Below are 57671 nucleotides of genomic sequence, written 5' to 3'. Positions count from 1 at the left end.
TAGAACTGCATGAATCTACGGCAACTGTGACCTATGCGGCGGAAGAAGACAAATATAAGTCTGCTTTTGAAGCTTTACAACAAAGTACAGATGACACACTCGTTCCATTGTGGTCCAAGGAGATCGAGTTGAAGTCTGTTCAATTCAAGGATGGTGCTCTTACACTGGATATCCACATGCCGGATACGGCTAGACTTGGTGCTGGTGGAGAAGTGTTCGCCATCGATGCATTGAAAAAAACATTCTTCCAGTTTGATGAAGTGAAAACACTTGATCTATTGGTGGACGGACAACAGTCCGAGAGTTTGATGGGCCATGTGGATTTGGAACATCCAATGACGAGATCTTAATAGAGATCTTCAAATGTTGTTTTACCGTGTACTCTGCGGAATTTCAGCCGCTTTACATGAGAGAGGGGAATCATAGGTGACTTTTAAATATAATAATCCATCACACTCTAAAAAAGTAGTTTCAGCCGTGCTTGCAGGCATGATGGCTCTTAGTACTGGCGGAGCTGCCTTGGCAGCTGAAGCAACAGATGCTGGGCAGAGCCAGACAACTGCAGTAAGTAATACGGCTGCACCAACCGGTTTGTTCAGTGATATCAAAGCAGGATATTGGGCTGAGAAACATGTATACAAACTGGCGTACCAAGGAATTCTCCTCGGTGAAAAAGGCTTATTTCGTCCAGGAGACGCGGTAACACAACAGGAAGCGGTAACCATGGCCATTCGGTTTATGAATAAAGAAAACCAGTTGAATGACAGCTCGGCTTCGGCATTACCGACAACTATGGAAGTAGGCAACTACTTTAAGCCTTACGTCGCATTGGCGTTGGAACTGGGATTGATTGATAAATCGGAAGAAGAAGCGGTCGATGTGTCCAAAACATCTTGGGGACAGAAGCCTGCTACTCGTGAGTGGATTACGAAGTTACTTATTCGTTCGTTGAACAAGGATGCAGAAGCAAAAGCTCAAAATAATCAATCGACAAGCTTTGCCGATAATGCAAGCATCTCTGATGGTAGCAAAGGTTATGTAAACCTAGCAGTTAGTCTAGATCTTGCTAAAGGTGTAGATGGAAACAAGTTTAACCCAACAGGCTCTGTTACACGTGCACAACTTGCTACGTTCTTTAGTAGAGGTGAATCGTTGACAGATACAGCTTATCCTAACACATACACAGGATATGTTACTGGACTTGAAGAAGGACGAATTACGATGGTCGTTGATGGTAAGCTGACGACTTTTGCCGTGAACAGCAATACGCCTTATTTCACAAAGGACAGTGAAACTCGTTCACCACAAGCGAATGTTCAATTGTATACCAAAGTGCTGGTGGTTGGTTCAGCAGGCAATGCTTCCTATGTGGAAGTAATTGATGCAACACCTCAGGTAGAGACAGTAGAAGGAACATTTGCACGTTCGTTGTCAGGTAATAAAATTGGTGTTTTCGTTGGTGAAAACTACGAGACGTTTGGATACGATGAATCAACGGCATTCATTGATCAGAACGGAACAGCAATTAAATTATCGGATATTACAGCGGATAGTACCATTGAAGTGCAACGTGAGACTTTCTCCGCCGACAAGAAGACAGTGGTTATCCGTGTCAAATCAGGCATTATCAACAAAAGTGATACTGGAGTGATCGCTGAAGTCGTGACATCTGGTAAAACGATTAAGCTGGTTACTACTGCAGGAACAACAGAGCAGTATACGTATAGTGACAGTCTTATGATTCGTTATCAGGATCGGATTCTGACGCTAGCTGAGCTTAAGCCGGGAAGTGCTGTGAAATATACGGTGAGAGATAGCGTTATACAAACGATTGAATTGTCACAGGGTGTGGAGCAGTCAGTCCGAGGTACGCTGGTGGAAATTGGTGGTAATCAATCTACATTGACATTCAAGCGTGAAGGTGGCTCCCTTGAAGCTAAGCTGCTGGTCGAGAAACCGGAAGTTATCATTAACGGAATACAGGATGCTTCATTAAATGATCTGATCACAGATGCAACAAATGGAGATCAAGTAGAGTTAACATTGAACGCTGAAGATCGTGTGACACGTATCCAGGTCATTGGCCGCCAAATGGAACCGATGAATGGTGCATCTGTAGTATCTTATAACGCAAAAACCAAAGTACTTACTGTGCTGGATAGCAACAAGAAACCGTTCGTATTTACATTGGATGAAAAAACAAAGTTGGATTATAATTCGACAAAACCAACCATGGCAGGTCTAGAGTCTTTACTAAGCGAAGGACGCAAGCTGGATCTTACGTATGTGGGTACTCGTGCGCTTTCCGTTAAGGTTGTTTACAAGTATGAGGGTACCATTAGCAATATTGATACTTCCAACCGAAAAATTAGCTTGTTGTCTGGTAATCAGACAGTCACCGTTCCTTATACAATCGCTCCTACAGTGGAAATGTATAATAAGTCTGGTGCAAGTCTCGCAGATTTGAAAATTGGCGACAACGTTACAATCACGTTGGGCGCGAACCAGGATTATATCCAAAAGGTAGCGTTGAAATCCGTTGCTCAATTCGAAATTACGGGTATTGAAACGAATGGTCGTATTCGTGTGAAATCAGATTTGCTGACAAGTCAATTTTACTTTGATCAAGCGACGCTGACAGGAGAAAGCGGTCAGACGTTAACTGCTTCACAATTGACAGTAGGAAACTTGATCAACGTCACGTTCGAAGGAATTACTCCGAAAGCTGTTCAGGTTGTGAAACGTACACTCGCTGAGGTCACTTCAGTTGATGCAACTTCAGTTACATTGAAACTATTCAACGGTCAGTCCGAGACAGTTCCGGTTAGTGGTCCCGTCAAAGTGATTAAATCCGGTTCTACTTTAACGACACTGGGAAGTCTTACTGTGGGTGATCGAGTCGAAATGACGAAGGATACGGATAACTCCACTCGTTTCAGAGTGATGACAATCCTGAGCAAACAATTCTGGTCTTACGATGGCGTAGGGAACCAAATTCTGGTGAAGCGTGAGACAACTACGGATACAAACTATCGTTTTGCACTGGGTACAGGAGTATATGTTCACCAGGGCGACAACACTTTAAGCGTGCAATCTCTCAGAGATAATGATAATATTGTATTGTATCTCCTGAACAACATCGTGATGGAGATCCAAAAACAGTAATCGTTTCTTTTCGAGGATCAAAGAATGACCGTCTTGATGCGGGATCTTTCCCGCATCAGGACGTTTTTTTTGCAAGCTTTTGTGTCCTCGTAAAGTACTCGAAATAAGTTTGGAAGTAAGGCTCCACCATGTGTGGTGATTCTGTGGGAGGAAGCTCTTCATGAATGCAGCGACAGTTAGGCACATACTCGATACGATGGAATCGATGTTTCCTGATGCACATTGCGAATTAAATCACAGCAATGCGTTTGAATTGACGGTAGCTGTCCTATTGTCGGCCCAATGCACCGACGAAACAGTAAACAAGGTAACCGCAGACTTGTTTCAAAAGTATACGAGCCCTGCTGATTATCTGGCGGTTCCTTTAGAGGAATTGGAACAGGATATTCGGCGAATCGGCCTGTATCGGAACAAGGCCAAGCATATTCAGAACATGTGCCGTATTTTAATAGAGCAGTATGGCGGTGATGTACCGCAGGAACATGATCAGCTTGTGACGCTACCAGGGGTCGGACGGAAAACCGCGAACGTTGTTGTTTCTAATGCGTTTGGCGTTCCTGCCATTGCGGTGGATACGCATGTAGAACGTGTGTCCAAACGGCTAGGACTGGCTGGATGGGATGACTCTGTTCTTGAAGTCGAGAAAAAATTGATGAAGCGCGTACCCCGAGATGAGTGGACGTTGACCCATCACCGGATCATCTTTTTTGGACGCTACCATTGTAAGGCCCAGAACCCAGCGTGCCATATCTGCCCTCTGCTGGATATATGCAGGGAAGGGAAAAAGCGTATGAAAACGTCCCAAATCAGGAAAGATAAGGAACGTAGTAGTACTCCTAAACGAAAAATAAATTAATGATTAGAAGAGGATGAGTAACGATGAAATGCATTTCCGTTTACACTGACAATTTTGAAGCCTTCTCCGATATTTTTGAACAAGTTGTGGAGCAGGAAATGGCTGAAAATGAAGAAAAAGAAGTAGAAGGTATCACTGTAAGTCATTCTGGCGACGTGCCTGAGCATTATTTGGAGCGCATGTCCACAAAACCAGAAGTTGTAGTTATGAGAGACAAAGGAAGAAATATTACAATTCTTCAGCATGGACAAGTATTTGAAATTTTGTTGCCTACAATGGAGAACGCGGTTTCTTAATTTACACCTATACCCATGGATATGTTGCATCTATGTTGGCATGCTCATTATGAAGCAATACCGCATACTAAAGGTGCAGCATGTTCGTGAAGTACCATCGATAAAACCGATATATTCGGTTTTATTTTTTTATATATATGGAATTCATTATAGGTTGAGCCGGCAGGATCTGTAGAGCATGGTAGATGCTTTGTCTGTGCGTTAATACATAGAAATCGTTCAAATTCGCACGAGGTAATGTTAAAATGGGACTATTATAAATGCGAGTTCAAAAAGAATCCAACTTTAATGCTGAAAACGCTGAGTAAGTATGTGATTTTTTGTTTTATAATCCAATGGGACTTTTTGAACAACTTCTATAAGAGAAAGGCATTATCACGAAGGATGCCAAATTGAGGAGCCAGGGGGAAAGGCCAGTCATGACGAAAACAGATTATCCAGTAGAGATGGCTAAACCTCTGCTTCCACTGCGAGAGGCAATGGAGCAGACGAGAGACCATACGGCAGTACAGGCTATAACAGATCTGATCCGCAAGGCGGAAATGAAGCAATTGACAATCGCATTCTGCGGGCACTTCTCAGCCGGTAAGTCTAGTCTGATTAATAGTTTGTGTGGTAAACGGGTACTGCCTTCAAGTCCTGTGCCTACAAGTGCTAACGTCGTATCAATCCGTAATGGTGCACCGCGAGCGATTATTCATACGACGGATCACGAAAGCGCTGACAATGCATCAGGCGTGGGCAGTACGCTGGAGGTTTCCCCTGAGCAGTTAGAAGCGTATTGCAAAAATGGTGGCGCATATCGTTCGATTGAAGTGTGGGATGACATTCCCTTGCTAAAAAATGATGCAGTACTGTTAGATACACCTGGTGTGGATTCAACAGATCGAGGTCATGGATTGGCGACACATTCAGCACTTCATTTAGCTGACGTGGTGTTCTATGTGATGGATTATAATCATGTGCAATCAGAGAGCAACTTGTCATTTGCTAAAAGCTTGTCGGATTGGGGCAAACCGCTGTTCTTGATCGTGAATCAGATTGATAAGCATCGAGAAAAAGAGCTTTCGTTTGATACGTATATCGAGGGTGTTGAAACGATCTTTAATGCTTGGGAAGTTCGATATGATGGGCTATTGTTCACATCACTTCGAGACAAGGATCACCGCTACAACCAGTGGAAGCAGATTCCTGAGCTTATTGAACATATGTTGGAACATAAAGAGGGGCTGATCCAGCATAGTTTGGTGAGTTCCGCTAGTCATGTGACAGCACAGCATTTAGAGCGGCGAGCGGAAGAACGAGAAGAGGAAGAAGCGAGTCTGCTTGAGGAAATCGGTGGGCCGGAAGGCTTGGAAAGATTGGAGCATGAGCTAGCGACAATTCAGCAACAAGAAGCTGAGCTTCGTTCCAAGCCGTCACGGGAACGAGAGAAGTTTCGGGCAGAACTTGAACCTCTTCTGGCTAATGCCAATCTCACACCAGCAGATATCCGTACGTCGGCAGGTGCATTTCTGGAAAGTCGCAAACCTGGATTCCGGGTGGGACTCCTATTTTCAGGTGGTAAAACGGAGCAGGAGAAACAACGCCGAGCGACAGAGCTTGCTGGATTGCTGCAAGACCAAGTTCAGGGACAAGTGGAAGTTCATATCCGCACGATGCTTAGACAGCTAGGTGAATCTCATCAGATCTGGGGAGTTGAGTGGGAACAGGCGCTGAATGCAGAGCTTCCTGTCGTGGATGAGGCTTTGCTTGAGATGAAACGAAGTGCAAGTGCAGAGTTGTCTCCTGAGTATATACTTCAATATAGCAAAGAGTTGCGAGGCGAGATTGAGGCTCGCTACCGCAAGTCGGCCATGATGCTGGTCGACCGCATGCTTGAAGCGCTGAGCGCGCAAGGCGAAGCCGCGCTTCAAGCGCTGGACGCCAGCCGCACAGCGTTGCTGGCGCAATCCGCTGCGGCGAAGCGCTACACTGCGCTTCAGCGCGCCGCCGCAGCGGAGGCAGCAGGGCTGCGCAGCCTGCTGCCTCCTGCGGGCTCCCTCCCCTCCGGGCTATTGCCGGAGGTGCGGAGCCCGCAAGTGCCCGTGCATGAGCCGAGCGAAGCTCCCGGCTCGCACACGGGCACCACGCCTGTGGCTGCGCAGCCACAGGCAACGCCGCAGCGCACAGCAGCAGCGGCGCAAGGGCACCCGGCGGCTGGCGCTGAGCGTCGCCGGCGCCTGGACGCAGCGGCGGCACGGCTGGAAGCCGCCGCTGCGGTGGTGGAGCCGTACCCCGCCATGGGGTCGGCGGTACGGGATCTACGTGCACGCGCGGCTTCGCTTGCCGGCGGCACGTTTACACTCGCGCTGTTCGGTGCGTTCAGCGCGGGTAAGTCCTCCTTCGCCAACGCTTTGCTCGGCGAAGCTATCTTACCGGTCTCGCCGCACCCAACAACAGCGGCGATTAACCGCATTATGGCTCCGTCCGGTGGAGCGGAGCATGGCACTGCCCGAGTCCGGATGAAGACTCGGAATGCTTTCCAAGAGGATCTTGCATATTCCTTCCGTTTGCTTGGCTTGGGTGAACCTGAAGCCGATTGGCAGAAACGCGTCAAATCTCTATCGCCTCAAGATATACATCCAGCAGGAAGACCGCATTATAGCTTTTTGCAGGCGGCTGCGGCTGGTTGGGAGGATACTGCGGATCAATTGGGTCAAGATGTGTTAGTTGATCTGGCCGGTTATCGTAACTTTGTGGCAAATGAACGGAAGTCCTGCTTTGTTGATAGCATAGACCTCTACTATAGTTGTGCAGTTACGGAGCAAGGCATTGTCCTGGTGGATACGCCAGGAGCTGACTCGGTGAATGCCCGACATACCGGAGTAACGTTTAATTATATGAAGAATGCGGATGCGCTTATATTTGTAACGTATTATAACCATGCCTTTTCACAAGGAGATCGACAATTCCTGACTCAATTAGGCCGGGTGAAGGACAGCTCAGCAATGGATCAGATGTTCTTTGTTGTGAATGCAAGTGATCTTTCTTCGTCACAAGAGGAATTGGAACAAGTTCTGGATCATGTGAGCACCCAGCTTCGTACCAATGGAATTCGTTCACCTCGATTATTCCCAGTGTCTAGCTTGCTTGCGATGGATGGCAAGAGCACCGGTAATGCTGAGTTGCTTCAGCAATCGGGCTTTACGCGGTTTGAAGAAGAATTCAATCGCTTCGCTGGTAGAGAGCTTGCCGATCTCGCCGTTCACGGAGCAGCGGAAGAATTGACCCGTGTGGTGCAGCGATTGAAGCAGAGAGCAGAGGATGCGGTGCAAGGTGAAGAGGTGTTAGAGCGTCGTCGTCTAGAGCTGAATTCGATCATGGATCAATCCGTAGGCCGTATTCGTACCCTCTCTGAACGATCCATGAAGGAGGAGCTGACACAAGAAACAGGGGAGTTGCTCTTTCATGTGAGACAGCGACTCGCATATCGACTCGGTACGTTTATGGCTGAGGCATTCCATCCGTCAGTACTACGAGAAGATCGCGGTCAATTGAAAAGCGCCTTTGCTGCATGTGGACGTGAACTGTTGCGTATGATTGCGGTTGAGCTTGAACAGGAGCTGCTGGCAACCACACTACGATTAGAACAGACGGGTCAGACATGGCTGCAGAAGCAGATCACGGATTGTATCGAGGAATTGAAGCGTTTATCTGGGGGAATGGAACTATCCTTATCCTTTAATGAGGAATGGACAACACCCGTTCTTGAGGAGATTCGATTAGAGGAGCCATCCGGCTGGAAAACCTATCAAAGTTATTTACGCAATCCCAAGCAGTTCTTCGAAGGAGGTGGGCGTCAGCGACTGCAAGAAGTGCTGGAGCCTGTCATTAAACAAATGGTTGCTGATGTGTTACCTCCTGCCCAGCATAAGCTTATTGAATTCTATGATGTGCAGCTTCGGCAGTCATTACAATATCAAGCCAGACAGTTAGAGGAGAGACTTCAAGAAGCGGTAAACGCGTTGAACGAAACGTTGACAAGTGGCATACTCGCGGACGAATGGAATGCTCTTTCCCTGCAAGTACAGCAATTCGTACACGAATAAATCTACACGAAGTGTGTACCTATGAATTCATGTTCAAAAAGGCTCCCGACTAAGAGGTCAACAAGGGAGCCTTTTTTTTGTACGAACAACCTGAAATGAAGAGAATATTCAAACATTTGATTGATAGGTGGTTGTTTACCCCTGTTAATGCCGCATTAAGGAGAAAGTAGCCTGAATATGGTCTGTTATTCGCTTTGCCGCGAAGGGGGGACGGTGATAAACTTCATAAATGTTCATACTATTTTGAACTAGACAAGAGGAGGAGAAACATGGATGTTCTCAGGCAACTGCAAACCTTTTTTTGGGAAAAGCGATCGTATTTATTTGTATCAATCTTGTTCCTCGCCTTAGCGACTGCACTCGGGCTTGTGTATCCGAACCTGCTTAGGATTTTGATTGATGACGTAATTATACCGCGAAGTTTTGAAGACGTTCCCATACTTGCTTTAACTGTGTTAGGTGTTGTTATTTTGAAGGCGGGTATGCAATTTTTACACGGTTTCTTTGGAGGCCGACTGGGTAACTTTTTGGCATACCGGCTACGTAATGCTTGTTATGAAAAGCTTCAATTTTTATCCTTCCGTTATTATGACACGGCCAAAACGGGAGATCTGATGTCCCGCCTCACGGGAGATTTGGAAGCGATCCGGAACTTTATCGGATTTGGCTTCGCCCAGATTCTCAACATGGTATTGATGGTCGTATTCGGCGCAATTATGATGATGACGATGAGTTGGCAGCTTACCCTGTATACACTTATTTGTATTCCTCTACTTGCCTTCGTTGCGCTAAGATTCGAATCCCGAATTCACCCTGCGTTCCAAGAAATGCGACTCGCGCTGAGTTCACTCACGACAGCCGTACAGGAGAATATTACAGGAGTGCGTACGGTTAAGTCTTTTGCTCGTGAACCATATGAAGTGGAGAAGTTCTCTACACGTAATGAACGTTACAAAACGAATCAGATTCATGCGGCAACTTTATGGAGTCATTATTTTCCGATCATGGAGATCCTCGCTTCTGTAAGTGTGGTCTTACTCTTGGTCATCGGTGGCAGAATGGTAATTCAGCAAACGCTAACACTTGGTGAACTCGTTGCCTTTTTCAGTTTGATCTGGTACATAATTGGACCAATGTGGAACCTTGGTTTCCATATCAACAACTATACTCAATCAAAAGCTTCGGGTGAACGCGTACTAGAACTGTTGAATACGCCAGTAGATGTACAAGAAACAGAAGATCCACTTATTATGGAGGCTGATCATGTTAATGGACATGTAACCTTCGAATCCGTAACTTTTGCGTATGGCAACAAAATGCCAGCCGTGACAGATATCAATTTTGATGCACCTCCTGGAACGGTTATCGGTTTCCTCGGCGGAACAGGGTCAGGAAAATCGACGATTATTCAGCTCCTGATGAGGGCGTATAACGTTAACTCGGGAACGATTAAGCTAGATGGAAAAAATATTAAAGACATCGGTATTCGTAGTTTACGTAGTCAGATTGCTTCAGTGTTCCAGGAGACGTTCCTGTTCTCCTCAAGTATTCGCAACAATATTTCCTACGGTTTGAAAAATGTCACAATGGATGAAATCATCCGGGCAGCGAAGCTGGCCAAAGCACATGATTTCATTATGGAATTCCCTGGTGGGTATGACACGGTTGTCGGAGAGCGTGGAATGGGTCTTTCAGGTGGTCAGAAACAGCGGATCGCCATCGCAAGAGCTTTGTTGAAAAACCCGAAAATTCTAGTGCTTGATGATGCAACCAGTGCGGTAGATATGGAAACCGAGCATGAGATTCAATCCGGCTTCCAAGAGGTTATGCGTGGCAGAACGACATTTATTATTGCCCACCGGATATCTTCACTCCGACATGCGGATGAGATTCTGGTGCTCGATGAAGGACGTGTCGTGCAGCGCGGTAAACACCAAGACCTTATTGAAGTACCTGGACCATATCAGGATGTTTATAAGATTCAATATGCAGATTACATTGCCCGCGGTAAGCGGGAGGCTGGGGAGCAGGTGAATTCATGAGTGCTGATACAGTAGCAGATAGGCGCGAGGTCAAGGGAACCTCGAATCAGAAATTAAATGAACGATTCGTATATCAAGATGACGAAATTATAGAAAAACCGTTTAACTGGAAAGAGTTTGGTCGATTGTTTGCATATATGAAGCCTTATGCAAGACAGCTCTTGCCACTTGTCATCTTAATGATGATATTGGGAACGATCACCAAATTGTCTGTACCGTTCTTAATCAGTTTGGCGATTGACCGTGCGATAGCACCTCAGACGGGATTGCCTAGTATGACATTACTTTATTTGATCGCTGGTTCGGTACTTGTACTGTATTTAATTCAGTGGGCTGCCAATACGTATCGGATCAAATTGACCAATATTATTGGACAGCGAGTAATTTACGATCTTCGATCAGACCTATTCAAGCATATTCAGAAATTGTCCTTTAACTTTTTTGACAAAAGACCAGCAGGCTCAGTGCTTGTACGTGTCACGAATGACATTAACTCCTTGCAGGACTTGTTCACAAATGGTGCAGTTAACGTCATGATTGACTGTGTGCAGTTGCTTGGTATCATCGTAATTTTGTTGCTAATCAACTGGAAGCTGGGGCTTGCTGTCATTATCACGGTTCCAATCATGTTTATTATCTCGACCAAACTGCGCGTATTGATTCGCCGTGCTTGGCAGGACGTGCGTATGAAGAACTCCCGTATTAACTCCCACTTGAATGAATCCATTCAAGGGATTCGAGTGACTCAAGCGTATACGCAGGAAAAAGAGAACATGAAATACTTTGACAACATGAACCTGTCCAGCAAGAAGTCTTGGGATAGAGCATCGGCGATGAACCAGGGCTTCGGACCACTCATTGAAATTACGGGTGGTTTCGGTACATTGATTCTGTTCTGGTTTGGTGCATACCTGATTCAAGATAATCAGTTGACTGTCGGCTTGCTTGTTGCCTTTGCCAACTACGTTGGTAACTTCTGGGATCCAATCAATCGTCTAGGTCAAATGTACAATCAATTGCTGGTTGCGATGGCTTCTTCTGAACGGATCTTCGAATTCATGGATGAGAAGCCAAGTATTGCAGACAAACCAGGTGCGAAGCCACTTCCTTCAATTAAAGGGGATATCGTATTTGATAATGTTGTATTCGAGTATGAGAAAGGCAGACAGGCGCTGAAGGGAATCAGCTTTAAGGCAGACGCAGGTCAATCGATTGCACTGGTGGGTCACACAGGCTCTGGTAAGAGTACAATCATTAACCTAATCAGCCGCTTCTATGATATATCTGACGGGCGTTTAACGATTGATGGTCGTGATGTTCGGGATGTAACTGTAGAGAGCTTACGCAGTCAGATCAGTATCGTGTTGCAGGATACGTTTATCTTCTCAGGTACGATTCGTGATAATATTCGATTCGGGCGGTTAGATGCGACAAATGAAGAAGTGGAGGATGCTGCAAAAGCAGTAAACGCTCATGAATTCATTATGAAGCTTCCAGGTGGATATGATACTGAAGTTGAAGAGCGCGGAAATGTCTTATCCATGGGTCAACGCCAACTATTATCCTTCGCTCGTGCATTGCTGGCAGATCCACGTATCTTGATTCTGGATGAAGCGACAGCAAGTATTGATACGGAAACTGAACTGAAAATCCAGGAGGCGTTGAAGGTCTTGTTGCAAGGTAGAACATCCTTTATGGTCGCTCACCGTCTCTCGACGATTCGTAATGCGGATAATATTATTGTACTGGATCATGGTGAAATTAAAGAAGAAGGAAATCACGAACAGTTGATTAAACAGCAAGGTGTGTATAATGGGCTTATTGAGGCTCAGTACAAATTTTTGTAGAGCAAACTTGAACATTTCTTAAACGTTATAAGACTTTAAATTATAACACTCTGGTATTCTTTTGACTTGATCTTCTCGGATAAGAGCAACCTATTCGTTGGAGGCAAGGTATAAAGGTTACTGGAGTGTTTTTCTATCTAGTACTTCCCATATTGTCAATTCAACATATCCATAAACGATGGTCATCTTATGAAGCGTATTATCTTAGATCATGTTAGCTTTCATATGTTATATTGAAACAACTTAGGGAACTCTACATTTTAGGGCTGGGGGGAACACTTTTGCACGATACCTATGCGAGCATACCATCAGCTCGGTTTGATCCGCTGGATCATATGCATTTTAAACTCACTTATATAGATCATACGAATGAGAATACGAGCGAATGGTCTTTGAAAAAGCATTTTATTGAAACGTATATGCTTATATTTGTGGTTAGTGGACAGGGCTGGTTAAGGATAGATGGGAATTTCGTGGAGCTGCGTTCAGGTGGACTGTATATCGGCTTTCCTGGGCAATTAGTGGAGGCGAATGTACATTCCTTAGACGAATACGGTGTGTATCATATGAGCTTTGATGTAATGTTTACACGAGAGCAAGACAAAGTGGTCGCTTTGGATCGAATGAAGCAGCTTCTCCGTTATGAGGTGAACGGTGAGCTCACTTCCCTTTCATCGGTTGTTGTTGGTGAACTCTGTCAGATGATCTATCAGTTCGTCTTGAACAAAGACGGCTTGCACCGATATTACGGTCAGATTCGTTTTCAGGAGCTAATGTATACGATATTTTCTGATGGCGTTCTTGCAGCAGAGAACGAACAGGCATTACCTGTTGAACAGGTAAAGGTCTACTTGGAGCAGAATTATACGAATAAAATAAGCATTCAGGAGTTGGCAGCTGTTGCGCGAATGAGTACAAGGCACTTTATGCGTGTATTTAAGAAGAGATATGGTTGTAGTGCAATGGACTATTTGACCTCTTACCGAATCAAGCAAGCTCAGATGTTGATGAGGAGCGATCACAATTATCGACTCAAGGATGTTGCATCTTATGTAGGATATCAGGATGAATCGTATTTCCGCCGCAAATTCAAACAGATCTCGGGTATTCCACCAGCGGCGTTCCTACGAAATAGCAAACAAAAAATCGCTGCCGTTCATCCGTTCAGTATCGGGATCCTGCTTGCACTGCAGATCATCCCATGTGCCGCTCCAGCAAGTCATCCATGGACGTATTATTACCGGCGGAAATATCAGACGGACAAGGTGATCCCGCTCGCATTAGGGGAGAACACTTGGGTAGAACAGCTTCAATCACTACAACCAGATTATATTGTGACTGTATCTACAGAGATGTCCGAGTCTTTGCAAAGTCAACTTCAGTCCGTTGCTCCCGTCTGCACCATCCCTTGGGAAAACAATGACTGGAAAGAGCATTTGAGAGTTGTTGCTCGATTTTTGGATAGATCAGACATCGCCGAGGTATGGCTTAAGAGGTATGAAGAGCGTGCAGCCCAAGTGAAGGAAGAGCTTGAAGTGACCATTCGTGAAGACGAATTGCTTGTACTCAAAGTGTACGGCGAGCATTTGCAGGTGCTTGGTTCTGCTAGTATTGCTTCTGTCTTCTATGAAGATATGGAAATGAATGTTCCAGCAGGTGCAGAGAGTCTATGGAACAAGGATTCCGTCACCCTACAGGAAGTATCCACGCTCAATTTTGGAAGATTATTGTTGATCATAGGTGAGGATGAGACTTCTAAACAGACTTGGACATGCCTCCGAGCTTCGGACGAGTGGAATAACATTGCTGTGGTACGTAACGGTAAGATGGACGTATTAATGTCTAGCGTTCTGCTGGATTATACTGCGTTCACCCATGAACTTATGCTGCATGAACTATTAAAGCTGTGGCACGATCGTCCATAGTAAAAAGTCTGAATCGTCAATATCATGCTAGACTAAATTTGATTATACTACTCCTATATCACAATGATAATGATAATTATTATTAATTAGACATTGTCATTACTTATTGACATATAGGGGGTACATAGAGAAATGAGATTTAAATGGCTAGCATTAGTAAGCACAATATTGATTCTGCTCGTAATTACCGCGTGTGGTGCGAAGGGGCAGGAAGTAAGCACAGGCTCCGGACAGGATCATGCGGAGAGTGGAGCAACGTCACAAGAAAGTAACGTAAAAACAGTGAATAGTGAGATGGGAGAAATTGAAATTCCAGTAACACCACAAAGGGTGGTTGGGCTATCCGTAGTATATCCAGAATTCTTGTATGCCCTTGGCATTGTGCCTGTTGCTGTTCAAAATTATCATGACGATTTCCCTTCTTATTTGTCAGAGCCTTTCTCGAATACGATGAAAATGGGCATTGGCAAAACACCAAATTTTGAAGCCATTATGGAAGCGAACCCAGACTTGATTATTGCTCCAGCCTGGTGGTCGCAGAAAGACTACGATCAGCTGACGCTAATTGCACCAACTGTATTATTGCTAGGTCGTGATGATTGGCGTGATGAGCTACGTGACATCGCCAAAATTGTAAACAAGGAAGAGCAGGGCGAGAAGGTCATACAAGATTTAGTAGAGAAGGAGAAGACGGCCGCTAATACATTGAACAAACTGATTGGTGATGAAACGGTGCTATACATTCGGGTAATGGAAAAGGAAATTGTAATGCATGGAGAGAACATCGACCGAGGCAACTTTGTTCACAAAAGACTTGGAATGAAGCCAGTTCCTAATTTCCCGCAGTCCGAAAAGGCATTGTCCGTATCTCTAGAAGTGCTGCCTGAGTACGATGCAGATCATCTAATCGTTCAGCTTGATGACGAGAATAATCCGGAGATTAAAAAGAGGTTCGAACAGATGTTAACGACATCATTGTGGAAAAATCTAAAAGCCGTCAAGGAAGATCATGTGTACATGGTAGGTGGCAAAGAGTGGTTTAATCTGGGTATGGCTCCGCTTGCAGATAGCTATGTCATTGATGATATTGTTGCTGCTTTTGAGGAAAAAAATGAATTGTAGAAAAAGAACTCTGTTACCGAGTCTCGCATTCCATAACTAATTAATCAGGATGTGTCCACAATGCGTGAAGAAGATATTTATGATGTAACCATCATTGGAGGCGGCCCTGCCGGAATGTATGCGGCATTTTATGCGGGGATGCGTGAGATGAAGGTCAAAATTATTGAAGGTAAGGATCAACTTGGCGGATTTCTACACACCTATGCCGAGAAAACGATCTGGGATGTAGGCGGATTGCCACCTATGAAATGCTCAAAATTGATTGAGTGGCTCGTACAGCAGGCCAACACATTTAACCCAACGGTTGTATTTAATCGTCAGATGGAACGCTTCTCTCGTCTGGAAAACGGGATATTGGCGATCTATACCGCTGAGGGAGAAATCCATTACACCCGAACGATGATCATCGCAGTAGGTCGTGGCGTCGCTGAAATTCAGAGGCTGGAGCTTCAGGAATCGAATGATAATGAGCCTATAAACCTTCACTATACGGTGCAAAATCCGGAATACTTTGCAGGGAAACGTGTGCTTGTTTCAGGTGGAGGCAACAGTGCTGTAGACTGGGCCATTGAACTTGCTAAAGTCGCTCAACGTGTTGTTGTCGTCCATCGTCAATCTGAATTTCGCGCAATGGAACGCAATGTCAGCGAGATGCAAGAGATAGCGGATGTGAGAACTCCGTATCAGATTACACAACTGCATACCAAGGGTGAACGCATTAACCAGGTTGGGATTACGCATACGGTGAATCGAGATCATATCGTATTGGATGTCGATGAAGTTGTGATTAGCCATGGGTATACAAGTAATCTTAGTGATCTTGCCAGTTGTGGACTAATGATGAGTGACGGAATGGTTATGATGAGTCAACACGCTGAAACCAACCTACCGGGTATATTTGCAGCAGGCGACTGTGCCACTAACGAGAGCAAAGTCCGGCTCATAGCTGGAGCTTTTAACGATGCAATCGTTGCGGTGAATCGTGCCAAACAATACTTGAATCCAGAGGCAGCTAAGATGGCTTATGTTTCTTCCCATAATGAGCTCTTCCGTGATAGGAATCAGAATTTATCCCGTTCATAAGTTCGTCGTTCGGTTTCTCCACTCCCATGAAAGGCGACCGATATCTCTGAGATGTTATTACTTATAGATGACAAGTTTTAACGTTAAAATTTATATCCTTATTTCTGGGAAGATTGGAAAGAGTGCCAAAACGCTAAGCAATAATTGTAAAATTTGATCGAAAAAACAGAAAAAATCTTGTAAAATTCACAAGAAAAATAGGGAGTACTCTTGCAATCTTTAACCAAAACCCCGAAAATAGAGAGACAGATATAGAAGATTTCTCTTTGGGAGGATTGGAAAGAACATGTGGGGTGCTCCTTTTTCGGCTCAAGCCAAAAAAATGCTGCTATTAGGCAGCGGAGAATTGGGAAAAGAGGTCGTTATTGAGGCCACGCGACTGGGAGTCGAGACGATCGCTGTTGATCGTTACGATAATGCACCTGCAATGCAGGTTGCTCACCGGTCTTACTGCATCGACATGTTAGATGCCGAGGCTCTGAAACAATTGATTCGTAAGGAACAACCGCATTTTATTGTACCGGAGATCGAAGCTATTGCTACAGAAGCTCTTCTTGAGCTGGAGGAAGAGGGATTTTGTGTCGTACCTACGGCTCGTGCTGCCCGCTTAACGATGGATCGCGAAGGTATTCGTCGTCTGGCAGCCGAACAATTGAAACTTCCAACGGCAGCTTATCTATTTGCAGACAATTTGGAGCAACTTCAAGAAGCTGTTCGTGAATTGGGTACACCTTGTGTAATCAAACCACTGATGAGTTCTTCGGGCAAAGGGCAGAGTGTATGCCGTACGCCGAATGATGTGGAGGATTGCTGGAACATCGCTCTTTCGGGAGCTAGAGGCAAGTCCGTACGTGTCATCGTGGAGAGCTTTGTGAAATTTGAGAGTGAAATTACGCTGTTAACTGTAAGATCTGTATCAGGGACTGTATTCTGTCCTCCAATCGGTCATATTCAGAAGGATGGGGATTATGTCGAATCTTGGCAGCCTCATGCGATGACGCCAGAGCAATGGGAGCAAGCTTGTCATATTGCGAAGTCTGTTACCGATGAGCTTGGTGGATATGGACTGTTCGGGGTTGAATTGTTTCTGACGGCGGATGGTGTTGTGTTTAGTGAGGTATCTCCTCGTCCACATGATACAGGCATGGTTACAATGATTACTCAGGATTGTTCTGAGTTTGCATTACATGTCCGTGCTATCCTTGGATTTCCGGTAACGGGTGTACATTTGCTCACACCGGGAGCTTCAGCTACGCTGAAAGCTACTGTTGAAACATCTGACTTTACTATAGGCGGTATCGAAGAAGCATTGGCACTTCCGCGTACTCAGGTTCGTATTTTTGGTAAGCCTGAGACCAAGGTTGGACGCCGTATGGCTGTAGCGTTAAGTGCAGACTTAAATGTGGAAGAAGCTCGAAAAACAGCGGTTCAAGCCGCAAATATGCTGAAAGTGGAGGTAAATCATGTCCAATAATGCCCAGGCCCCTGTACTGATGATCCGAGAGTGTGAACTGCGAGATGCAGAAGCGGTAACGGGACTGATGCGAGAGGTCAGCTATCCGACAACAACAAATGTTATGAAAGAGCGTATCGAAGGGTTGGAGAACAATCCGAATGCTTGCATGCTTGTTGCCGAAGTGGATGAACAAATTATTGGTGTGATCGGCTTGCAATGTGTGCAAAGTCATGCCTATCCAGAACCAGCAGCACAGATTACTTCTTTAATTGTGGGAGAAGAACATCGTGGAGGCGGAATCGGTCGTCGCTTGATGGCTCGTGCAGAGGATTGGGGCAAACAGCAAGGCGGCAAACAGCTGTTTGTTACCGGAGGTAATCGCGAAGCTACTTCACCAACGTATTCATTTTACGAGCACATTGGCTTCCATAAAAAAGGATATCGTTTCAGTAAAGTCCTTCTATAGAAAGTAAGGTCTTTTCGATCAGAAGAATTCGTCTATTGCTGAACAAGACAAAATGATGGCATTCGGACAAGTTTATTCGGTCTGGATGCCATTTTTTTGATGCTTATGTCCGTGAATAATAGAATTATGTACTCTTTCAGCTTCTTTAAAGCAGTAATTATTTAATTAGTATACATAGTGATCAAGTCATTTATTTGCCGTCAGTATAGTAATTTAAACCGTTGATTCATCTTTGAAACTGCTATAAAAAATGACAAAAAAGTTACTTTTCCATATTTTAAAGGTTCACAACACTCCTCTTAATTGATATACTGCTAGAGTATTAATTACAAAGTTGTCATAACTTAATTTTTGAGGAGATGAATTATTTGAAGAAAAATTTGATCAAAACTGTCGTCGCTGGAAGTTTAACAGCTGTATTGGCTGTAGGGGTTATGCTCCCTGCATCCGCATCTGCTGCTAACCCATCCACATATAAGCAAACATACAAAATTACAGATGCAGGTAGCCTGCAAACATTCTTGGAGAAATGGTTGAAAGACAATGGATTCACTGTAACGAATGGTCAAGTGGTTAAACAGCCTGTAGCCGAGCCTACTACACCTACTACTCCTGCTAAACCAGAACAGCCAGCACAGCCAGTTAAAGAAGACAAGCCTGCGACTACGCCAGCTAAAGATCCTTCGAATACAGGAAACACAGGTAACACAGGTAACACAGGTAATACAAACAACAACACGAACAGCGACAGCACTAAATCTGACTTTGCTACTCAAGTTGTAAAATTGGTAAATGCTGAACGTGCCAAAGCAGGTCTAAACGCACTGACTTCTGATGCACTTCTGGATAAAGTCGCTTTGGCAAAAGCAAAAGATATGAGCGACAATAAGTACTTTGCTCACCAATCACCAACGTATGGTTCTCCATTTGATATGATGAAACAGTTTGGCGTAACTTACAGCTACGCTGGTGAGAATATTGCTCAAGGTCAAAAAACACCACAGGAAGTTGTTACAGCATGGATGAACAGTGAGGGTCACCGCGCAAACATTCTGAACAAAAACTTCACTCAGATCGGTGTTGGATATTACAACGGATACTGGGCGCAAGAGTTCGTTGGTAAATAAGATATAGCTATAAGTGTATTGAAGATCGATATATGCTAAAATAAAGCTTCCAAAAAGGTTATGCCAACACAGATAAACATCTGTGGATGGTATAACCTTTTTTCCGTAAAATGACATAATGAAAATGCATTTTACAGTTACCATGACAAAGTTTGCAAATTAACCACAGAACATTTATGTTAATTATGAAAACATCATCTTTAGTGTAAAGTCATTTATAAATTATAAACACCGTAGCGGTGTGATGAGTGGAGATGTGATGGATGAAAAAACAGAAAAAAGTTCTGGATTCAGCACCATGGATCTGGAGAATTGTAGGTACATTATCCATACTAGCAACTTTGTTGCTGATATTTGGATTTGGGTACGCGATAAAAGACGTTATTTATCCGGAAGGAGACACATCGCTGAATTCAGGTGATAAAACAGCTGCATCAAGTGATAATCAGGATGAACCAGCTGTTGTAGAGGATGGCAAGATTCGTATGGCTGTTATTGGTGATTCTCTCGCTAGAGGTACAGGGGATGATCAGGGTCTGGGTTTTGTACGACGTGCAGGAAACATATTGAAAGATGAGGGTCACGATGTTCAGGTTCTCAATAACCTTGGTGTTAATGGACTGAGAACGGATGCGCTATTGACGAAACTCGATGAGCAAGGCGTGCGTTACGTGCTGAAACAGTCTAATTTTATTCTCATTTCAATTGGTGCAAATGACCTGTTCCAGGGAGGACAAGTTCTGCAAGGGGAAAATCCACCGACGGCAGAATCTCTCTCAGCCGCTTTACCAGAAACGTCCAAACGCCTTCAAGAAATATTGAAGAAAGTAAAAGAGATTAATCCTACTGCGCAGATTGCATACCTTGGTCTCTATAATCCGTTTGGTGATGTGAAGGAGCTGGAGAAGCCCGGCAATGCAGTAGTTTCGGCATGGAACGATGCAGCTTCAGAAATCCTGAACAACGAGGACAACATGACGCTTGTTCCTACATTTGATCTATTTGAAAATCATCTGGGCGAATATTTATCATCCGATCATTTCCATCCTAATGGACCAGGCTATGAACAAATTGCAGTTCGGATTGCACAGGAATATCAAGCAGAGACACCGGCAGAGGGGAGCGCAAAATAAATGGCAGAGCAGCAATACGATTCAGTATTATCCGTACAACATCTGAAGAAAAAGATTGGACGTAAGTGGATTATTAAGGACGTTACGTTTGACGTTAAACCAGGTGAGATTTTTGGATTTCTGGGACCCAATGGAGCCGGCAAAACAACGACAATTCGTATGCTTGTGGATCTGATCAAACCAACTGAAGGCAAAATTAAAGTCTGTGGTTATGATGTGAACCGAGATCCAGAGAGAGCACTGAAGTACGTGGGCTCCATCGTTGAGAATCCGGAGGTATATACATATTTGACCGGGTGGGAGAACTTGGAGCATTTCGCTCGCATGCAACCTGGTGTGGATCATGAGCGCATTCAGGAAGTTGTTGATATTGTTCGTCTCGATCAGCGTATTCACGACAAAGTTAGAACGTATTCTCTAGGGATGCGTCAGCGTCTCGGAATTGCTCAAGCACTGCTTGGACGTCCGCGTCTGCTCATTTTGGATGAGCCAACCAATGGACTTGACCCTAAGGGGATCAAGGAATTACGTATCTTTATCAAGCAGCTTGCTAATGAAGGGATGGCGGTCTTTGTCAGCAGTCACTTGTTAAGTGAAATACAGCTTCTCTGTGACCGTGTAGCCATAATTAGTGCTGGACGTGTACTTACGGTTGGGGGCGTTCATGAATTGATTGAGGACCATTCGAAGTTAGCGATATGGCATCTCACACCCTTGGAACAAGGAAAACAAATACTGCTGGGTGCAGGAATTACGTTGGTCGATCGACCTGGCGATGTGATGGATGATACCCTTGTTGCAGGACTTGGTTCCAACGCTGTTGTTGCCGAAATGCCTGAAGAGCAGATCCCTGATCTGGTGCAGCAAATGGTTCAAGCTGGGATTCAAGTCGAAGGCGTACAGCGTATTCAGCCAACACTGGAACAACTATTCTTAAAAATGACAGAAGGTGAATCCATTGAGTAATATTATGCCGTTAATTCGCAACGAAACGATTAAAATGGTAAAGAAAAAACGCCTTTATATTATTTTTATCGTTCTGGCCGTTTTGGTGCCGATGTTTACGTATGCACAGATGAAATCTTCGCAAAATAATCAAGACAAGTTTAACGGCGATTGGCGACTTGAGTTACAACAGGCCATTACCGATAATCAGAACTCGCTTGGCAGTGATCGGGTGCCTGAGGAATTTAAGAAATATAGAACAGTATATATCCAGCAGATGCAATATTATCTGGAAAATGACATCAATCCGAAAGAACCGGGTGGTGTAACCTTTACGAGAGAGTTCATGAATAATGCAGTTGGTTTATTTATTCCTCTGTTAATCATGGCCATTGCTTCGGATCTAGTGTCGGGAGAACGTACAACAGGAACCATTAAAATGCTCTTGACTCGTCCGGTTAGGCGATGGAAAGTGCTTCTGAGCAAATTGATTACGCTGATCATGTTTGTCTCGATTATCGTGATATCAGCTTATGTGATCTGTTATGCCATATCTGGCGCTGTTTTTGGATATAAAGGATTTACGATGCCGGTCTTCACAGGCTTTAAGATTGTGGGGACAGAAGTGGATATGTCGACTGTGCATGCTGTAGATCAATGGCAGTATATGCTCATGCAGGCAGGATTAATTTGGTTTGTTAGTGTGATCGTAGCCATGCTGGCCTTTATGGTATCGGTTCTTGTGCGAAGTACGGCTGCAAGTATTGTCATTATGATGGCTGCGCTTATCGCAGGAACGATCCTTACGAACATGGCAGCTTCATGGGAAACAGCCAAATATCTCTTCATGGTAAACCTAGAACTTCCTAATTATTTGTCAGGTGGATTACCACCAATTGAAGGAATGAATTTGTCATTTTCCCTTATTGTACTTAGTGTTTGGGGTATTGCTTCACTGATTGTGTCATTCCTTGTCTTTACGAAACGGGATATCTTGAATTAAAATGGACAAGGATAAGAAAACATCTGTTTGCATTTTAGCAATTTTTTTAGTTGGTAGTGAAGAAGGGGGAGCATGAATGGTCGAGCAAATCGATATGTCGGCAGGTTCGACAGGCGGAGGACAAGGGTCTTCAGGCTACGACGCGGACGACATTCAAGTACTTGAAGGACTGGTAGCGGTTCGGAAACGGCCCGGGATGTACATCGGCAGCACCAGTTCTTCGGGTCTGCATCATTTGGTATGGGAGATTGTTGACAATGCTGTCGACGAACATCTCGCCAAATTCTGCTCCAAAATCGATATCACCCTGCATAAGGACGGTTCCATTACGGTTCAGGATAACGGAAGGGGAATTCCGACAGGTATACATAAAACAGGGATTCCTACTCCCCAGGTCGTGTTTACGATTTTGCACGCAGGCGGAAAATTCGGAGGATCAGGATACAAGAAATCTGGTGGACTTCACGGTGTAGGAGCTTCGGTAACGAACGCTTTGTCCGAGTGGCTTGAAGTTGAAATTTTCCGTGATGGCAAGATTCATCGTCAACGATTCGAATATTGGCAAGATAAAAAAGGTGTAGAGCATGTCGGAGAGCCGGTTACAGGTCTTGAAGTATTGGGCAACACCAATCGCACTGGAACGAAGGTTACGTTCAAGCCGGATGTTCGTGTTTTTCAAAATGGTATTCAGTTAAATTACGATACACTTGCGGAGCGTCTGCAAGAGATTGCATTCTTGAACTCTGGTCTAAGGATTGTGCTCAAAGACGAACGCTCAGGAAATCAAGATGAGTACATGTATGAAGGTGGAGCAAGTCAATTTGTCGCATATCTGAACGAAAATAAAGATGTGCTGCATGATGTCATTCATTTTGTTGCGGAGAAGGATGATATCGAAGTTGAAGTGGCGATTCAGTACAACGCTGGTTATACCGAAACGCTGGCGTCATTTGTTAACTCCATACCTACCAGAGGTGGGGGAACACATGAGACCGGATTCAAGACGGCCTATACCCGTGTGATGAATGAATATGCAAGACGGACGAACATGATTAAGGAAAAGGACAAAAACCTAGAAGGTAACGACCTTCGTGAAGGTATGATGTCTGTTATTAGTGTCAAAATGTCTGAGGTTGAGTTCGTCGGTCAAACGAAAGACCAACTCGGAAGCGCATCTGCTCGAAGTGTAGTGGATTCTGTCGTGGCAGAGAACATGCAACGGTTCTTGGAAGAGAACCCACAGGTTGCACAGACACTGATCCGCAAAGCAGTTCAGGCTTCTCGTGCAAGAGAGGCAGCGCGTAAAGCTCGTGACGAGATGCGTTCAGGCAGAAAACGTAGTGAAAGTTCCAATCTGAACGGGAAGTTAACTCCGGCACAATCGAAAGATTTTTCTCGGAATGAGCTGTTCATTGTAGAGGGAGATTCGGCAGGAGGTTCAGCGAAACAAGGGCGGGATTCCAAAATTCAAGCCATTCTTCCGCTCAAAGGGAAGCCGCTAAACCCAGAGAAGGCCAAGCTTGCTGACATATTGAAAAATGAAGAGTATCGTGCAATTACTGCTGCCATTGGAGCAGGTATTGGTACCGAGTTCGCGGTTGAAGACAGCAATTATTCCAAAATCATCATTATGACAGATGCCGATACAGACGGTGCGCATATTCAAGTATTGTTGCTAACGTTCTTTTATCGCTACATGAAACCTTTGATTGATGAGGGTAAAGTGTACATTGCTCAGCCGCCGCTATACAAAATCACTAGCAAATCTGGCAAAATGTCAACCGTTCGTTATGCTTGGACGGATGAACAATTGGCTAATTACATGAAAGAATTAGGTAAAAACGTCGAACTTCAGCGTTACAAAGGATTGGGTGAGATGAACCCTGATCAATTATGGGAAACGACAATGAATCCAGAGTCGCGTGCATTGCTCAAAGTCGAGATTGTGGATGCGGCAAAAGCAGAGCGACGGGTATCCACACTTATGGGTGACAAAGTAGACCCACGTAAACGCTGGATTGTAGAGAACGTTGACTTTACAGAGTACGAAGAATAGAAGGTGCTTGGAATGAGTCTATCAGAACAATTTATGCCGGCCTTTCTCGAAGAGGTCGTAGGTGACCGTTTCGGTCGCTACTCCAAATACATTATTCAGGATCGGGCGATCCCCGATGTGCGTGATGGTTTAAAACCCGTGCAACGGCGTATTTTGTATGCCATGTATGACTCGGGTAATACGCCTGAGAAGCCGTATCGTAAGTCTGCCAAAACCGTTGGGGACGTTATGGGTAATTACCACCCTCATGGTGACTCCTCCATCTATGATGGTATGGTGCGGATGGCACAGCCATGGAAAATGGGCCATATGCTGGTGGACGGTCATGGTAACTGGGGCTCGCAGGATGATGATCCGGCTGCAGCGATGCGTTACACAGAAGCACGTTTGTCACCGATTGCGATGGAGATGTTACGTGATATTGAGAAACGTACCGTCTTGTTCAAGGATAACTTTGATAACACAGCTAAAGAACCCGTTGTATTGCCCTCACGCTATCCGAACTTGTTGGTTAATGGCGTAAGCGGGATTTCTTCTGGCTTTGCAACGGAGATCCCAACGCATAATCTGCGGGAGGTCATTGACGCAAGTATTGCTGTGATGGAGAAACCTTCGATTGAGCTAGAAGAGATCATGATGTTCATGAAGGGTCCGGACTTTCCAACAGGTGGACTGATAATGGGCGGTGACGGCATTTTGGATGCGTACCGCACGGGTAAAGGACGTATCTATATTCGTTCCAAAACGGATATCGAGAACATGCGTGGTGGTAGACAACAAATTGTCATTACGGAGATTCCTTATCAAGTCGTGAAGTCTCGCCTAGTCACAGCGATGGAGAACATCCGTCTGGAGAAAAAGGTCGAAGGCATCGCTGAGGTACGTGACGAGAGTGGGCGTGAAGGCCTACGTATCGTAATCGAGTTGAAAAAAGAAGCGGATGCACAGGGTATTCTGGCATATTTGCTCAAAAAAACCGATTTACAGGTAACCTATAACTTTAATATGGTGGCGATCGTTAATAAAGCGCCGCAACAGTTGGGCTTAAAAGCGATTCTGGAAGCTTATATTGCCCACCAGCGTGAAGTTGTGACGTTCCGTACCCAGTATGAGCTGGAGAAAGCGGAAGACCGTGCACATGTGCTAGAGGGGCTTGTTAAAGCACTGAATATTTTGGATGAAGTGATCGCTGCGATCAAAGCATCAAAAAACCGCCAAGATGCTCAGAATAATCTAATGTGGATGTTTGGATTTTCCGAGCGCCAAGCGGATTCAATACTCACCCTGCAATTATACCGTTTGACTAATCTGGAGATCACTTCGCTCGAGAAAGAACTTGGCGAATTGATGAAAAAGATTGCACAGCTACGTGCTATTCTAGATAGTGACCGCAAGCTAATCGGAGTAATTCGTAAGGAATTGTTGGAGATTCGAGAGAAATACGGTATTGATCGTCGCTCTGCAATCCAAGGCGAAGTCGAAGAGCTTAAAGTTAATTTGGAAGTGCTGGTTAACGCGGAAGATGTATTTGTGACTTTATCCAAAGAAGGATACATTAAACGCACAGGCATGCAGTCCTTTTCAAGATCTGGTGGGGAACGTAACGGTAGCGGTGTAAAAGAAGGAGACTATATATCACAAGTCCTTGAAGTAAATACACTTGAGAACCTACTGGTATTCACAAAGAAAGGACAATACTTCCTTCTGCCTGTTCATCAGGTGCCAGAGTTCAAATGGAAAGATCCAGGGACAGCTATTGTCAATGTGATTCCACTTGCCAAAGATGATCGGATATCCACTGTGCTTGCAGTGAAGTCCTTTGAGGAGCCCAATCATAGCCTGGTGTTTGTGACACGTAAAGGCCAGGTGAAGCGTACCGAATTGAAAGAGTATGTAACGAAACGTTCGGGTGCTGTGGCTGCGTGCAAAGTAGGTAAGGATGATGAGGTATTATCGGTTCATTTAAGCACGAGTGACAAAGAAATTATGCTGATTACCAAAGAAGCGATGGCTATTCGTTTCCGTGAGGATGAAGTTAATCCGATGGGACGGGTATCCGGTGGTGTACGCGGGATTCAGCTAAAAGATACAGACGAAGTGGTTGCTGCTTTATGGGTAGAGGGCGATGAAGGTGAAATTGCTGTGTTGTCTGATCTAGGCTATGGCAAACGTTCATTATTGCTCGATTATGCATTACAGAGCCGCGGAGGCAAAGGTCTTGCAACATTTGAGTTTAAGGAAGGCAAGCGGGTTAAACCGAACGGTAGCCGTATTGCAGCAGCCTTCTATTGTCGTGAAAAACGAAGCTTTAATCTAATGACGAAGGAAGGGCATACTCATGCGATTTCTTCGGAAGGTGTACCGATCACAGAGCGTAAGCATATCGGTAAGTTACTTGTACATGTAGATAAGCAAGATGAAATTATGGAATTGCTCGGAGACTTTACGGAAGATGCTTCTGGCTCATAAATTTCAAAATAGTTATAATTGAAGACTCTTCACAGTGCAGCTAATCCTGTCATGTGAGGAGTCTTTTTTTGTTGCTATGAGGCGGATTACAAGAGAGCTTTTATGCGAAGTTTAACAACCTTCGTCGATTACGGTCGATCGCTAGGAAATTGAAAAAACCCAGCAGGAATGCGGCTTTTGAGGGCGAAAACTTAAGCAGGTGAAGTGATAACCGGATGCAGAGAGGAGCGTTATAACATGTATAATTCCGATTTTGCGAAGTGCTGGTCAAGGTTAACAAAGGACTATAAATTGCATATGGATCAGGAATTAGCCCCCTCCCTAACTGAAGCTCAGTTGGCAGTATTGGAGGTTCTTGAGGATCACCAGAGAATGAAACCATCTGATTTGATTCCTTTTTTGGCGACAACGCCTGCGGCAGTGACGATGTTGCTTGATCGAATGGAGAAGAATGGTCTAATTCGTAGAGATCGAGATAATCAAGACAGACGGATCGTCTGGGTTTCTTTATCAGATAAAGGACAGAAGGAAACAGAGCGAGGCATTGCTATTCGCAATGACTTCATGAATTCGGTGCTTAGTAATATTTCAATGCACAATCAACAACTACTAGTGTACCTGCTTGGCAAGATGACAACGCCTAAGAGTAAAGAGCCTGTATTAACGAGTTCAGGTTAAACTAAGGCAATGTATCTAAAAAATGATATTAAGGTTCGTATATATCTGATGACGTATCCAGCGAATTAATGTATCCCTCGGGCATACTCCTGGTTTTTGAAGCCGGGAATATGCTTTTTTGGTTGAATTTAATATGAATTTCTTTAACAGAATAACAATGGATTCATATGATATGGCTTGTCAGAAAATAAATTGACAATAAAAACGTTATATCGTAATATTACGATATAACGTTTTAGGAGGGGTTATCTTGGAGTTGCCTGCTTTTGATCGGAATCAATTAAAACAGTTTGATGAACCAGCTGAGTTTCTTAAGGCACTTTCTCACCCGGTGCGTTTATGTATTGTTCGTGGTTTGATGCGCAAAAAGAAATGTAACGTTTCATATATGCAGGAGTGTTTGGATCTTCCACAATCGACGGTATCACAGCATTTGCAAAAGCTTCGCAGTGCAGGAATCGTTGCTACCGAGCGAAATGGTCTTGAAGTGAATTACGTACTTGCTGATGTACGTGTGGAGCAGTTAATTAGGATTTTATTCGAAAAGGATGAATGCGAAGATGAGTAAACGTAAAAAAGTGTTAATCGTGGGAGGTGTCGCAGGGGGTGCATCTGCTGCTGCACGCCTCCGGCGTCTTGACGAATATGCAGAGATCATTATGTTTGAAAAAGGGCCTTATATCTCATTTGCTAACTGCGGCTTGCCTTATTACATTGGAGGTTCAATTGAAGAGCGTGCACGACTACTCGTACAGACACCGAAAGGTATGGAGGAACGATTCAACATTGAAGTGCGAACACAAAGCGAGGTTATAGCTGTTGATTCAAGTAAACGCACTGTGCAAGTACACAGTGCTGAACGTGGTCTATACGAGGAAAGTTATGATGAATTAATTTTGTCGCCTGGTGCCCGTCCGCTTGTGCCAGATCTGCCGGGTAAAGAGAACCCGTTGATCTACACCGTGCGGAACATTCCGGATATTGATCGAATCAAAGAACAAATTAGTTCTTATAACAACCAAAGTTCGATTGTTATTGGCGGAGGGTTTATAGGTGTAGAAATGGCTGAGAATTTGAAGGAAGCTGGACTCGATGTAACTTTGATTGAAGGCAATGATCAATTGTTAACACCGTTTGATCCTGAACTTGCTGCTACGCTGGCGCAAGAGATGGAGCAGCATGGAGTAAATCTCATATTCTCGCAGCGAGTTCAAGGCTTCCGGACGCTGGATCGAGGTATCGGCGTGGAATTGTCCGATGGCACTATATTATCTGCTGATCTGGTTATTCTGGCGATCGGCGTTACACCAGACACTTCATTTTTACAGGACAGTGGCGTGGCTCTCGGTTCGCGTGGGCACATCCTTGTTAATGAAAAGATGGAGAGCAGTATTCCGCATATTTATGCCGTGGGTGATGCCATTGAAGTGAAGGATTACATTCATGGTACACAGACAGCAATCCCCCTTGCGGGTCCTGCGAACAAACAAGGACGCATTGTAGCGGATCAGATTGCAGGTCTCCCAACAACTTATAAAGGGACTCAAGGAACGTCGATCATCAAAGTATTTGGGTTAACGGGTGCATCTACCGGCAGCAATGAGAAAACGCTCAAACGAATGCAGAAGGACTATCGTACCGTGATCGTACATCCAGCCTCCCATGCTTCCTATTATCCAGGTTCCAGTGCAGTGACATTGAAATTGCTCTTCTCTTCGGATGGCAAAATTCTAGGTGCACAAGCTGTTGGTTATGAGGGGGTGGACAAACGAATTGATGATATTTCGGTGGCGATTCACTTCGGAGGAAATGTACGAGATTTGACGGAACTTGAATTGAGCTATGCACCGCCATATTCTTCTGCGAAAGACCCGGTAAACATGGTCGGGTATGCTGCTGAAAACATGATTGAAGGTCGATTAGACTCATTCACGTATGCTCAGCTGGCAGAGCGCAATCCTGTTAAGTCTGTATTGTTAGACGTTCGAAGTGACCTAGAATACCGTAACGGGAATATTCCAGGTTCATTGTCCATTCCGGTGGATGAGCTGCGTCAACGGCTGGATGAGCTGGATGTTTCCAAAGAAATTTGGGTTTATTGCCAAGTAGGCCTTCGTGGTTATACCGCCACACAAATTCTACGCCAGCATGGCTATCAGGTGAAAAACTTGAGCGGGGGGTACAAAACCTATCGTCAGGTACAATTCAAACCTGCAACCGTCTTAAGAGGTGGCGTCGACGGGGACAACGGAAGTAACAATAGTAGCGACATTAATCGCAATGAGATAAATAAAGCACAGGAAGGGCAAGGGAGAATTCCGATGGATGACGAAACCAAGCAAGGATCACAAGTAAATTCATCAGATGAACTTCGCATCGATAACGAATTGAACGTATGTGGTTTGAGTTGCCCTGGACCTTTAATCGAGGTTAAACAAAAAATGGATCAGCTGGCAGACGGACAAACACTCCGAGTGAAAGCCTCCGACCCAGGATTCTATGAGGATGTGAAAGCATGGGCTACAATGTCCGGGTCTGACGTTCTTAAGCTGGAGCGGGACAAGGGCGGGGTGATTGAGGCAGTTTTAGCCAAGAATACTTCACCTGTCACAAGCCATTCACAGCAACTTGATAATGCCAGTACTATGGTGGTATTCAGCGGTGAACTCGATAAGGCTATTGCCTCATTCATTATTGCCAATGGGGCAGCAGCAAGCGGACGGAAAGTAACGATGTTTTTCACCTTCTGGGGCTTAAATATCATTCGCAAGCACGAGATGTTGAAAGCACCTGCTAAAACAGGTATGGCCCGTATGTTTGATATGATGCTGCCAAGCAACAGCCTCAAGCTGGGACTCTCCAAGATGAATATGTTTGGGGCAGGTTCGAAGATGATACGGGGCCTGATGAAAAAAAATAATGTCGCTTCGCTGGAGCAACTTATGGAGTCTGCTATTGCACAAGGGGTAGAGATCGTGGCTTGTCAGATGTCGATGGATCTGATGGGCATTCAGCATGAGGAATTAATTGATCAGGCTGTCATTGGTGGCGTTGGTTATTATCTCGGACAAGCAGATCAGGCGAACCATAATTTGTTTATCTAAAAGTATAATCCGAATCTTAAACTCAATCTTATTCTCGAAATTACTAACCTCTATTTCACCTCAAGTGGAATAGAGGTTTTTGGTGATCATGACGATTAGAACAACGTTACAGATCAAGACTACGGCTGCATAATCTCATCGTTCAGGGAAAAGCTACAATCAAACTGATTAGCTCCTACCGGGCTTGCTTATATATTTTATATATCAAATATAATATGTTCTAATATTATAAAAATCATATGTAAAGAGTTGACTATGTAAATATTTTTGTTATAATAAGTAATTGTTCCCCTGATATTTCGTGTGCGAAATATTATATTCCAAAAGTAAACGGGTGAAACAATGACTGATACGTATGAAGTATTCTATATTATTAATTCGTTCCGCCAGGTGAATCAAATGCTCTTCCGAGCATTCTGGAATGAAAACAAGCAGATCGAATTGACCTCTATTCAGTTTATGGTATTGTCCATTCTGAAGGAGCGTCCTTCAATCGGAGTCAACGAAGTGGCAGAACTTTGCCATATGGGAAGTAGCTCTATGAGCGCCGTGATCGAACGTCTTGTCAAAGGTGAATACCTCATCCGAACTCGTTCGCATGCTGACCGCCGATCCGTCATGTTGCAGATTACGGATAAAGGGGAGAAGGCGCAGCAGGAGACACATCACCTATGGATGGAAAGAGTATCGCCTATTCTGGATATTCCGAAGGAAGATCTTGATCATCTGCTAAGAATCCATACTCAAATGATTGAAAAGTTAGAAGGAAGAGAGATGAACAACCAATGAGTACAACCGCTACAGCGCCATCCGTAGGGATGGACAACATCAAGAAAGGGCCAATTGTTGCCGCTTTGTTAATCGGTGCTTTTGTAGCCTTCTTGAATCAAACCCTGATGAACGTAGCTCTTCCTAAGATCATGGAAGACCTCGCGATTAACGCGAATAAGGCCCAATGGCTTACAACTGGATATATGCTCGTCAATGGTGTACTGATTCCCGTTACGGCATATCTCATTGCCAAATTTTCTACACGTCAGATTTTTATTACGGCTATGACGCTTTTTACATTAGGAACACTGGTCTGTGGGATTAGTCCTACCTTCGCAATCCTCATGGTCGGTCGTGTTATTCAAGCAGCTGGCGCAGGTATCCTAATGCCGCTGATGACTGTTGTTTTCCTGACAATCTTCCCAATTGAGAAACGTGGTCAAGCCATGGGTACAATGGGGATTGCGATGATTTTGGCTCCAGCGATCGGGCCTACATTGTCAGGTTACGTGGTAGAGCACTATTCCTGGAGACTGTTGTTCTACATCATTCTGCCATTCTCTATTATTGCAACAGGGATCGGTATTGCATTTGTCAAAAATGTAACACGTCAATCTAAACCGAAATTGGATTACCCAGGCGTCATCCTATCCACACTTGGATTCGGTAGCTTGTTGTATGGTTTCAGTGATGCAGGTACAGATGGATGGGGCAGTGCAATTGTTATCAGTTGCCTGATTGTAGGTGCACTTTCCCTCATTCTATTCGTTATTCGTCAATTGACAACAGATCATCCGCTTCTAGAGTTCCGTATTTTCAAATACAACATGTACACCCTAACAACGATTATTAATATGCTTGTAACGATGGCTATGTTTGCAGGTATGATCCTGTTACCTATTTTCTTACAAAACATTCGTGGCTTCTCACCGATTGAATCAGGGCTCCTAATGATGCCAGGCGCGATCTTGATGGGGATTATGTCCCCGATTACAGGTCGGATCTTTGATAAAGTAGGGGCACGCTGGTTGTCTGTCGCAGGTCTTGCGATTACAGCGATTACAACATGGGGACTTAGTCGTTTAGCTATCGATACAACATATGGTTATATGATGTTTATCTACACAGCGCGTATGTTTGGGATGTCCATGCTGATGATGCCAATTCAGACAGCTGGTCTGAACCAACTGCCTCAGCGTCTCAATGCACATGGTACGGCAATGTCTAACACACTTCGTACTGTAGCAGGTGCGATTGGTACGGCGATCTTGGTCACTATAATGAGTAGTAAGCTGAAGTCTCATCTGGCAGATACACTTGCTCAAGGACAGATTAACCCGGATGACCAAGCGGCAATGCTGCGTGCGACCGCAGACGCTACGATCTATGGTGTTAACTATGCCTTTACGGTAGCGACTGGTATGACGATTGTGGCCATGCTGATGGCGTTCTTTATTCGCAAAACAAAGCCGGCTGTCGAACCGACACCAAAGGAATCGTCAGAAGTTAACGCAACAGCGTAATGCACCCTGTTTCACGTAAAATTAAAACGTACAAAAAACAGAGCCTAGACAGATTAATCATCTGTTTAGGCTCTGTTTTGCTTATTCACGCTCAGGTTGGTAACCAAATAGCTCAAGATCAATGGTTCCATCGAGCTTGAATTCAACACCTTCGCTGATCAGCTCGGTTTCTTGAATCAGCCGTGAATGTTCATCTGGAATTGCAATTTCACCTTTGGCGTTCACGACTCGGTGCCATGGGAGACGTTCCTTCCGGCTCATGGAGTGCAAAATACGTACAACCTGTCTTGCAGCTCGTGGGCTTCCTGCATGAGCAGCAATTTGTCCATAGGTCATGACTTTGCCTTCGGGAATAGAAGATATGATAGAGACGACATTTTGTGTGAATGGTGTCATAAGAATGAAGTTTCCTTTCACATAAGAATAAAACCGTGTACCCATGTCTAAGATGGATACACGGTTATTGTACTAATTCTGAAAAGCCTGCTCGTACACATGGACTGGCCATTCAGCCCAAGGAAATTCCCGCGGAGGAAGTGATTTTAGCGTAATCTCTTCTTTGGTTACTGGATGGGGAAATCCTGCAATAGTAGACCAGAGGGCGATCTGCTGCCCTGGTTTATTCACTCCTGCGCCATACTTTTGATCTCCGAACAGAGGGCAATGGATGGCTTGCATCTGTACCCGAATCTGATGAGATCTGCCTGTATGCAGTTCAACACGCACAAGGCTGTATCGGTCATTCTGGCCGAGCACTTGGTAGTCTAATACGGCATCTTTACCGCCAGGTGTGCCTGGGGGCACAACGGTAACCGTATTTGTGCGGGCATCCTTCAGCAACGTATGCTTCAACGTACCACGCTGAGCTGGTGGCTTGCCATGAACAACAGCTGTATATATTTTGCGGAAATCTCGTCCTCGAACAGTCTCAGACAAACGAGAAGCCCCTTTAGATGTTTTGGCAAAAATCATCGCTCCACCGACAGGCCGATCAAGTCGATGAACGAGACCGAGATACACATTGCCTGGTTTGTTGTAGCGTTCCTTCAGATCCTGTTTAAGCAGTGTGAGCAGATCTGGATCTCCAGAGGCATCCTCCTGTGTTGGAACGTTCACAGGTTTAACAATTCCAAGCAAGTGATTATCCTCAAACAAAATAGGTATATCTACCGTACTGTGTGAATGATCAGACATGACTAGGACTCCCAGCGGCCCAAGATGCCGCAAGGCAGATCAAGACCACTACGTGTAATCGGCAAGCCAATCTCACCTGCGGTAATGTTGCCTCCATATTGAGCGGACATCGTCATCGTAAGCATGTTACGCAACACCGTTGGAGAGATACCAGTGGTGTATGAGTTAATAAGCAAGAACAACGGATTATCCGACAAAATGTTCATGCAGGACTTAAGGAACGGGTACAAGTTCTGTTCCAGTTTCCAAGTCTCTCCATTGGGTCCTCGACCATAGGAAGGGGGGTCCATAATAATCGCATCGTAACGGTTACCACGACGTTCTTCCCGTTGTACGAATTTGAATACATCATCTGTAATGAAGCGAACAGGGCGATCTGCCAGCCCAGATAACTGCACATTTTCCTTAGCCCATTGTACCATGCCTTTAGCTGCATCTACGTGCACAACAGAAGCGCCAGCATAGGCAGCAGCAACTGTTGCTCCGCCTGTGTATGCAAACAGGTTCAATACGGAGATCGGGCGACCTGCGTTCTTAATTTTATCCATCATCCAGCTCCAGTTAGCGGCTTGTTCAGGAAACAGACCGGTATGCTTAAAGCTAGTTGGTTTAATATGAAACTTAAGATTCTCATAACCGATTGTCCAGCGTTCTGGAATCGGCTTTTTCATATCCCAGTTGCCGCCACCAGAAGAACTACGATGATAATGACCATGCACCTGACGCCATTCATTTGTTTCTTGTTTAAGTGGCCAGATAATCTGTGGATCGGGTCTACGCAAAATGACATCGCCCCAACGCTCCAGCTTCTCGCCGCCTCCTGTATCAATTACTTCATAATCCTTCCATTGATTAGCTACGTACATATTCATTTATCCATCCTTCAAAAGTCATTTGGATACTATTGTACAACAAAAATAGACATATACGCCAGTTAGGGGGCGCAAGACCTATAAGGAAACAAGCTTGTGAAGTGGGTTGCTCCATACCACGATGTATAGTTTCATACCGATATGCCTTTTAGTGTTGTTTTTGAGTTAGCTCCGTATACTAAAATTGATTACATTGGAAAAATTAATTTGACAATGATAATCATTATCACATATGATTTTGATAATTCAAACGTTACTTCATTCGAGAATCAATATCCATGATTAAATAAAGTGAGGGAATAATAGATGGCTAAATTGTTAGTGGCTTATGCAAGTATGACAGGGAATACAGAAGAGATTGCTGAATTAATTGTGGAAGGAATCAAGCAGTGCGGTCATGAGGCTGATCTCAAGTCTGTAACTGATTGTAATGCAGCGGATGTGCTGGATTATGATGGATTTCTAATTGGGGTATATACCTGGGGAGACGGAGAGCTACCCGATGAGTTTCTAGATTTCTATGAAGAGCTGGATGAGTTAGATCTGACCGGCAAAAGAGCAGCAGTATTTGGTAGTGGTGATACTTCCTATGAGCAGTACTGCGGAGCGGTTGATTTAGCAGCAGAGAAGTTACAGGAGCGTGGGGCGGAAGTATATCCAGAGATGCTTAAAATCGAATATAGTCCGCTTGAGCAGGAAAAGGATACTTGCCGTGACTTTGGCAAAAAATTCATTGCTGCTGGATTACAGGTGTCCTAGAGAAGATGTTAAAACAACATGTTCAAGCAGGCGTTCCATTGGGGGTGTCAGGAACCTCAACACGACTGCTTGAAGATTACAAATTAGAGGAGATGCTGCGCAGCCCACACCGGTTCATTCGCCCAGAACCGGAGATCACGCAGGCATCTCAACTCCTATGGAGACATCGAGTCCAGTACGCAGTCAGTCACGCAGTGAATGCCTTTTACAGTATGGATCCGGATGTGCGTAAGGAAGTGCCTGTACAGTACATGCTGGAGAAGTGGTGGCCTAAGAAAACAACGGGATTTGACTCAGTGCTCCATTACTGGGAAGTGAAAAATAAAGTCATTGATGAGTTATCACGTATCATTCGAACCAATGAAGACCTGCAGCATCCTTCAATTTTGTTCGAACAGTGGAAAACCAAGATACCTTCTTTATCTATGGAATTGTCGATGATCTTTCACGCCGCTTGGCAGCCTGAAGGCTGGGACTCGCTGTTAATCCAGAAATATATGGTTGTATATGACCCTAATGTCGTTGAAGCTTTTCAGCACATGGCAAGTGTGTTTAGTTATGAGGCCTTTGGCAAACTGCCTGGCATGATTGAAGTATATTGTTTGTTGGAAGGACGTAAAGTCCGTTTTATGCCTGGGCGCCAGTCCCTTGCTCGTTCTATGGATTACATTCATTTGATTCGAGACAGTGTACCGCAAGCTGAAGACGTAGAATCAGATCAATTCAGTGCACGTGACAAAGCTCGCATCCATGAAGAAGCTGATCGACGTAGAAATGAATTAGATACGAAGAAAACCTGGTTAATGTAGAGAAGCTAAAGTGTGATGAAGGAGGATTGATACCATGTCTAGCCATACGAAACATGTGATGGGTAATGTGAGAAGTCAAGCTGGAAGCTGTGAATTTAGTCCACTCCCAGTACCCCAAGCGGTCATTGGACAACTGTTGGATGAAGCAGATCCGTCATTATATGTAATGAGTTCAGAGCCGTGGCGCTTTATGTTGTTCGCTGGGGAAGGCCGCCAGTTATACTTGGAGGCAGTTAGACAGAGCTATCCTCCTCACTTGGCTGATCGTTATGGGGATTGGGCTACGTATCAGTACACTGAGGCGATCCCAGCACATCTAGTCGTCGTAGCCCCATCTGCTGCCAGAGAGGATCAATCGTTACCAGCGAAGGCATGGAGTAGACGATTCTCATTACTGGCAGCAGAAAAAGGATTGCATGCTGTGTGGAAGATGAACGATTATCAACATCATCCTGTGTTTATGAATCTGATGGGTCTAACCCCCGAAGAGAAAGTGTTGGGTGTGTTTCACATCGGGTACGGAGACCAGCCAGCGTTCAGGCATGTTGACTATGGCAGACCCGCTTCTGAGCTTATGACGGTGTACGATCATCTCGTTTAAATGATGCAAACGTTACAGATGTCGTCATTCTGCGCCTGCGAGGAAGCTGCGAACGAGTTCACGGTAAGTTTGATCCTTGGAGTAGGTGGCATATAGCCGATTCGATACCGTTATCGAATTGCCGAAGAAGAACCGTTCAAACTGAGTCTGTCTTCCACCGAAGGAACCTGAGCCCAGCTCCCAGATCAGACGGAACAGTGCAGTGCGTTCTAGGGGTGTCGAATCTGGACCCTTAAGATACGTATTGAGGTGAGAAGCTACATCGGATTGGAACTCCTCTTCTTGTGGGATCATAATCATACCGCTAGATGCTAGTAACTGCATCGTATCGATCATGTCAGGATAGAGTTTCGGATACAAGATGTTCGCTGCCATCAGAGGTTTGGGAGCAGGTAGTAAGAATCCTCTACCATCGGGTATGGCATTGGTTTCTGCTGCAATCGCTAACGCCTTTAACGTTTCAAGTCCTGCTAATATACGAGCTGTTTTTTCAATAACATGAGCTTCAGAGACCTGATCCAGTGTCTCCGTAAGTAACTGTATTGTTCCCAAAATAAATTCTGTCTTGGCAATATAGCGACACAATACCTGATGTCCTGCGTAGATGTGGAAATGACTTCCGCTGAATAAACGTGAGGACATTTCTTCATCTCCGGCGAAGAAGACTCGTTCATGAGGCACCAATACATGGTCAAAAATAACGATGTTATCCATCTCTTCATATCTGGAGCTAAGCGGATAATTGTAACGTGAATCTGCAGCATACGTATCTCGGCAGATCATACTGATGCCTGGCAGATCATTAGGGACGGCAAAGGCGAAGGCAAAGGGATTCTCATCATCGAATGGTGCAGGAGAAGGGGAAGGATATACGAAAATCTCATCACAAGTGGCACCCTGGGTCGCCATCATGAATGCACCATTAATGATCAAGCCATCAGGTGTTCGATCTACGATCTTAGCCGCAATGGCATCTTCGGTTGCGTCCATTTGTCCGGATATTTTGCTGGCATGGGGCTGAATGAATGCATGAGAGAGTGTAATATCATTGTCGCGGCAATAAGCATAGTAGTTTTTTAAATTCTCAGCATATTGTGGTGATAAGTCGCTCAGTAGGTCTGCGGCTGTGTAAAACGCCATGATTGCAGTATTCATGTAATCCGGAGAGCGACCTAAGAAGCCATGATGCATATTAGACCATAGATTGATGGAGATACGGCGTCTCTCAAGATCATCCACGCTTTTGGGTGGCAGAAAGGAAAGGCCTACTGGTTTGCCATCGACTGGGGAGGAATAGGTCATCTTAGCCGCAAGCAACGGGTCGTACTGCATATCATACATTTTGGCCTGAGTATCCATTAAACCAGCAAAAGCAAGATGGTCTGAACGGTTTCCGGTCACTAGGTTTCCTTTGTACCATACAGGTACTGTTTGGGCATTGATACGTTCAACATACTGTTTGCCATTTTTAACGGGCATCGTTATTCACCTCTTGGATCTAATCGTTCATGGGCATACGCACTGCTCTGGTAGTTTACGTGTGAAGAATGTCCAGTGTGCATCCGAGAGCGATAAGGGAATAACGTTTTTTTGTAAGAAGGGCTTGATAATAATTATCATTCTTGTTACAATACAAAAAGAAAAAGGAACCGGTTAGGGCTCCTTTAACTTCAAATCATAAGTTACTTATTTTACTTCAAAAGTTTTACAGTCTGTTTCCGCAGACTCAACTGCTTTTTTGGAGCTGTGGCTTACGATATAAATGGAGCTTGCATTACATTTGTTCTCTTGAGCCCAGTGCACACATGAATTTACTTCGCACAATACGTCTTTTGCCATGATTAATAACCTCGCTTTGTAGTGGGATTACATTCGTTGGTATAAGACATAACCAGATTTTACAAGTTGCCGCTTGCTAATCTGTAATTTATTGCTCTCTGATACTAGAGGGCTTTTTTGCGTTACACACAACGATGCACATTTAGAATAGCAAATAATGTCTCGGCTTGCAACAGGACAAGACTACTTGGGTGCTTTTTATCCCGAAAATCTCTACAGTGTTGGCAAAAAGGAGTTTGTGTGGTATCTTTTAATAGTAATTATTACGAATAAAAAACAAGCAAGAGATCATACTTATTTATAGATCATCAACAATTTTAATGAATACCGCTTGATTAGCGTTGAAGGAGAGTTAGCGTAATGAGTAAAACCAATCATATAAATCGTATCCCACGAGCAAAAGGTATTGATATGGCTGCATTCTATTCACCCAAGGAATGTGCACGTAAAGCCAAACATATTGTATTTTCGGCAGAGAACGAACGCATCATTGAAGAGTTTCTAACGATTCTTGGGATGAAGGATCGTTTTGCAGAACACGAGGTTCCGATTCCGAATAAATTAGTCATGTTTGGGCCGCCAGGCACAGGTAAAACGTTAACCGCATCGTATGTAGCAGATCGTCTGAACTTGCCATTAGTGCTTGTACGTCTGGATGCGATCATTCATAGTCACCTCGGGGAAACGAGTACCAATGTGCGTAAATTGTTTGAATATGCGAGAGTGAATCCTTGCGTGCTCTTCTTGGATGAGTTCGATGCGATTGCGCGCACAAGAGAAAGTAACGATGAGGTTAAAGAGATGGCTAGAGTTGTGAATACGTTGTTGCAATGCCTAGATGAGTTCGAAGGAGACAGTATATGTATTGCTGCAACTAACCTCGAAACACAATTGGATCATGCGATCTGGCGCAGGTTTGATACCAAAAAGAATTACGCTATGCCAGATGTTCAGAGCAGGCAACTCTATATTAACAAGCTGGTCGGACAGTTTGAACACCAGGCTAATGTGAAACATTATATGTGTCAGCGTTTAGAAGGCTGCAGCTTCGCCGATGTAGAGCAGATTATTCTGAAAGCCAAAAGAAAAGCGATTATAACGAGCAGTCCTTTGCACGAGCAATTGATCTCAGATGCCTATGATGAATATATGCCACGGTTACTAGGAACCTAATGTAAAGACTTCGATCAGATGTTAGAAATAAACGGACAATGGGTAGTTATAATTGAAAATGAGAATGAAATTTAACATTGAGAATAAGATTAAGGATTTCAACTTATCTCGTGTATGAAATGAAAAAAGGAACAATCTGGCGATAGGCCAGTTGTTCCTTTTTGGTGTTTGTTTTTATAAAAAGATAAGCAATAATGTCCCGGCTGCAAAACAGTAATATGAGAAATATTTGAGGTTACCTTTGGCCATAATTCCCATAAACCATCTCATGGAGAAGTAGGTGACGAAAAGGGTTGTAATGAATGCAATCAGATAAGGAATGGCGAGTTGACCCCGGTTTGGATCGTTGGCAATGTCAGATACACCCAGGATGAGTCCGCCGATACTAATTGGGATATAGAGCATAAACGAGAACTTTAAGGCGGTTTCCTGTTTCATACCAACAGCAATGGAAGCAATAACCGTAGCACCAGAACGGCTTATGCCTGGAATGAGCGCAACGGCCTGAGCAAGACCAACCAACAGTGCATCCTTAGTGGAGAGATCCCCGTCCTGCTTGCGTCCACGAAGATTACGAATCAGCCAGAGGGCAACCCCAGTAATTAATAGCGCGATGGCAACGGTGTATACGGACGAGAAAATTTCTTCGATCTGGTCTTTAAACAGAACTGCAGCGATAGCAGCAGGAACTGTACCGATGACTATGTATAAGCAAAACATAAAGTCTGCTTTATATTCTTGTTTTCGCGTTCGCAGATATCCTAATGCACCGATAATTAGTTTTTTAATATCTTCACGGAAAATAAAAACAATCGCGAGTAGAGAAGCCGTGTTGGTCAGAATCTCAAAGGACAATCCGTTCTGCTTCAACCCCATAAGTCGTTGGGCAATGATCAGATGTCCACTAGAGGAAACCGGAATCGGCTCTGTCGCACCTTGTACGATCCCTAATAATAAATACTTTAACCACAATATAATGTCTTCCATCTTGTCCTCCTTGAATACGTATCATTGGAGATGCCAATGATCATCTCTTTTTCTCTGATAAGGATATCCTACTCTATTGATGATAGTTGTTTAGCTTACTGACTTGCAAGTTTCAATTTCGTAAGAAGTTGAAAATAACACTAACAACGACATATGAGATATGCTTGTAAGTTGTTTCATAGCATGATATCATTTGATAATGATTATCAATATCAAATACGAGGTGAATTTATTTTGCGTAAAGGAAAAACTTCTATATGGCTTATGATGGCACTTGCGGTACTGCTCATACTAAGTGCGTGCGGACAATCTGTAGCCACTAATGCTTCAACAGATGAGGGTACTAACGTAACAGCAGAGTCAGAAACAAAGACAGATCAGGATGCAACGTCAGCTGGCTCTACAACTGCAGAAGAGGAGTTAGTCACATTCCAATCCGATGCAGGAGAAGTTCAGGTGCCTAAAGATCCGAAACGAATTGTTGACTTAACTGCGTTCACAACTGGTTATTTTGTTGCTCTGGATGCTCCAATTGTTGGGGCTTTAACCGGTGCAATGAACAATAAGTATATCAACGATCAACTGACAGCAGCAGGAGTTACTGATCTGGGTGAAGTGCCTACACCCGAGCAATTGGTTAGTTTAAAACCTGATTTATTCATCGTATACACAGGTACAGAGGGAATTGATCAATTGGCACTCATTGCACCTGTAGTACAGATTGAATATGGTAAACGTCCTTTCAGAGAGCTGTTACTGGAACTAGGCAAGCTGACCAATAGAGAAGACAAAGCGCAAGCTTGGTTAAGCAATTGGGAAAAGCAGGTCAATGAGTTAAAGCCTAAAGTGAAAGAGGCTGTAGGTGACCGTACCGTTTCCATCCTGAACCCTTATGACAAAGGATTATATGTCTTCGGTCATAATTACGGCCGTGGTGGTGAAATCATCTATGGCGAGTTTGGGCTCAAAGCACCAACCAAGGCTCAGGCGGAAGCAATCGACAGTGGAACAGGATGGGCTTCCATCTCCATGGAGGTTTTACCTGAATATGCGGGAGATATTATCTTCACTAGCCCATGGTCTGGTGATACAAATGATGCTTCGAAAGTCTACGAGCACAACCTATGGAAGAGTCTTCCTGCGGTAAAAGCGAATCATGTGTTCCAACTTGATCCTACCTCGGATACATATAATGATCCGGTAACACTGGAGGGCCAACTGAAGTTTATCGCTGACAACCTATTGTCAGCGAAGTAATCTTTAGAACGAATAAGGATTTAACTAAAAAAGACTTCCGTCTAAGCACGGAAGTCTTTTTAGCATGTAAGTTTAGAGCGTATATTACGTGTAAATGGACTCGGAATGAGAATATAAATTACGCTTAAGTGTTACTTAATAGGTTAGCCCAATCGAGTGAGGCGTGTACTATATTAATTGTTGATAGGATTACCCAGACTAAGCTTGTGTAATTCTTCTGTACCCTCACTTAGTGCACTCTCATAATACGAGCATTTATGGTCAATTACTTCCATCGTCTTCTGTAGTTCTTTGATCTGTGCCTCTACAATCGCTTTTCGCTCCTTGAACATGTCGTATCTTTTTTGCAGAGTGGGGTCTCCTTCAAAGCACCATGTAATAAAATCTTTGATTTCTTTAATCGGCATGCCTGTCGTTTTCAAGCACTGAATGACTTTTAAAAAATCAACATCCGATTGCTTGAACATTCGAGTTCCGTTCGAAGTTCGTTCAACAAAAGGCATGAGTCCTTCTTTATCATAATAACGCAGAGTATACACAGTTAAATCTAACTTTTCGGCAACTTCGCTAATTGAATATGTCATGATCTTTATGTTCCTTTCAACTAGGTATCATACTTTAAGTTAACAATAGGATTATCCGGAATACTACCATGTTACTCAATTAGATGTCAAAGTTAGAATGAAATAAAAAAAGTATTTGACCTAGAGTTAACTAGAGGGCGTATTATAAGCTTGCATTCGAAATCATAGGAGGTTTTTAATTTGATTATAGCTAAAGCCAGAGCTGTTGACGGACCAGACCAACCTTTTCGTTCTACTGAGATTACACGGCGGGAACTTGACACAACCGATGTATTAATTGAAATTAAATATTCTGGAATCTGTCATTCCGATATTCATACTGCACACGGTGACTGGGGTCCTGTGAACTATCCACTTGTGCCTGGACACGAGATTGCTGGTGTTGTAACGGATGTAGGTACAGGTGTATCCAAATATAAAGTGGGTGACCGTGTAGGTGTTGGGTGCATGGTAGACTCATGTGGCGAGTGTGACAATTGCCGCAAAGGTGAAGAGCAATACTGTCTCAAAGGAAATATTCCTACCTATGCTGGGGTAGACAAATATGGCGAGCCTACGCAAGGTGGTTATTCTACACATATTGTTGTAACAGAGGACTTCGTTGTTCGGATCCCTGATAACATTGCACTTGATGCCGCTGCACCATTGCTGTGCGCAGGGATTACGACGTATTCACCACTACATCACTGGGGAGCTGGCCCAGGCAAAAAAGTAGCGGTTGTAGGTATGGGTGGACTTGGTCATATGGCAGTTAAAATTGCACATGCGATGGGTGCAGAAGTAACCGTTCTATCTCAAACGTTGAGTAAAAAGGAAGATGGTTTGCAATTTGGTGCAGCCCATTATTATGCGACAAGTGAACCAGAAACGTTCCAAACACTTGCTGCAAGCTTTGATCTGATCATTAACACAGTGAGTGCTAGCATCGACATTAATGCATATATTTCTCTCCTCACATTGGATGGTACACTTGTAAACGTAGGAGCTCCTGCAGAGCCACTACCGGTTCAAGCATTTTCTCTCATTGGTCACCGCCGTTCGTTCGCGGGTTCAATGATTGGTGGTATTCGCGAGACACAAGAAATGCTCGACTTCTGTGCAAAACATAATATCGCTCCCAACATTGAAGTTATTTCGGCTGACCAGATTGACGAAGCTTACAAACGTGTACTCGCTTCAGATGTGAAATATCGCTTTGTTATTGATACGAGCACGATTTAATAGAGTTATTCAGAGGAACAAACACACTATTCGCCATATTTATTTAAGTTACGTATTTCAGCACGCCATTGAGTAAATTGACTAAGAAGCAGTTAACCTTCGTGGTTACTGCTTTTTGTCTTTTCAAGAAGACAAGCTTGGAAGAGAGGACTGAGATAAACAGCTGTTTAGTAGCATATGACATGGATTATACTAAAAGACAAGCAATAGCAATCACTTGTTTGTTCAAAAGGCAATTGAAAGCTTCCCATTCATGATAGAATGAAATTGGAGTGCAATGGAGCGATTTTTTAATTTAGGGGAGGAATATGGTGGAGACTTTTGTAGAATATTTAGCAAGCATTGATAACCCGGAGCATAAAGAACGAACGGAAGAGGTTTTGAAATGGATTACGGAGAAATTTCCAAGTTTGAAACCCAAAATTGCTTGGAATCAGCCGATGTTTACCGACCATGAGACTTTTATTATCGGTTTTAGCGTGTCGAAGCAGCATCTGGCTGTTGCTCCCGAGAAAGTCGTCATTGATCAGTTCTCAGAAGAGATCGTTCAGGCGGGTTATGAGCATACCAATCAGCTCATTCGTATGAAGTGGAAAATGCCGATTGATTTTTCATTACTTGAAAGAATTATTGAGTTTAACATTAAAGATAAGGCAAATTGCACTACTTTTTGGCGCAAATAGTCAGAGAAGTTAGAGAATTTTGCACAATTTAAACTCATGAAGTAAATAAAACGCGCACCGATGGGTCATCGGTGCGCGTTGGTAGTTTGTCACTCGCTTCATGTACTCTACAGGTGAGACAAGCAGGTGTTAACTTTTGATGTAACTATAAATGGAAGCTAAGCTTTAACCGGTGAAGGATACGTTTGTTCTTTAGTAACATGTTTAGGCATCTTCCAGCGTGGCAGTCTTAATGTGAACTTACTTCCATCAGGCGTGCTGGAGGTAAGAGACAGCTCACCGTTTTGGGCGTTGGCCAGCAGTCTGCTGTAGGTCAGACCGAGACCCAAGCCACGATTTCTACGTTTTTTAATCTCGCCCCTGTAGAAGCGTTCAAATATTTTGGATTGATCAGCTTCCGATATACCGGTGCCATAATCCTGTACATCGATAAATAGATTGTCTTCTTCTACCCGCAGTTCAATGTCGAATTTGGCTGTTTGACCCGAAGGAGTAGCTTGGAGCCCATTATTCAGTAGATTAACGATAATTTGCTGAATTCGCAGTGTATCACCAATGGTGTATAGTGGGCCAGCGGGCGCATGTAATTCTACCTCAGGTGTCTTATCTTCATACGCAATCTTCCACTGATAGATGATCTCGCCTACTAATAATTTCAGATCCGTCCGTTCCTTGCGAACAGCAACGCTTCCGGCAGACATGGCATTGTAATCGAGTAGATCTGCAATCATCCGCTCCATTCGTTCCGATTCCTTCAAAGCGATATCCAAAAATTCTTTTCCTTCCTGCGGACTGACCACGTCGTCGCGTACCGCCATAACGAGCCCTTTAATGGAAGTGACAGGGGTCTTCAGTTCATGACTCACACCTGCCAATGAAAGGGTACGCCATTCCTCAAGTTGTCTTAGACGTGTCGCCATATCTCGGAAAGAGCTCACGAGTTCAGTGATCTCACGCTCCCGTGTATTGATATCGAGACTCACGTCGTAATTCCCACCACGAATTTGTTCAGCTGCATAAGCAACTTGCCGAATAGGTCGGGACAACTTATTAGAGAGCAGATAGATCGTAAACCATCCACATAGAATTAATCCGCCGAGAATTAAAAGAACAAGCCACATCGTCTCTGGACCAAATGTGAGAGATTGCTTCGATTGCATCACCCATACTTTTCCAAGGGATTGATCGCCTTCATTAATACTGACGGTTACTCCTGCATATTTGTTGTTTCTTGGTTCACGAAAGTCGTCAGACAGTCGATAAAATACCTCTTCTTGTGTCATTTTTGGCTGAGAAAAGATCAATTGATTGTTATTATCCAACACCATGACACAGAAATAATGATCTGTATTAAATAGTTTCTCCCTCTTAGTTACCATGGTGTCTAGATCGGGTGGTACATGAAGCTTATTATTGTCAATGGTCACTCGATCAGCAATTTCCAGCCCTAATAACTCTGCAGTTTTTAGACTTTTCTCAATAGAGGTTGTACGAATCCAGTATAGTGCTCCTGCGACAATTATAGTGAAACCAATGCACAAGATTAGAAAATAACGAAGTGTCCAGTGGGACAAAATGGATGTTGAACGTCTCGGCCCTTTCCGTCTCAGTTTGCGATCCAAAATTGATACCCCATTCCTCGCAACGTCCGAATTTCTCCAGTCTCTGGCAACCAGTGAGAGAGTGCCTGACGTAGTCGTTTAATTGATAAATCTACAGCACGATCACTGCCATCATAGTCCATACCCCACACTTGTTCGATCAGATGATCTCTTGTAAATGTACGGTTCGGATACTCAGATAGAAATATAAGTAATGATAGGTCGCGTGGCGTGAGTGCAACCTCAGCGCCGTTAAGCAATACCTGTTTGGCAGCGAGATCAATAACAAGATTGCCGTAACAGCGTTTATCTTCACCACCCGAAGTATAATGAGGGTTACGTCGCAGGACAGCATTAACTCTGGCAACGACCTCTTCCGGAACAAATGGTTTGCTCATATAATCGTCAGCACCGGCATTTAATCCGTTGAGACGATCTCGAATGTCATCCAGTGCGGTTAGCATGATCACAGGACAAGCACTTTTTTCACGAATAATGCGCAGCAGATCCCATCCGTCCATTCCAGGTAGCATTACATCAAGTAATACAAGGGAAGGATTCACGGAATCGAAAAGAGTAAGTGCAGTGGGGCCATCTGCTGCATGATGCACCTCGAATTCTGCTTTTCTCAGATAAGCAGCCAGTACCCGAGCAATGGCTTGCTCATCTTCGACGATGAGTATGGATTTCAAGAAAAGCGGTCTCCTTTCACTTCAGAAGCTTGTGTACTGATTTTACATGAGCAAGAGCATAATGCCAATCCTGTATTAGAGGATTCGAAAAAAATGGGTACATGTTCATTTTTGACTTCTTCCTGACACATTGGGCTGATATTATCCATATCAACAAGTAAACTAACCAATAATGTACTGGAGGAAAAATAAATGAACAAGAAAACAAAAACATGGATTATTACAGGGGTAGCTGCAGTGGCTATTATCGGAGGTGGAGGATACTATCTCACCAATAGTTACCTTGGCAATAACGTTGAAATTGAGCAAGTGCTTCCTGCTAGTACAGCTGCATCGACAACAACAGTAGATAGCACAGGAACAGTTGTGGCAAATGATGTTGTAGGCGCAGAGCAATTGAATGGAGATTGGAACATCAGCGAAGGCTCCAAAGTATATTTCTCTGTAACAACATCACAGGAAACCGTCAATTTTGTGGACGAGCAGGTATCTGGTAAGTGGACAATCAATGTAGATGATGCTTCTCAGATGAAAGCAGAAGGACAAATCGAGATGGACGGTATCGACTCTGGTAATGGTCAACGTGACGGACATGTGAAGCAAGCAGACTTCTTCGATATTGCTACATACCCTCAAGCAACGTTTACAGCTACTTCATTTGAAGGTTTACCTGCAGAATGGCCAGTGGGGCAGACGGTTGATGTGAAAATGAATGGAACATTGACTGTAAAAGGTGTTGAAAAAGAAGTCACTTTTGATGCAAAAGCTGCGTATGACAATGATCAGGTGTTGTTGTCTGCGACTTCGATGGTAACGTTTGAAGACTTTGGTATGGAAAACCCTCACTCCGTTGTTCTCTCAACAGAGAATGACATTAAGCTACAGTTGGAGTTGAAACTCACGAAATAAGAAAATGCATCAATGGCACTAAAGCGAATCTGTTCTGTTCTACCTCAGGGTAGCGGAACAGATTTTTTTGCTGTCTTTTATTTTAACGAGGTGACTAGGATGTTTGGAACCAGTCATGATACACAATTTGTTAAAATAACTGCTGTTTCCTTTGGATTATACCGTGTCGTCTAATTACATGAAGCGCTTACAATTAAAAAGGTTAAACGCATTCATTGATCGATTGATAACGATAAAAAGGGGGAGATCAAGAGTGAACAAGAGGTACATAAGTGGTTGCCTTGTATTGCTACTGTTATTTTGCGAGCTAGGCTTATTGGTTCAGCCGGCAGAAGCGGCATCGAAGGTTAACGTAGCATTGAATAAAGAGGTAACTGTAAGCACCGAATACTTGGAATGGGGCAGTAATAAAGATCATTTAGTAGATGGGAAAATGGATACACATTGGAGTGCAAAAGAAAAAGCTACGGAAGAGGCTCCTCAATGGATTCAGATTGATCTGGACGGAGAGTTTCATTTAAACGGGGCCGAGATTGTATTGAAAGAACAAAAGAAGATTCATCTTGATGTTGAGGTATCACTGGATGGGCAGAATTGGGAGCAAGTAGCCACTCATAGAGAGGATACAACAGAGCAGCAGCTCCATTTTGACTTTCAAACCGATCTAGTTCGATATGTAAAAGTGACTATTCCATTTTATGATCAACAGGGGGCATGGCCAACGCTGTCCGAGATTCGTATTTTTGGACAACAAGAAGGACGTGAGCCAGAAAATATTACAGCTTATGATGCCGTGAATATCACGACAATCATTGGTGGTGCGCCTGTCTTGCCTACCGAGGTTCGGGCACAGTATGGTGCGGATCAATCAGGTCATGTAGCTGTAGTATGGGATCATATTGATCCTGAACAATATAAGTCGGCTAACACATTCAGTGTAAACGGTCATGTGGAAGGTGCGACAATTCACCCCACCGCTTCGGTAACAGTACAAGGATATCAAGATGATTTTATCAGAGGTGTCGATATCTCCACGTTAACGGCAATTGAAGACAAACAGGGTAAATTTCTCGACAATAACGGTACAGAAAGGGACTTACTAGATATTCTTAAAGACCGTGGTGTGAATTATGTCCGTATTCGCTTGTGGAATGATCCACAAAAATCAGGAGGTTATAACGATAAAGAAGATGTCATCCGTTTAGCCAAGCGAGTGAAAGAAAAGGGGATGAAAATCCTGCTTGATTTCCATTACTCTGATGAGTGGGCGCATCCGGGTCAACAGCTACGTCCCAAAGCATGGGAAGACTACTCCTTCGATGAGTTGAAACAGGCTGTATACGATTATACGTATGAGGTTGTTGGTGAAATGAAGGAAGAAGGTGCCATGCCAGACATGGTGCAGATTGGTAACGAGATTAACAGCGGTGTACTTAATGGATATGTGAGTACAGTGAATCAGACGGAAAATGTGGCTCTGCTAAAGCGTGGTATTGATGCTGTACGTGACCTCGAAGGAGATCAGCACGTTCAGATTATGATCCATCTCGCTGAAGGTGGACAAGCGGATATGTTCGATACCTACTTCGGTGAATTGAAGAAAGGGAACCTGGATTATGATGTTATCGGTCTCTCTTATTATCCGTTCTGGCACGGTACGTTCGCAGATGTACAGGAAACGATGAACCGAGTATCCCAGAAATACAAAAAAGATGTCGTTATTGCTGAAACATCGTATCCATTTTCCTTCAAAAATGGTGATGCCCATGGCAATATTATCGGTGGCCCGGACAAATTAAATGTCGGAGGTGCGACATTCCCAGCAACAGTGCAAGGTCAATATGACGCTATTGCTGGCATTATGGATTTAATTGCTGAAGTGCCGGAAGGACGTGGGGCTGGGTTCTTCTATTGGGAGCCAGCATGGATTCCTGCTGGGGTAGGTTGGATCGCTTCCGAAGGGGATGCATGGGAAAATCAAGCGATGTTCGACTACGATGAATTCCCCGGGAACGGCGGATACTCCCTAGAAGGACGTGCTTTGCCATCCCTTGACGTGTATAAACGCGGAATGCAGAATGCTCCTGCAGATCGTCAGAATTTATCGGCTGCAATTAAACGTGCACAAGGTTTGGTAGCCGCAGATTTCGAAGAACAGAGCTGGCTATTGCTTGCGCCGGCAATTGAAGCTGCTGAGTCTGTATACCGTAAGGCATATACATCAGCAGGTGTAACGCAAGAAGAGACTAATACTGCAACCGAGTCTCTTAAACAAGTCATGAATTCAATGGAAGTAATCCCTGCGAATCGAGCGTTGCTCGAAGCTAAGGTAACCGAAGCGCAGACATACAAGGAATCGGATTGGTCAGCGGTCACATGGGGGGGTGTTACTAAAGCGCTTGCACATGCGACTCAGGTTCTGTCTGATCCTAGAGCGACTCAGACTGACGTAGATGTGGCGGAGAAACGTTTACATGAGGCCATCAGCGGATTATCTGATGTGGACAAAACCAAATTAACGTTGCTAATTGGTGAGATGCAGCAGCAGAATGCCTCATCTTATACCCATCGAAGCTGGAAGACGCTAATGGATGCGTTACAGGCTGCAATCGTTGTGAGAGATAACCAGAGTGCAGTGCAATCTGAGGTTAATCAAGCTTTGGAAACATTGCAGCAGGCCAATCAAAGTCTTGTTCGCCTGCAAGCTCTAGCAACTCATAAGACAGCGACGGCTTCTTCAAGTGCTGGAACAGGTGGGGGACAAGCGAATTCACCAGAAGGAGCGATTGATGGCAATACAACCACGTCATGGGGAACAAATGATAGCATAGATTCAGGTGTCTGGTGGGAAGTAGATTTGGGAGAGGTTGCGTCTGTACGTACTGTTGAAATGTCGATGTGGAGTGGCGGCATTAAATATAAAATTGAAGTCTCTAAAGACCGCAACGAATATGTAAAAGTCGTGGACACAACAAGTGATGTTATTGTTTCAACAGGGCCAAGACACGTTCTACCTGATCAGACACAAGCACGTTATATTAAGGTTACGATAACAGCGGGACCAGAATGGGTAGGGTTCATGGATTTTGAAGCATATGGTACGTTCCCAGCGGATAAATCTGCTCTTGAAACAACCGTGAATTCAGTAGCCAAACTGCAACAAAATGATTATACGCTAGCAAGCTGGAATGAGTTCAGCAAGGCGCTTGTGCACGCGAAGTCTATTAACCAAGATGAAGAAGCGTCCGTGCAAGATGTTAGCGCTGCTAATGAAGAGTTACAGGCTGCGATGCATAAACTCGAACGGCAAGACTCTACTCCTGGCTCTGGGCAGCCTTCGCAGCCGACTCAACCATCACAGCCAAGCGAACCGTCACAACCATCCAGTTCAGGAGCGGTTCCATCAACGGGAAATTCCAATGGTGTGACACCGGCTGATACGCATAATCGACCTGAGAAAGGTGCGGTTACTGTAGATGGTATCTCAACAGGTAATGGAAACTATGCAATTCGTCCGACTGCACAGCAATTAAACGAAGCCGTTCAATCGATGGAGGCAGGAGCGCAGCAATTAAAGCTCATTGCTAAACTACCTGACAACTCCAAAGTCGTATCGTTCCAATTAAACACGAATCAACTTGCAGAATGGTTGCGTTCACAGGCTGTTACATCACTAGAACTAATCGTAGGACGGACTTCAATTCGCATTCCACTGAAATCTATTCCGTTACAAGGTGAAGAAACGGCCGGAACCTTTGATGTCGAGGTGTCTGAAGGATCAAATATAGCGTTAACGGAATCACAAAAAGCAGCCATCGGTAACCGATCCATCCTTAACGTTAATGTATTGATGAATGGGGAGCCAATGGTCTGGACAGATAGACCGATTGAAGTTGTCATGGCCAATGAAGGCGAGCTTCAAGGAAGTGATACTGTTCGAATTGTACAATCGATCTCGTCGAATGGTGAGATGAAGCCGGTAACGTACTCTGTAGCGAATGACAACAACGAAACCATCGCGTTCAAGCCTACACAATCCGGAAGCTTTGTCATTACTGAAGTTCAAGTTCCGTTAAATGACTTGCAAAATCACAATTGGGCGAAATCAGAAGTGCAGAATCTCTATGGTAAAGGGATTATCAAAGGCATGAATGCCACGAGCTTTGTTCCAGACGGTAATCTGACACGTGCACAATTTTTGCAAATGATTATTAAAGGAATGGGAGATTCACGCCTGCCAGAAGCAAGTGTGCAGACTCCAACAGATGTGAAGGAAGGTCAATGGTATGCTGATGCGGTGCGTATCGGTTTGCAGATGAATATAATCCAAGGCCGAGCAGATGGTACCTTTGGCGCGAATGAGTCTGTTTCTAGAGAAGATATGGCGGTTATGCTGAATCGCGCATTGCAATCTTTGAAGCAAGAAGCAAATACAGCAGCTCCAGTGGCTCAAAAAGAGAGTACATTTGAAGATCATACAGCCATTGCTGGGTATGCAAGAGAAGCTGTGGCGTCAATGCAGCAACTTGGACTATTAAATGGCATGTCAGATGGTACGTTTGCGCCTAAACAAACGGCTAATCGTGCTCAAGGAGCTGTTGCGGTCGCGAGATTGATGGAACAGCTTTATGCAGAACAATAACATGTAAGCAGGAGAGATCGGGTCATAAGACTCGATCTTTTTTGTTTTGAAATTTAATTCCTTGTGAGCCTTCGTGCCATCGCAAAAAAGAAACTAAAATTCATTATTGTCATATTGACATTAACGAGCTTGTTTGTTATCATTTCGATAATATCATAATGACTATATTGAGAGATGGGGAATGAACCATGTTCGGATTTCGATTTGTAAAATTTCAGCCAAGTGAATATGTGATGAAAGTGAAGAACGGTCAGGTACAGCGTCAAGGCGTAGGTTTATCCTTCACCTATTATGAACCGACCACTTCGGTTGTCGTTTTACCTGTATCCTCTGTAGAAGTGCCTTTTATGTTCGAAGAAATAACTGCAGATTATCAGACCGTAACGGTTCAGGGACAACTTAGCTACCGTATTGTGGACTACATGAAAATTACACAAAGCCTAAATTATACGTATAACTTACGGAAAAATCAGTACATCTCCGATGATCCTGGTAAGCTAGATCAACGTGTAATCACGATTGCCAAGGTCTTGACCAAGAAGCATCTGGAACAAATGCCATTGAAGGAAGCCATTCAATCTAGCGAACGGCTTGTAACGAGTATGAAACGTGAGGTTGCTCAGAGCCAAGAGCTGGAGAAGCTGGGCGTAGAGCTAATGAGTTTATCGATTCTGGCGATTTTGCCTAACAAAGAAACGATGCGTGCGCTGGAAGCGCAGGCTCGGGAAGAAATTTTGCGTCAAGCTGATGAAGCATTGTATGTGCGTCGTAATGCGTCCATCGAGCAGGAGCGTAAGGTGAAGGAAAACGAACTGAATACGGAAATCGCAGTTGAATCCAAAAAGCGGCAAATTCGAGAAACGCAATTGCAGGCAGAACGCTCCATCAAACAAAAGCAAAATGAGATGGAGCAGGAGCAGCTCCAATTCAATACAGCGATGGAAGAACGAAAACAACAGCTAATTGAGCTGACGATTGCTAATCGGAATGCAGAAGCAGATGCCAAAGCTTATGAGATGGCAGCTGTGATGAAGTCGTTGCAGGATGTAGAACCGACCGTTCTGCAGGCCATGGCGAATATGGGGATGAATTCGGATAAACTCATTGCAATTGCATTCCAGGAACTGGCGGAGAATGCAGGTAAGATCGGACAACTGAATATCTCACCTGATCTGCTGCAAGGTTTGATGTCTAACTCGAATAGAGAGCAAGGGGGGAGAGGGCGATGAGACGATCAGCAACTGAAAAGTCAGCATCCATGCCAGTGACGGAAGAGCATCGACTAACGGAACACAAAATTGTTTTGATCAAACGACGAACACGACTAGAGGAGTTAATCGTTCGTTATAATACGGTGCAGCAGGCACAGTTCTATATTGAACGTCTAGGAGCAGACTTTAATGATTATATTGCGGAGGATGCTCGTTATCGGGAATCCGTAAAGCAAGCGCAACAAATTCTTGGTTCTCTCGGAAGAGTTCAAACGATAGATCGGGAGCATGTGCCCAATTTTATATTTGGTAAACAGGATATTATCGTTGTTGTTGGTCAGGACGGTCTTGTTGCAAATACACTTAAATATGTATCAGAACAGCCGCTTATTGGGGTTAACCCTGATCCCATGCGCTGGGATGGGGTGTTGCTTCCTTTTACAGTAGAGGATCTGCGCTTTATTATTCCTGATGTGATTCACAGACGGCGTTCATTGAAAGAAGTCACCATAGCCAAAGTTGAGCTGAATGATGGTCAGTATCTCTATGGCGTTAACGATCTGTTTATAGGTCGGAAGACACATGTCTCTGCTCGTTATGAAGTGCAATTCGGTTCAGTCGTAGAACGGCAATCCTCCAGTGGAGTTATCGTATCTACAGGAATGGGCTCTACGGGTTGGTTCAAAAGTGTGCTGGCAGGTGCAACCGGCATTGTAAACTCGAAAGCTTGGCAGCGTATGAATACCAACGATGATACGACGACTACACATTGGGAGCAAAAAGGGATGGAGCATTTTGGTTGGGACGCACCCTACCTTTACTTCACTGTACGCGAACCATTTCCTAGCCGTACAACGGCTGCCAATGTCGTATTTGGACAGATCCATGCGAACCAACCCTTACGAATGGTTTCCCAGATGCCAGAAGACGGAGTTATATTCAGCGATGGGGTTGAACAGGATTTTCTTGAATTTAATTCAGGTGTGGAGGCGACCATTAATCTTGCGGATAAACGAGGACAGCTCGTCGTATAATTTCTCAATTCTGCAATTCTATATACCTCCACTAAAGTCAGACTTATATATCTTGATCGTCAGTTCACATAGCCTGGAATTTCTTGATTTAGATCAAGGAGTTTCGGGCTATGGCAAGTTATGATGGATGTAATCACAGATTACAGAGGAGGATGTAAGAATATGAGTATTACATCATTGCAAGACGTAAAAGAATTTAGTACAGATCGCTTTACGAAACGGGTGTTATTCCGGCATGATGGTGGTGTCACATTTGTACTTCATTTCTTGCCAGGTCAGCAGCTTCCGGTGCACAAGCACCCAGGAACAGATGTTATCTTACTGGTGGTTGAAGGTACAGGAACGATTATTCTGGATGGCGCTGAACAAGAGGTTAAACAAGAGGATGTGATCTGTTGCGATGGAGAGGTGGAATTTTCCTTCCATAATACAGGTAACACTGAAACTCGTTTGTTTGTTACACTCAATAAAGTACCTAGCGAATCCTACGCGCAAAATATATAGGAAGCACGCGTTAACACGTTAAGAGGATGGGTATTACACCTGTATATCGTAGTGAGTCACCAAGCATTTAATCACGTATAAACAACTAACTTAATCATCACAGATCAACAAAAAGCGTACTTATGTCTCTGGCAGGAACAGAGCTTAAGTACGTTTCTTTGTAATATGATTACATCAGTCAATGTCAGAAATATCCCAACATTTCTTTTGCTTCATTAGACATGAGCTGTGGTGACCATTGAGGCTCCCATACAACTTGTACATCGATATCGGTCTTGCCAGAATTTTGTTGTAACACCCACTTCACGGCACCTACAATCGTATCATGCAGTGGACAGCCAGGTGTGGTCAAAGTCATTCGTACATACACACGTTCAGGCTCTTCACGTACTTCATATACAAGCCCGAGATCTACAATGTTCACGCCTAACTCAGGGTCATATACTTCCTTCAGGCATTCTAATAAATGGGTTGTTTGTTCCATGGTTATCGCTCTCCAATCCTCCAAATTAACGTTTAAATACCAAAGCAATATTTGCAATATAAGCAATGGAAATCAGGGATAGTATGGTTCCTCCGACCATCATTACTTCTGCCAGATTTATTAAAATTCCACTCACCAGCAATAGACTGCCGCCCACCATGGCGATGATTCCCCATTGTACGTAGCGTTCACTCAGCATGCCGGCCATAAGGGGTACTCCAGGTCTGCCAGCTTGCTTTCCATATTTATGTGTCCACCATAGAAACGGTACGATTTTGGAAGCATAACCTAATATCGTGAGTGAAACCCAGCCTCCGAGATATACCCATCCAGATAGGAGCACTACCCGTGGATGGAGCAACAGATCGGTTCCTTGTGCGGAATAGATAAGCAATGCCACGACATATACGGCAAAAGCACGACTTACATACACTGACCAGCGTATACCTGGTCCTGGATTTTTTTTGTGTCGTTTCTCCTGAATCTGTTCTAAGTGATATACATAGCAGATCATTGCTGCACTTAGAAGCAAGAGTGCGAACCAGAGTAACCCGTCTTTGATACCTGTTAAGAATGCGATGACACCTGTGATTACCGCTGCGTTCCACAAGTACAAGACGACCTTTTGCAGCCGTATGGAGTAATTATGGGATAGGTAAAACATAGGTAACATTTTATAGCTGAATCCAGTAATCAACATGCCGAACCATCCGAGGGTTCCCATCCAAATATGTGCTCCAAACAATCGCTCATGGAGACCATTCCATTGTCCAAAAGCAAAATTCAATCCCATCAGCATACCGGAAAGCCCGGTCAGAACGAGATACAGACAAGAACAGGCGGCACTAATCGTTACCGGGTTCCACTGAGAAGCACGGAAGAGTGTTACCGCCATATTCCATCCGAACAATAAAATACCGATCAAGGCTAGCGTAGCTGAACCGGCAATCCAATGAACATCTCCACGGATGAAACCATATAACATACCAGTAAGCCCGATGGTGAAGAAGAAGTAGTGACAGTAGCCCAGTAGCAGACTGTAGATATTAGATTGCAGAATTACGTGAATCAATTGATAGATCGCACCCATAGCAAGCATGGTTGCCCACCCCAGAACAAAGAGGTGAGCGTGAAACCAGCCTTCAGGACCTCTTAATTCATCACCAAGCCAGCCTGTTAGCGAGAGCAGGGAGAAGGCGTGATACATAACAAATCCGAAGATGCCCGTGATGATAAAAAGAAACGGCAACCTGGACATGGCTTTCGCCTCCTTACCCTTTTTCAATTCTGACTTTCGCCGTACCGTCCGCTTGATCCTCAATCGTATATGGACAACCTAGATTGTTTAACTCTTCTATTAAGAACACGGGAACGCGATCGTTGTGAATGAGAACAACATCTCCAGGCTTGCAACGCTCGAGTGCAGCAAGCGTGCGCATCATCGGTTGAGGCGGTTC

General features: G+C 44.2%; 47 protein-coding genes (2 of these 47 running past the window's edge). 35 read left to right on the top strand and 12 right to left on the bottom strand.

Annotated elements, in window-relative coordinates:
* From MH215_RS00765 to MH215_RS00655, 23 genes are all read left to right on the top strand, one after another.
* Positions 1-350: the 3' portion of a GerMN domain-containing protein gene (locus MH215_RS00765; protein WP_239287084.1), read on the top strand. The gene continues 340 nt to the left of window position 1, outside the view; only the last 350 of its 690 coding nucleotides appear in the window; its start codon lies beyond the left edge, outside the window; the stop codon is at positions 348-350.
* Positions 351-426: 76 nt separating this feature from the next.
* Positions 427-3165, top strand: coding sequence for an S-layer homology domain-containing protein (locus MH215_RS00760; RefSeq protein WP_239287083.1), 2739 nt, complete (start codon positions 427-429; stop codon positions 3163-3165).
* 160 nt (positions 3166-3325) lie between these two features.
* Entirely contained in the window at positions 3326-4021 is a 696-nt protein-coding gene (gene nth / locus MH215_RS00755; protein WP_239287082.1) for an endonuclease III, read from the top strand.
* Positions 4022-4044: 23 nt separating this feature from the next.
* Positions 4045-4317, top strand: a complete 273-nt coding sequence (locus tag MH215_RS00750) for a hypothetical protein (RefSeq protein WP_056696846.1) — start codon at positions 4045-4047, stop codon at positions 4315-4317.
* 419 nt (positions 4318-4736) lie between these two features.
* The gene (locus MH215_RS00745) at positions 4737-8408 is read left to right on the top strand and encodes a dynamin family protein (protein WP_239287081.1); all 3672 of its coding nucleotides are present in this window, start codon (positions 4737-4739) and stop codon (positions 8406-8408) included.
* A 269-nt stretch (positions 8409-8677) separates the two neighbouring features.
* Positions 8678-10450: an ABC transporter ATP-binding protein gene (locus tag MH215_RS00740; protein WP_145047419.1), complete on the top strand. Its 1773-nt coding sequence runs from the start codon at positions 8678-8680 to the stop codon at positions 10448-10450.
* Positions 10447-12297 (top strand): ABC transporter ATP-binding protein, encoded by a 1851-nt coding sequence (locus tag MH215_RS00735; protein ID WP_239287080.1) that lies wholly within the window; start codon positions 10447-10449, stop codon positions 12295-12297. Before MH215_RS00740 ends, MH215_RS00735 begins: the two co-directional genes overlap by 4 nt.
* Before the next feature lie 281 nt (positions 12298-12578).
* Positions 12579-14222: a helix-turn-helix domain-containing protein gene (locus MH215_RS00730; protein WP_239287079.1), complete on the top strand. Its 1644-nt coding sequence runs from the start codon at positions 12579-12581 to the stop codon at positions 14220-14222.
* Positions 14223-14354: 132 nt separating this feature from the next.
* Positions 14355-15344: an ABC transporter substrate-binding protein gene (locus MH215_RS00725; RefSeq protein WP_239287078.1), complete on the top strand. Its 990-nt coding sequence runs from the start codon at positions 14355-14357 to the stop codon at positions 15342-15344.
* Between the two features lie 60 nt (positions 15345-15404).
* Positions 15405-16427, top strand: a complete 1023-nt coding sequence (locus tag MH215_RS00720; protein ID WP_239287077.1) for an NAD(P)/FAD-dependent oxidoreductase — start codon at positions 15405-15407, stop codon at positions 16425-16427.
* Positions 16428-16713: 286 nt separating this feature from the next.
* The gene (gene purT, locus MH215_RS00715) at positions 16714-17901 is read left to right on the top strand and encodes a formate-dependent phosphoribosylglycinamide formyltransferase (protein ID WP_239287076.1); all 1188 of its coding nucleotides are present in this window, start codon (positions 16714-16716) and stop codon (positions 17899-17901) included.
* The gene (locus tag MH215_RS00710) at positions 17891-18349 is read left to right on the top strand and encodes a GNAT family N-acetyltransferase (protein ID WP_056696862.1); all 459 of its coding nucleotides are present in this window, start codon (positions 17891-17893) and stop codon (positions 18347-18349) included. The genes purT and MH215_RS00710 overlap by 11 nt, the downstream gene beginning before the upstream one ends.
* A gap of 368 nt (positions 18350-18717) precedes the next feature.
* Entirely contained in the window at positions 18718-19476 is a 759-nt protein-coding gene (locus MH215_RS00705) for a CAP domain-containing protein (protein WP_239287075.1), read from the top strand.
* A 263-nt stretch (positions 19477-19739) separates the two neighbouring features.
* Positions 19740-20609, top strand: a complete 870-nt coding sequence (locus MH215_RS00700; protein WP_239287074.1) for a GDSL-type esterase/lipase family protein — start codon at positions 19740-19742, stop codon at positions 20607-20609.
* Positions 20610-21575 (top strand): ABC transporter ATP-binding protein, encoded by a 966-nt coding sequence (locus MH215_RS00695; protein WP_239287073.1) that lies wholly within the window; start codon positions 20610-20612, stop codon positions 21573-21575. It abuts the gene before it with no gap.
* Positions 21568-22557, top strand: coding sequence for an ABC transporter permease (locus MH215_RS00690; RefSeq protein ID WP_239287072.1), 990 nt, complete (start codon positions 21568-21570; stop codon positions 22555-22557). Before MH215_RS00695 ends, MH215_RS00690 begins: the two co-directional genes overlap by 8 nt.
* A 76-nt stretch (positions 22558-22633) precedes the next feature.
* Complete coding sequence (gene parE / locus MH215_RS00685; protein WP_239287071.1) at positions 22634-24613, top strand: DNA topoisomerase IV subunit B; 1980 nt, start codon at positions 22634-22636, stop codon at positions 24611-24613.
* Positions 24614-24625: 12 nt separating this feature from the next.
* Entirely contained in the window at positions 24626-27082 is a 2457-nt protein-coding gene (gene gyrA, locus MH215_RS00680) for a DNA gyrase subunit A (protein WP_239287070.1), read from the top strand.
* Positions 27083-27319: 237 nt separating this feature from the next.
* Positions 27320-27760 carry a MarR family winged helix-turn-helix transcriptional regulator gene (locus tag MH215_RS00675; RefSeq protein WP_056696878.1) on the top strand — a complete coding sequence of 147 codons (441 nt, stop codon included), beginning with the start codon at positions 27320-27322 and terminating at the stop codon, positions 27758-27760.
* Positions 27761-28010: 250 nt separating this feature from the next.
* Entirely contained in the window at positions 28011-28328 is a 318-nt protein-coding gene (locus MH215_RS00670; protein ID WP_156395453.1) for an ArsR/SmtB family transcription factor, read from the top strand.
* Complete coding sequence (locus tag MH215_RS00665; protein WP_239287069.1) at positions 28321-30864, top strand: FAD-dependent oxidoreductase; 2544 nt, start codon at positions 28321-28323, stop codon at positions 30862-30864. Before MH215_RS00670 ends, MH215_RS00665 begins: the two co-directional genes overlap by 8 nt.
* 342 nt (positions 30865-31206) lie before the next feature.
* A complete protein-coding gene (locus tag MH215_RS00660) occupies positions 31207-31653 on the top strand; it encodes a MarR family winged helix-turn-helix transcriptional regulator (RefSeq protein ID WP_145047403.1) in 447 nt (148 codons plus the stop codon).
* Positions 31650-33158 (top strand): DHA2 family efflux MFS transporter permease subunit, encoded by a 1509-nt coding sequence (locus MH215_RS00655; protein ID WP_239287068.1) that lies wholly within the window; start codon positions 31650-31652, stop codon positions 33156-33158. Before MH215_RS00660 ends, MH215_RS00655 begins: the two co-directional genes overlap by 4 nt.
* An 81-nt stretch (positions 33159-33239) precedes the next feature.
* Here the strand turns inward: MH215_RS00655 and MH215_RS00650 are convergent, their stop codons facing one another.
* From MH215_RS00650 to MH215_RS00640, 3 genes are all read right to left on the bottom strand, one after another.
* Positions 33240-33554, bottom strand: a complete 315-nt coding sequence (locus MH215_RS00650; RefSeq protein ID WP_239287067.1) for an MGMT family protein — start codon at positions 33552-33554, stop codon at positions 33240-33242.
* Between the two features lie 72 nt (positions 33555-33626).
* Positions 33627-34352: an RluA family pseudouridine synthase gene (locus MH215_RS00645; RefSeq protein WP_239287066.1), complete on the bottom strand. Its 726-nt coding sequence runs from the start codon at positions 34350-34352 to the stop codon at positions 33627-33629.
* 2 nt (positions 34353-34354) lie between these two features.
* The gene (locus tag MH215_RS00640; RefSeq protein WP_056689643.1) at positions 34355-35218 is read right to left on the bottom strand and encodes a class I SAM-dependent methyltransferase; all 864 of its coding nucleotides are present in this window, start codon (positions 35216-35218) and stop codon (positions 34355-34357) included.
* 312 nt (positions 35219-35530) lie between these two features.
* Between MH215_RS00640 and MH215_RS00635 the strand changes: the two genes are divergently transcribed.
* Genes MH215_RS00635 through MH215_RS00625 form a run of 3 tightly spaced genes read left to right on the top strand, consistent with a single transcriptional unit; the run spans position 35531 to position 37393 of the window.
* A complete protein-coding gene (locus MH215_RS00635; protein WP_239287065.1) occupies positions 35531-35983 on the top strand; it encodes a flavodoxin in 453 nt (150 codons plus the stop codon).
* A 5-nt stretch (positions 35984-35988) separates the two neighbouring features.
* The gene (locus tag MH215_RS00630) at positions 35989-36792 is read left to right on the top strand and encodes a hypothetical protein (protein ID WP_239287064.1); all 804 of its coding nucleotides are present in this window, start codon (positions 35989-35991) and stop codon (positions 36790-36792) included.
* A gap of 34 nt (positions 36793-36826) precedes the next feature.
* The gene (locus tag MH215_RS00625; protein ID WP_239287063.1) at positions 36827-37393 is read left to right on the top strand and encodes a nitroreductase family protein; all 567 of its coding nucleotides are present in this window, start codon (positions 36827-36829) and stop codon (positions 37391-37393) included.
* A gap of 24 nt (positions 37394-37417) precedes the next feature.
* Here MH215_RS00625 and MH215_RS00620 read toward each other — a convergent pair whose 3' ends face one another.
* Positions 37418-38872, bottom strand: a complete 1455-nt coding sequence (locus MH215_RS00620) for a 4-hydroxyphenylacetate 3-hydroxylase family protein (protein WP_239287062.1) — start codon at positions 38870-38872, stop codon at positions 37418-37420.
* Between the two features lie 207 nt (positions 38873-39079).
* On the bottom strand, positions 39080-39232 hold the full coding sequence (locus MH215_RS00615) for a DUF1540 domain-containing protein (RefSeq protein WP_082560211.1): 153 nt from the start codon (positions 39230-39232) through the stop codon (positions 39080-39082).
* Between the two features lie 360 nt (positions 39233-39592).
* Here MH215_RS00615 and MH215_RS00610 point away from each other — a divergent pair, with 360 nt between their 5' ends.
* Positions 39593-40405, top strand: coding sequence for an AAA family ATPase (locus MH215_RS00610; RefSeq protein WP_239287061.1), 813 nt, complete (start codon positions 39593-39595; stop codon positions 40403-40405).
* Positions 40406-40579: 174 nt separating this feature from the next.
* On the opposite strand, the gene MH215_RS00605 is transcribed toward MH215_RS00610, so the two are convergent.
* Complete coding sequence (locus MH215_RS00605; protein ID WP_056689661.1) at positions 40580-41392, bottom strand: undecaprenyl-diphosphate phosphatase; 813 nt, start codon at positions 41390-41392, stop codon at positions 40580-40582.
* Positions 41393-41626: 234 nt separating this feature from the next.
* Here MH215_RS00605 and MH215_RS00600 point away from each other — a divergent pair, with 234 nt between their 5' ends.
* Positions 41627-42649 (top strand): ABC transporter substrate-binding protein, encoded by a 1023-nt coding sequence (locus MH215_RS00600; protein ID WP_239287060.1) that lies wholly within the window; start codon positions 41627-41629, stop codon positions 42647-42649.
* A 173-nt stretch (positions 42650-42822) separates the two neighbouring features.
* Here MH215_RS00600 and MH215_RS00595 read toward each other — a convergent pair whose 3' ends face one another.
* Positions 42823-43236, bottom strand: coding sequence for a MerR family transcriptional regulator (locus MH215_RS00595; RefSeq protein ID WP_239288643.1), 414 nt, complete (start codon positions 43234-43236; stop codon positions 42823-42825).
* A gap of 177 nt (positions 43237-43413) precedes the next feature.
* Here MH215_RS00595 and MH215_RS00590 point away from each other — a divergent pair, with 177 nt between their 5' ends.
* Positions 43414-44454, top strand: coding sequence for an NAD(P)-dependent alcohol dehydrogenase (locus MH215_RS00590; protein WP_239287059.1), 1041 nt, complete (start codon positions 43414-43416; stop codon positions 44452-44454).
* Positions 44455-44765: 311 nt separating this feature from the next.
* Entirely contained in the window at positions 44766-45137 is a 372-nt protein-coding gene (locus MH215_RS00585; protein WP_239288641.1) for an iron chaperone, read from the top strand.
* 158 nt (positions 45138-45295) lie between these two features.
* Here the strand turns inward: MH215_RS00585 and MH215_RS00580 are convergent, their stop codons facing one another.
* Both MH215_RS00580 and MH215_RS00575 read right to left on the bottom strand, forming a co-directional pair.
* Entirely contained in the window at positions 45296-46759 is a 1464-nt protein-coding gene (locus MH215_RS00580; protein ID WP_239287058.1) for a HAMP domain-containing sensor histidine kinase, read from the bottom strand.
* The gene (locus MH215_RS00575; protein WP_239287057.1) at positions 46744-47430 is read right to left on the bottom strand and encodes a response regulator transcription factor; all 687 of its coding nucleotides are present in this window, start codon (positions 47428-47430) and stop codon (positions 46744-46746) included. The genes MH215_RS00580 and MH215_RS00575 overlap by 16 nt, the downstream gene beginning before the upstream one ends.
* A 192-nt stretch (positions 47431-47622) precedes the next feature.
* Between MH215_RS00575 and MH215_RS00570 the strand changes: the two genes are divergently transcribed.
* The 5 genes from MH215_RS00570 to MH215_RS00550 all read left to right on the top strand — a co-directional run bounded on the left by MH215_RS00570 (position 47623) and on the right by MH215_RS00550 (position 55730).
* Positions 47623-48339 carry a YceI family protein gene (locus tag MH215_RS00570; RefSeq protein ID WP_239287056.1) on the top strand — a complete coding sequence of 239 codons (717 nt, stop codon included), beginning with the start codon at positions 47623-47625 and terminating at the stop codon, positions 48337-48339.
* Between the two features lie 253 nt (positions 48340-48592).
* Positions 48593-52981 (top strand): glycosyl hydrolase 53 family protein, encoded by a 4389-nt coding sequence (locus tag MH215_RS00565; protein WP_239287055.1) that lies wholly within the window; start codon positions 48593-48595, stop codon positions 52979-52981.
* Positions 52982-53169: 188 nt separating this feature from the next.
* A complete protein-coding gene (locus MH215_RS00560) occupies positions 53170-54210 on the top strand; it encodes an SPFH domain-containing protein (protein WP_239287054.1) in 1041 nt (346 codons plus the stop codon).
* Positions 54207-55226, top strand: coding sequence for a diacylglycerol kinase catalytic domain-containing protein (locus MH215_RS00555; RefSeq protein ID WP_239287053.1), 1020 nt, complete (start codon positions 54207-54209; stop codon positions 55224-55226). The genes MH215_RS00560 and MH215_RS00555 overlap by 4 nt, the downstream gene beginning before the upstream one ends.
* Positions 55227-55388: 162 nt before the next feature.
* Complete coding sequence (locus MH215_RS00550; protein ID WP_239287052.1) at positions 55389-55730, top strand: cupin domain-containing protein; 342 nt, start codon at positions 55389-55391, stop codon at positions 55728-55730.
* A gap of 184 nt (positions 55731-55914) precedes the next feature.
* Here MH215_RS00550 and MH215_RS00545 read toward each other — a convergent pair whose 3' ends face one another.
* The 3 genes in view from MH215_RS00545 to MH215_RS00535 are tightly spaced (at most 25 nt apart) and all read right to left on the bottom strand, a layout consistent with a single transcriptional unit that may run on beyond the window.
* Positions 55915-56214, bottom strand: coding sequence for a metal-sulfur cluster assembly factor (locus MH215_RS00545; protein ID WP_239287051.1), 300 nt, complete (start codon positions 56212-56214; stop codon positions 55915-55917).
* A gap of 25 nt (positions 56215-56239) precedes the next feature.
* Complete coding sequence (locus MH215_RS00540) at positions 56240-57472, bottom strand: hypothetical protein (protein ID WP_239287050.1); 1233 nt, start codon at positions 57470-57472, stop codon at positions 56240-56242.
* Between the two features lie 13 nt (positions 57473-57485).
* Positions 57486-57671, bottom strand: the 3' end of a protein-coding gene (locus tag MH215_RS00535; RefSeq protein ID WP_239287049.1) for a DUF2249 domain-containing protein. 420 nt of this gene lie beyond the right edge of the window; 186 of the gene's 606 nt are visible here — the last part of the coding sequence; its start codon lies off the right edge, out of view — the gene reads right to left on this strand; the stop codon is at positions 57486-57488.

This window comes from Paenibacillus sp. ACRSA, assembly GCF_022346845.1.
Lineage (GTDB): Bacteria > Bacillota > Bacilli > Paenibacillales > Paenibacillaceae > Paenibacillus.
Note: the sequence above shows the minus strand (reverse complement) of the source record. Positions and strands in the feature narration are given on the sequence as shown.

Excerpts from the sequence above, each read along its gene's own strand:
- nth (WP_239287082.1), top strand. The coding sequence starts at position 3,326 with ATGAATGCAGCGACAGTTAGGCACATACTCGATACGATGGAATCGATG.
- MH215_RS00750 (WP_056696846.1), top strand. The coding sequence starts at position 4,045 with ATGAAATGCATTTCCGTTTACACTGACAATTTTGAAGCCTTCTCCGAT.
- MH215_RS00745 (WP_239287081.1), top strand. The coding sequence starts at position 4,737 with ATGACGAAAACAGATTATCCAGTAGAGATGGCTAAACCTCTGCTTCCA.
- MH215_RS00740 (WP_145047419.1), top strand. The coding sequence starts at position 8,678 with ATGGATGTTCTCAGGCAACTGCAAACCTTTTTTTGGGAAAAGCGATCG.
- MH215_RS00735 (WP_239287080.1), top strand. The coding sequence starts at position 10,447 with ATGAGTGCTGATACAGTAGCAGATAGGCGCGAGGTCAAGGGAACCTCG.
- MH215_RS00725 (WP_239287078.1), top strand. The coding sequence starts at position 14,355 with ATGAGATTTAAATGGCTAGCATTAGTAAGCACAATATTGATTCTGCTC.
- MH215_RS00720 (WP_239287077.1), top strand. The coding sequence starts at position 15,405 with ATGCGTGAAGAAGATATTTATGATGTAACCATCATTGGAGGCGGCCCT.
- purT (WP_239287076.1), top strand. The coding sequence starts at position 16,714 with ATGTGGGGTGCTCCTTTTTCGGCTCAAGCCAAAAAAATGCTGCTATTA.
- MH215_RS00710 (WP_056696862.1), top strand. The coding sequence starts at position 17,891 with ATGTCCAATAATGCCCAGGCCCCTGTACTGATGATCCGAGAGTGTGAA.
- MH215_RS00700 (WP_239287074.1), top strand. The coding sequence starts at position 19,740 with ATGAAAAAACAGAAAAAAGTTCTGGATTCAGCACCATGGATCTGGAGA.
- MH215_RS00695 (WP_239287073.1), top strand. The coding sequence starts at position 20,610 with ATGGCAGAGCAGCAATACGATTCAGTATTATCCGTACAACATCTGAAG.
- parE (WP_239287071.1), top strand. The coding sequence starts at position 22,634 with ATGGTCGAGCAAATCGATATGTCGGCAGGTTCGACAGGCGGAGGACAA.
- gyrA (WP_239287070.1), top strand. The coding sequence starts at position 24,626 with ATGAGTCTATCAGAACAATTTATGCCGGCCTTTCTCGAAGAGGTCGTA.
- MH215_RS00675 (WP_056696878.1), top strand. The coding sequence starts at position 27,320 with ATGTATAATTCCGATTTTGCGAAGTGCTGGTCAAGGTTAACAAAGGAC.
- MH215_RS00665 (WP_239287069.1), top strand. The coding sequence starts at position 28,321 with ATGAGTAAACGTAAAAAAGTGTTAATCGTGGGAGGTGTCGCAGGGGGT.
- MH215_RS00660 (WP_145047403.1), top strand. The coding sequence starts at position 31,207 with ATGACTGATACGTATGAAGTATTCTATATTATTAATTCGTTCCGCCAG.
- MH215_RS00655 (WP_239287068.1), top strand. The coding sequence starts at position 31,650 with ATGAGTACAACCGCTACAGCGCCATCCGTAGGGATGGACAACATCAAG.
- MH215_RS00650 (WP_239287067.1), bottom strand. The coding sequence starts at position 33,554 with ATGACACCATTCACACAAAATGTCGTCTCTATCATATCTTCTATTCCC.
- MH215_RS00645 (WP_239287066.1), bottom strand. The coding sequence starts at position 34,352 with ATGTCTGATCATTCACACAGTACGGTAGATATACCTATTTTGTTTGAG.
- MH215_RS00640 (WP_056689643.1), bottom strand. The coding sequence starts at position 35,218 with ATGTACGTAGCTAATCAATGGAAGGATTATGAAGTAATTGATACAGGA.
- MH215_RS00635 (WP_239287065.1), top strand. The coding sequence starts at position 35,531 with ATGGCTAAATTGTTAGTGGCTTATGCAAGTATGACAGGGAATACAGAA.
- MH215_RS00630 (WP_239287064.1), top strand. The coding sequence starts at position 35,989 with ATGTTAAAACAACATGTTCAAGCAGGCGTTCCATTGGGGGTGTCAGGA.
- MH215_RS00625 (WP_239287063.1), top strand. The coding sequence starts at position 36,827 with ATGTCTAGCCATACGAAACATGTGATGGGTAATGTGAGAAGTCAAGCT.
- MH215_RS00620 (WP_239287062.1), bottom strand. The coding sequence starts at position 38,872 with ATGCCCGTTAAAAATGGCAAACAGTATGTTGAACGTATCAATGCCCAA.
- MH215_RS00615 (WP_082560211.1), bottom strand. The coding sequence starts at position 39,232 with ATGGCAAAAGACGTATTGTGCGAAGTAAATTCATGTGTGCACTGGGCT.
- MH215_RS00610 (WP_239287061.1), top strand. The coding sequence starts at position 39,593 with ATGAGTAAAACCAATCATATAAATCGTATCCCACGAGCAAAAGGTATT.
- MH215_RS00605 (WP_056689661.1), bottom strand. The coding sequence starts at position 41,392 with ATGGAAGACATTATATTGTGGTTAAAGTATTTATTATTAGGGATCGTA.
- MH215_RS00570 (WP_239287056.1), top strand. The coding sequence starts at position 47,623 with ATGAACAAGAAAACAAAAACATGGATTATTACAGGGGTAGCTGCAGTG.
- MH215_RS00560 (WP_239287054.1), top strand. The coding sequence starts at position 53,170 with ATGTTCGGATTTCGATTTGTAAAATTTCAGCCAAGTGAATATGTGATG.
- MH215_RS00555 (WP_239287053.1), top strand. The coding sequence starts at position 54,207 with ATGAGACGATCAGCAACTGAAAAGTCAGCATCCATGCCAGTGACGGAA.
- MH215_RS00550 (WP_239287052.1), top strand. The coding sequence starts at position 55,389 with ATGAGTATTACATCATTGCAAGACGTAAAAGAATTTAGTACAGATCGC.
- MH215_RS00545 (WP_239287051.1), bottom strand. The coding sequence starts at position 56,214 with ATGGAACAAACAACCCATTTATTAGAATGCCTGAAGGAAGTATATGAC.
- MH215_RS00540 (WP_239287050.1), bottom strand. The coding sequence starts at position 57,472 with ATGTCCAGGTTGCCGTTTCTTTTTATCATCACGGGCATCTTCGGATTT.